The 57,671-nt window shown below is 71.7% G+C and carries 50 protein-coding genes and 1 pseudogene (2 of these 51 only partly in view); 32 read left to right on the top strand and 19 right to left on the bottom strand.

Annotation, left to right across the window (positions count from 1 at the left end; genetic code table 11):
• Positions 1–277: the final stretch of an ATP-binding cassette domain-containing protein gene (locus tag AB0K36_RS05245; RefSeq protein ID WP_364588541.1), read on the top strand. 659 nt of this gene lie to the left of the window's left edge; the window shows 277 of its 936 coding nt (coding positions 660–936); its start codon lies off the left edge, out of view; it ends in the stop codon at positions 275–277.
• A complete protein-coding gene (locus AB0K36_RS05250; protein ID WP_435877789.1) occupies positions 274–1,026 on the top strand; it encodes an ABC transporter permease in 753 nt (250 codons plus the stop codon). The genes AB0K36_RS05245 and AB0K36_RS05250 overlap by 4 nt, the downstream gene beginning before the upstream one ends.
• 194 nt (positions 1,027–1,220) lie before the next feature.
• On the opposite strand, the gene AB0K36_RS05255 is transcribed toward AB0K36_RS05250, so the two are convergent.
• The 5 genes from AB0K36_RS05255 to AB0K36_RS05275 form a co-directional block, all read right to left on the bottom strand.
• Entirely contained in the window at positions 1,221–1,634 is a 414-nt protein-coding gene (locus tag AB0K36_RS05255; protein WP_364588547.1) for a YybH family protein, read from the bottom strand.
• A gap of 120 nt (positions 1,635–1,754) precedes the next feature.
• The gene (locus AB0K36_RS05260; protein WP_364588550.1) at positions 1,755–2,174 is read right to left on the bottom strand and encodes a DUF4259 domain-containing protein; all 420 of its coding nucleotides are present in this window, start codon (positions 2,172–2,174) and stop codon (positions 1,755–1,757) included.
• A 225-nt stretch (positions 2,175–2,399) separates the two neighbouring features.
• Positions 2,400–2,759: a hypothetical protein gene (locus tag AB0K36_RS05265; protein ID WP_364588553.1), complete on the bottom strand. Its 360-nt coding sequence runs from the start codon at positions 2,757–2,759 to the stop codon at positions 2,400–2,402.
• Between the two features lie 45 nt (positions 2,760–2,804).
• Entirely contained in the window at positions 2,805–3,290 is a 486-nt protein-coding gene (locus AB0K36_RS05270) for a nuclear transport factor 2 family protein (protein ID WP_364588556.1), read from the bottom strand.
• Between the two features lie 84 nt (positions 3,291–3,374).
• Positions 3,375–5,408, bottom strand: a complete 2,034-nt coding sequence (locus AB0K36_RS05275) for a TerD family protein (protein WP_364588559.1) — start codon at positions 5,406–5,408, stop codon at positions 3,375–3,377.
• Positions 5,409–5,761: 353 nt separating this feature from the next.
• On the opposite strand from AB0K36_RS05275, the gene AB0K36_RS05280 reads away from it, so the two are divergent.
• The 3 genes from AB0K36_RS05280 to AB0K36_RS05290 all read left to right on the top strand — a co-directional run bounded on the left by AB0K36_RS05280 (position 5,762) and on the right by AB0K36_RS05290 (position 11,898).
• Positions 5,762–9,526, top strand: a complete 3,765-nt coding sequence (locus tag AB0K36_RS05280; protein WP_364588562.1) for an ABC transporter ATP-binding protein — start codon at positions 5,762–5,764, stop codon at positions 9,524–9,526.
• A 423-nt stretch (positions 9,527–9,949) separates the two neighbouring features.
• Complete coding sequence (locus AB0K36_RS05285) at positions 9,950–10,363, top strand: hypothetical protein (protein WP_364588565.1); 414 nt, start codon at positions 9,950–9,952, stop codon at positions 10,361–10,363.
• 101 nt (positions 10,364–10,464) lie between these two features.
• On the top strand, positions 10,465–11,898 hold the full coding sequence (locus AB0K36_RS05290) for a S28 family serine protease (RefSeq protein WP_364588568.1): 1,434 nt from the start codon (positions 10,465–10,467) through the stop codon (positions 11,896–11,898).
• Between the two features lie 76 nt (positions 11,899–11,974).
• Here the strand turns inward: AB0K36_RS05290 and AB0K36_RS05295 are convergent, their stop codons facing one another.
• Together AB0K36_RS05295 and AB0K36_RS05300 are read right to left on the bottom strand one after the other, a co-directional pair.
• The gene (locus tag AB0K36_RS05295; protein ID WP_364588570.1) at positions 11,975–13,801 is read right to left on the bottom strand and encodes a glycoside hydrolase family 3 protein; all 1,827 of its coding nucleotides are present in this window, start codon (positions 13,799–13,801) and stop codon (positions 11,975–11,977) included.
• A gap of 261 nt (positions 13,802–14,062) precedes the next feature.
• The gene (locus AB0K36_RS05300) at positions 14,063–14,971 is read right to left on the bottom strand and encodes a LysR family transcriptional regulator (RefSeq protein ID WP_364588864.1); all 909 of its coding nucleotides are present in this window, start codon (positions 14,969–14,971) and stop codon (positions 14,063–14,065) included.
• Between the two features lie 119 nt (positions 14,972–15,090).
• Between AB0K36_RS05300 and AB0K36_RS05305 the strand changes: the two genes are divergently transcribed.
• Positions 15,091–15,999, top strand: a complete 909-nt coding sequence (locus tag AB0K36_RS05305) for an EamA family transporter (protein ID WP_364588572.1) — start codon at positions 15,091–15,093, stop codon at positions 15,997–15,999.
• A 146-nt stretch (positions 16,000–16,145) separates the two neighbouring features.
• Here AB0K36_RS05305 and AB0K36_RS05310 read toward each other — a convergent pair whose 3' ends face one another.
• The 6 genes and pseudogenes from AB0K36_RS05310 to AB0K36_RS05335 all read right to left on the bottom strand — a co-directional run bounded on the left by AB0K36_RS05310 (position 16,146) and on the right by AB0K36_RS05335 (position 20,988).
• Positions 16,146–16,754, bottom strand: coding sequence for a DUF6058 family natural product biosynthesis protein (locus tag AB0K36_RS05310; protein ID WP_364588575.1), 609 nt, complete (start codon positions 16,752–16,754; stop codon positions 16,146–16,148).
• 140 nt (positions 16,755–16,894) lie between these two features.
• The gene (locus tag AB0K36_RS05315) at positions 16,895–17,671 is read right to left on the bottom strand and encodes a sugar phosphate isomerase/epimerase family protein (RefSeq protein ID WP_364588578.1); all 777 of its coding nucleotides are present in this window, start codon (positions 17,669–17,671) and stop codon (positions 16,895–16,897) included.
• Entirely contained in the window at positions 17,668–18,603 is a 936-nt protein-coding gene (locus AB0K36_RS05320; protein ID WP_364588581.1) for a bifunctional helix-turn-helix transcriptional regulator/GNAT family N-acetyltransferase, read from the bottom strand. The genes AB0K36_RS05315 and AB0K36_RS05320 overlap by 4 nt, the downstream gene beginning before the upstream one ends.
• A 35-nt stretch (positions 18,604–18,638) precedes the next feature.
• A pseudogene (locus AB0K36_RS05325) lies at positions 18,639–18,914 on the bottom strand (ion channel protein); the annotation flags it as partial.
• 340 nt (positions 18,915–19,254) lie between these two features.
• Complete coding sequence (locus tag AB0K36_RS05330; RefSeq protein WP_364588583.1) at positions 19,255–19,704, bottom strand: DUF7144 family membrane protein; 450 nt, start codon at positions 19,702–19,704, stop codon at positions 19,255–19,257.
• Between the two features lie 213 nt (positions 19,705–19,917).
• Complete coding sequence (locus AB0K36_RS05335; protein ID WP_364588585.1) at positions 19,918–20,988, bottom strand: LacI family DNA-binding transcriptional regulator; 1,071 nt, start codon at positions 20,986–20,988, stop codon at positions 19,918–19,920.
• 139 nt (positions 20,989–21,127) lie between these two features.
• Here AB0K36_RS05335 and AB0K36_RS05340 point away from each other — a divergent pair, with 139 nt between their 5' ends.
• The 8 genes from AB0K36_RS05340 (at position 21,128) to AB0K36_RS05375 (ending at position 30,562) form a co-directional block, all read left to right on the top strand.
• Complete coding sequence (locus tag AB0K36_RS05340; RefSeq protein ID WP_364588587.1) at positions 21,128–22,279, top strand: Gfo/Idh/MocA family protein; 1,152 nt, start codon at positions 21,128–21,130, stop codon at positions 22,277–22,279.
• Entirely contained in the window at positions 22,276–23,430 is a 1,155-nt protein-coding gene (locus AB0K36_RS05345) for a dihydrodipicolinate synthase family protein (protein ID WP_364588590.1), read from the top strand. Before AB0K36_RS05340 ends, AB0K36_RS05345 begins: the two co-directional genes overlap by 4 nt.
• Positions 23,427–24,257: a sugar phosphate isomerase/epimerase family protein gene (locus tag AB0K36_RS05350; RefSeq protein ID WP_364588593.1), complete on the top strand. Its 831-nt coding sequence runs from the start codon at positions 23,427–23,429 to the stop codon at positions 24,255–24,257. The genes AB0K36_RS05345 and AB0K36_RS05350 overlap by 4 nt, the downstream gene beginning before the upstream one ends.
• Positions 24,258–24,543: 286 nt before the next feature.
• Positions 24,544–25,146 carry a hypothetical protein gene (locus tag AB0K36_RS05355; protein WP_364588596.1) on the top strand — a complete coding sequence of 201 codons (603 nt, stop codon included), beginning with the start codon at positions 24,544–24,546 and terminating at the stop codon, positions 25,144–25,146.
• A gap of 109 nt (positions 25,147–25,255) precedes the next feature.
• Positions 25,256–25,789, top strand: a complete 534-nt coding sequence (locus AB0K36_RS05360; protein ID WP_364588599.1) for a SigE family RNA polymerase sigma factor — start codon at positions 25,256–25,258, stop codon at positions 25,787–25,789.
• Positions 25,786–26,472, top strand: coding sequence for a hypothetical protein (locus tag AB0K36_RS05365; RefSeq protein ID WP_364588602.1), 687 nt, complete (start codon positions 25,786–25,788; stop codon positions 26,470–26,472). Before AB0K36_RS05360 ends, AB0K36_RS05365 begins: the two co-directional genes overlap by 4 nt.
• A gap of 336 nt (positions 26,473–26,808) precedes the next feature.
• A complete protein-coding gene (recD2, locus tag AB0K36_RS05370; protein WP_364588605.1) occupies positions 26,809–29,025 on the top strand; it encodes an SF1B family DNA helicase RecD2 in 2,217 nt (738 codons plus the stop codon).
• Between the two features lie 247 nt (positions 29,026–29,272).
• On the top strand, positions 29,273–30,562 hold the full coding sequence (locus AB0K36_RS05375) for a citrate synthase (RefSeq protein ID WP_005317412.1): 1,290 nt from the start codon (positions 29,273–29,275) through the stop codon (positions 30,560–30,562).
• A gap of 386 nt (positions 30,563–30,948) precedes the next feature.
• On the opposite strand, the gene AB0K36_RS05380 is transcribed toward AB0K36_RS05375, so the two are convergent.
• From AB0K36_RS05380 to AB0K36_RS05395, 4 genes are all read right to left on the bottom strand, one after another.
• Positions 30,949–33,153 carry a heavy metal translocating P-type ATPase gene (locus AB0K36_RS05380; protein WP_435877791.1) on the bottom strand — a complete coding sequence of 735 codons (2,205 nt, stop codon included), beginning with the start codon at positions 33,151–33,153 and terminating at the stop codon, positions 30,949–30,951.
• 145 nt (positions 33,154–33,298) lie between these two features.
• Positions 33,299–33,622, bottom strand: coding sequence for a heavy-metal-associated domain-containing protein (locus AB0K36_RS05385; RefSeq protein ID WP_364588611.1), 324 nt, complete (start codon positions 33,620–33,622; stop codon positions 33,299–33,301).
• A gap of 247 nt (positions 33,623–33,869) precedes the next feature.
• Entirely contained in the window at positions 33,870–34,067 is a 198-nt protein-coding gene (locus AB0K36_RS05390; RefSeq protein ID WP_037774626.1) for a helix-turn-helix transcriptional regulator, read from the bottom strand.
• Positions 34,068–34,278: 211 nt separating this feature from the next.
• Entirely contained in the window at positions 34,279–35,190 is a 912-nt protein-coding gene (locus AB0K36_RS05395) for a sugar phosphate isomerase/epimerase family protein (RefSeq protein ID WP_364588615.1), read from the bottom strand.
• A 131-nt stretch (positions 35,191–35,321) separates the two neighbouring features.
• On the opposite strand from AB0K36_RS05395, the gene iolC reads away from it, so the two are divergent.
• From iolC to mmsA, 5 genes are read left to right on the top strand one after another with little or no spacing between them, the layout of a single operon-like run.
• Positions 35,322–36,401: a 5-dehydro-2-deoxygluconokinase gene (iolC, locus tag AB0K36_RS05400; RefSeq protein WP_364588618.1), complete on the top strand. Its 1,080-nt coding sequence runs from the start codon at positions 35,322–35,324 to the stop codon at positions 36,399–36,401.
• Positions 36,398–37,282, top strand: coding sequence for a Cgl0159 family (beta/alpha)8-fold protein (locus tag AB0K36_RS05405; protein WP_364588621.1), 885 nt, complete (start codon positions 36,398–36,400; stop codon positions 37,280–37,282). Before iolC ends, AB0K36_RS05405 begins: the two co-directional genes overlap by 4 nt.
• Before the next feature lie 16 nt (positions 37,283–37,298).
• Positions 37,299–38,123: a 5-deoxy-glucuronate isomerase gene (iolB, locus tag AB0K36_RS05410; protein ID WP_364588624.1), complete on the top strand. Its 825-nt coding sequence runs from the start codon at positions 37,299–37,301 to the stop codon at positions 38,121–38,123.
• A complete protein-coding gene (iolD, locus tag AB0K36_RS05415) occupies positions 38,120–39,994 on the top strand; it encodes a 3D-(3,5/4)-trihydroxycyclohexane-1,2-dione acylhydrolase (decyclizing) (protein WP_364588627.1) in 1,875 nt (624 codons plus the stop codon). The genes iolB and iolD overlap by 4 nt, the downstream gene beginning before the upstream one ends.
• Positions 39,995–40,008: 14 nt before the next feature.
• Positions 40,009–41,511 carry a CoA-acylating methylmalonate-semialdehyde dehydrogenase gene (gene mmsA / locus AB0K36_RS05420; RefSeq protein ID WP_189467743.1) on the top strand — a complete coding sequence of 501 codons (1,503 nt, stop codon included), beginning with the start codon at positions 40,009–40,011 and terminating at the stop codon, positions 41,509–41,511.
• A gap of 44 nt (positions 41,512–41,555) precedes the next feature.
• Here mmsA and AB0K36_RS05425 read toward each other — a convergent pair whose 3' ends face one another.
• Positions 41,556–41,921, bottom strand: coding sequence for a hypothetical protein (locus AB0K36_RS05425; RefSeq protein WP_364588630.1), 366 nt, complete (start codon positions 41,919–41,921; stop codon positions 41,556–41,558).
• Between the two features lie 82 nt (positions 41,922–42,003).
• On the opposite strand from AB0K36_RS05425, the gene AB0K36_RS05430 reads away from it, so the two are divergent.
• On the top strand, positions 42,004–42,609 hold the full coding sequence (locus AB0K36_RS05430) for a DUF4291 domain-containing protein (protein ID WP_364588633.1): 606 nt from the start codon (positions 42,004–42,006) through the stop codon (positions 42,607–42,609).
• Here AB0K36_RS05430 and AB0K36_RS05435 read toward each other — a convergent pair.
• Complete coding sequence (locus tag AB0K36_RS05435; protein WP_435877782.1) at positions 42,606–43,796, bottom strand: S8 family peptidase; 1,191 nt, start codon at positions 43,794–43,796, stop codon at positions 42,606–42,608. The two genes, AB0K36_RS05430 and AB0K36_RS05435, sit on opposite strands and share 4 nt — an antisense overlap.
• A 697-nt stretch (positions 43,797–44,493) precedes the next feature.
• Here AB0K36_RS05435 and AB0K36_RS05440 point away from each other — a divergent pair.
• The 12 genes from AB0K36_RS05440 to AB0K36_RS05495 form a co-directional block, all read left to right on the top strand.
• Positions 44,494–45,219, top strand: coding sequence for a TauD/TfdA family dioxygenase (locus AB0K36_RS05440; RefSeq protein ID WP_364588639.1), 726 nt, complete (start codon positions 44,494–44,496; stop codon positions 45,217–45,219).
• 198 nt (positions 45,220–45,417) lie between these two features.
• Complete coding sequence (locus AB0K36_RS05445) at positions 45,418–46,455, top strand: AurF N-oxygenase family protein (RefSeq protein ID WP_364588642.1); 1,038 nt, start codon at positions 45,418–45,420, stop codon at positions 46,453–46,455.
• 18 nt (positions 46,456–46,473) lie between these two features.
• Entirely contained in the window at positions 46,474–47,760 is a 1,287-nt protein-coding gene (locus AB0K36_RS05450) for a KamA family radical SAM protein (protein ID WP_364588646.1), read from the top strand.
• Positions 47,757–49,193 carry a dipeptide epimerase gene (locus AB0K36_RS05455; protein WP_364588649.1) on the top strand — a complete coding sequence of 479 codons (1,437 nt, stop codon included), beginning with the start codon at positions 47,757–47,759 and terminating at the stop codon, positions 49,191–49,193. Before AB0K36_RS05450 ends, AB0K36_RS05455 begins: the two co-directional genes overlap by 4 nt.
• Positions 49,177–50,265, top strand: coding sequence for an Ldh family oxidoreductase (locus tag AB0K36_RS05460; RefSeq protein ID WP_364588652.1), 1,089 nt, complete (start codon positions 49,177–49,179; stop codon positions 50,263–50,265). Before AB0K36_RS05455 ends, AB0K36_RS05460 begins: the two co-directional genes overlap by 17 nt.
• Positions 50,262–51,491 carry an ATP-grasp domain-containing protein gene (locus AB0K36_RS05465; protein ID WP_364588655.1) on the top strand — a complete coding sequence of 410 codons (1,230 nt, stop codon included), beginning with the start codon at positions 50,262–50,264 and terminating at the stop codon, positions 51,489–51,491. Before AB0K36_RS05460 ends, AB0K36_RS05465 begins: the two co-directional genes overlap by 4 nt.
• On the top strand, positions 51,488–52,699 hold the full coding sequence (locus tag AB0K36_RS05470) for a GNAT family N-acetyltransferase (RefSeq protein WP_364588658.1): 1,212 nt from the start codon (positions 51,488–51,490) through the stop codon (positions 52,697–52,699). Before AB0K36_RS05465 ends, AB0K36_RS05470 begins: the two co-directional genes overlap by 4 nt.
• A gap of 6 nt (positions 52,700–52,705) precedes the next feature.
• A complete protein-coding gene (locus AB0K36_RS05475) occupies positions 52,706–53,626 on the top strand; it encodes a branched-chain amino acid transaminase (protein WP_364588661.1) in 921 nt (306 codons plus the stop codon).
• Entirely contained in the window at positions 53,623–54,405 is a 783-nt protein-coding gene (locus tag AB0K36_RS05480) for a hypothetical protein (RefSeq protein WP_364588664.1), read from the top strand. The genes AB0K36_RS05475 and AB0K36_RS05480 overlap by 4 nt, the downstream gene beginning before the upstream one ends.
• On the top strand, positions 54,402–55,730 hold the full coding sequence (locus AB0K36_RS05485; RefSeq protein WP_364588667.1) for an MFS transporter: 1,329 nt from the start codon (positions 54,402–54,404) through the stop codon (positions 55,728–55,730). The genes AB0K36_RS05480 and AB0K36_RS05485 overlap by 4 nt, the downstream gene beginning before the upstream one ends.
• Entirely contained in the window at positions 55,727–56,998 is a 1,272-nt protein-coding gene (locus AB0K36_RS05490) for an ATP-grasp domain-containing protein (RefSeq protein ID WP_364588670.1), read from the top strand. The genes AB0K36_RS05485 and AB0K36_RS05490 overlap by 4 nt, the downstream gene beginning before the upstream one ends.
• A gap of 1 nt (position 56,999) precedes the next feature.
• Positions 57,000–57,671: the 5' portion of an alpha-hydroxy acid oxidase gene (locus AB0K36_RS05495; RefSeq protein ID WP_364588673.1), read on the top strand. The gene runs 510 nt beyond the window's last position; the window shows 672 of its 1,182 coding nt (coding positions 1–672); the start codon lies at positions 57,000–57,002; its stop codon lies beyond the right edge, outside the window.

Consider the following 57,671-nt stretch of genomic DNA (forward strand, 5'->3'; position numbering starts at 1 on the left):
GACCACCCCTCGCGTCCGCCTGCGCACCACTGACGACGTCCGGCTGAGTGCCGTCCTCGCGGAGAAGGGATTCCATCCCGTGGCGGATGACGACGGCCGCTGGACCGTCGAGGGCGCGCGGGTCGAGGACATAGGGCCGCTCACCGCCGAGGCCGGCATCCCGATCCTCGAACTGGCCGGTGAGGAGCCCTCGCTGGAGCACGCCTACCTCGCGCTCACGGCCGGCGAGGCCGAATACACGACCCCCCGTCCCACCGCTGCCGTCCAGGAGGCCTGAGCATGTCGTCCTTCGCCCCCGTCCTGCACTCCGAGTGGCTGAAGATCCGCTCCGTGCGCTCCCAGTGCCTCGCGCTCGCCGCCGTGCTCGTGTCGACCACCGCGTTCTCGGTCCTGATGTGCGCGACCCTCAAGGCGGAAGACACGTCCGAAGCGGGATTCGACCCGGTGCGCGCCTCGTTCTTCGGCCTCAACTTCGGGCAGATAGCGGCCATCTGCTTCGGCTCGCTCGCCGTGGCCGGCGAATACCGAAACGGAGCCGTCCTCGTCTCGCTCACCGCCGTCCCGCGCAGGGGCCTGTTCTACACGGCCAAGCTGACGGTCGTCGGACTGCTGGCTCTCGCCGTCGGCCTCCTGACGAGCGCGACGTGCTTCGTCCTCGGGCAGGCGGCGCTCGGCGACCGGGGTGTGGGAATCGGTGAACCAGGTGCGCTGCGGTCCGTGGTGGGATGCGGCGTCTACCTCGCGCTCATCACCCTGTTCGCCGCCGGGCTGGCGGCGGTGCTGCGCAGCGCCCCCGCGGTCATGGGAATCCTCATCCCGTTCCTGCTGATGCTGTCGTTCGTCCTCGGGGACGTCTCCGAGGGCGGCGGCTGGGTCGACTTCCTCCCGGACCGCGCGGGCCAGCAGATCCTGCTCCAGAATCCGGACGGGCCGCTGAACCCCTGGACGGGGACGGGTGTCCTGGTGCTCTGGGTGGCGGCGGCGCTGTGGGTGGGCGGCCGGCGGCTCACGCGACGGGACGCCTGAGGCCGGTCGCGCCGACCGCATCCCGCCCCACCCGGCGGCCGGCCCGCCCGGCCCGCCCGGCCCGTCAGGGTTTGGCCGGTCCGCCCCGGGACTGACGTCCGTCCGGGCACTGACGAGCCGTCCCTCACTTCGTGCCGGTGGGTGGGTGCCTACGTGACCACTCTCCACTTCAAGCCGCAGCGGTGGAACGCCCCTCACGTGCCACCGGCGGTGGTCGTGTCCGCGAACGAATGGTGCTCGTGCGCCACGACCCAGCGCCCCTTCTCCTTACGCAGCCCGACCGTCAGCCGCAGGCGGCTCTCGGGGTGCTCCGCCAGCTCCTTGGGCGTTCCGCAGCGCAGCAGCGCGTACGCGAAGGCGGCGTCCCCGCCGGCGGTGACGTCCAGCGACACGATCTCGAACGAGGCACCCTGCGCCTGCCACTCGAAGAAAGGCGGCCATGTCTCGCGATAGGCATCGATACCCCGGACACCGTCATGCGGCGGCGGCACGTCGAACATCACGATGTCGGCGGCGTGATCTGCCAGCACTTCCGGCAGGTCACCCCGGTGAACGGCTTCGGCCCACCGCTCGATCAGGCTCCGGATCTCTGCTTCGTCATCGGCCATGCCGGTTCACTCCTTGTGCCTGGTGTACGGACCTGCACCAGGACAGACTCCGGAACAAGGCCCGATTCATCGGTCAGCGAGGCGGGAGCACCCTGACGAGTCCGGAGTACGGTCCGCCCGTCAGCTCCGGGAAGAGCCGACCCCCGCCAGCACCTCCCGCAGCCCGGCCACGCTCGCCCGCCATGTGGGGCCGGCATCGGTCTCGTCCCAGAGCTCCATCAGTTCCGACGGCTTCCTGAGTGTCCGGTCGAGTGCCTCGACCGCGAGCATCCGCAGGTCGGCGGGGAGAGCGGGGACGGGCTCGTCCGGGCCGTAGGGCGTCGTCACCGCCTCCCCGCCGGGACACTGCGCGGCGACCAGCGCCGCGGCGGCCACCGCTTCGGCCGCCTCGTCGCTGTCCAGGTAATCGTCGGTGCCGACGACGCGCAGCAGCGCCTCGCGCAGGATGCCAGGACGCTCGCTCTCGGCCGCGTCGTCCAGCGTGCCGGAGAAGTCCGCCGCGGTGTCGTTGTCGAAGTGCCCGATGTCCCAGGTGCCCATGGTGTCCCCCGTTGTGCCGTCGGCCGGCTCTCCGGCCGGTGGTCCTGTCCGCCGTCCGACAGGCGTACGCCGGTGGATGACGTCTCGGCCCGTCCGCTCTTCGTGACGTACCGGCATCGTGGCAGGGGCCACTGACAATCGGTCCTGGCTCACGGTCTTCGCGTATCGCCTGCGCGTATCGCCTACGCGCCGGGCACCGGAACGCGTGACAGGCACCGCGTCGGCTCACCAGTCGCGCCACTCGCCCGCGATGTCGTCACCGTCCATGCCGTTGCGGCCGGCCAGGGCGGCGACGTCCACGCCGTGCTCGGCAAGGACGGCGTCGATGTACTCGCACAGGTCCTCACGCTCGACCGTGCAGTACGCGCCGTGCTCGCCGTCGACGGCGTTCAGCGCGAGGACGACCCTTCGTACCGCCGCGAGCACCTCCTCGTCGCCGGGGGCGCTCCCGAGACCCGCCACTTCCGTCTCGTAGACGCCGAGGGCGACGTCCGTCGCGGCGAGCAACTGCGGGGTGTACGGCGTGCCGGTGGCGGCGTACCGCGCTGCTGCTGCCCGCCAAGCGGCCGAGGGCCTGATCGTCATGCCCGGACCGTAGCGCCCGCCACCGACACCGGCCCGGAGGTGTCCTCAGCCCTGGGACCCCACATCGGGCGGCGTGCCCCGTGTCCACGCCACGAGCAGGGCGGTCGCCGAGATGCGCCAGCCGGCCGGGGTTCTGGCGAGCTCGGACTCGGTGTGACCGGCGGAGACGAAGACCTCCTCGGAGCCGTCCGCGAGGACATGCGTGCTGAGCTGGGCGCCGCGGGCCGTGGCGCGGTCGCCGTCGATCTCGATGACCGTGTTGCTCCCCAGGTGCACGGTCCTCTCGAAGAGGTTCATCGCCCGCCGGACGGTCGCCAGCAGGGCGTCCCGCCCGCGGACAGTACCGACGGGCATCTCGGCGGTGACGTCCTCCGTGTGGAAGGCGCGGGCCCACTCCTCGTCGAGCGGCCCCTCGTCCAGGGACCGCAGATACCGGTCCAGCAGATCCGTGATCTCCGCCCGGTCGGCGAGGGCGCGCAGCTCGCGCCGCATCAGTTCGATGTCGGTGTGCATGTCGATGTCGGTGTCCATGCGGGCGAGCCTGTTACGTCAAGCGCGCTTGAGGTCAAGGGCGCCCGAGTGCGGCGCGTTCGGCGCGGCGTCGACCGACGTGGGTCAGCCTGCCGCCACCTGCTCCTTGACCCGGGGCCGACTCGCGGAGCGGCGCTCGAAGGCGGACACCTGAGCGACGACCGAGGCGTAGAACCGGTCCACCGCGTCGTCCACGCTGCGGATGAACCCGGTTTCGGCGTTCCCGCGCGTAGCTCCCATGCTCTTGAACAGAGACAGACGGAATCCGATTATCCGGGCACCGTCCTTGGGGAGGAGGTCACCAGGCTCGGGGCGCAGTCGTTCCAAGGTGCCCCGCGGGCCCTTTCCGTCCTCGATGAGGGTTTCCACGTGGAGATCGGCCGGTGCGTCGGCCAGTGCGCGGACGAGGCGCTTCACCGAGGTGAGGGGGTAGTTGCCCTCCGGCGTCTGGACGTCGACGGATGTACGCAGTTTTCCTGTCCTGAGGTCGGCGACTATGGCCAGCACCCCGGGTGTGTCTTCGATGCGCATCTCCGCAGTCAGGCGCCCGTCGTCACAAAGCTGGTCCGCGAGGGCGACACGCCGGGTCTGAGGGTCGGTGCCCCGCTTGGCGCGCTGAACGGGCAACGCCTTGCGGCCCAGTTCGCCGCCGAGCCGCAAACAGACCTGGCGGACGAGCTGCTCCCAGCTCTCCACGACCTCCAGGGCCCTCGGATCCCCTTGGCACAGGGTTTCCGCATCGATGCCGTTGCGGACGGGAACCCAGGCGGGCCCCATGTTCTGGAACCCGTGGCAGCCCGAGTTCTCGTGCTGCAGGTAGTGGAGCAGTTCCTGCAGGAGCCACGCGTGGGTGGCGTTGCCCACGCCTTCGTGACGGATGAGCAGCTGGGCCTGGTGGGCCACCTCGGCCCAAGAGAGGTGCCACAAGGTCACCTTGTGCTTTCTGCGTCCGTCGGTCCGTACGTCGACCAGAGGGCGGCCTTCCAGTTCTACGTCGTTGGAGAGGGTGATCACGGCCTCGTAGCCACGCCGGGCCGCGATGTCCATGTAGTTCTGGACCTGCTCGGACCTGAGTGCGTTGCCGTTCGTCTTCGTCTCGACCAGAGCTGTCCAGAGTTTGCCCGCCCGCTCCACGCGAATCACGCCGTCCGGTCGCTTCGGGCTGTCCCCGTGCGGGAGGGCCACTTCCACGAAGGTCTGCATGCGCCCGGCCGGGGCGCCGAACGCCGCGGTGAGCCGACGCCCGAATTCCGGGACCTCCGCCATGACGGAGAGCAGCACGGAGGTGGCTCGCATCTCACGTTCTCTGTCGCTCTTGAGTGACGAGGCGGGGAACAAACGCGCCGGCCTCCACGAGTCGTTCTCGGCGAGCGTCGGTCTTACCGTCCTCGGAAGGGTGATCTTCTTCTTCACCGTCCGAGGTCCGCGTGCTCGGGGAGAAGCGGGCTCGACCGGGGACGATCGGACGGGGCCGGGCTGTTCGGGCACGACGAGCACCTCCGACGGTGTCGGCGGCACCGTCCCGGGGTCCGTCGCCGGTTCCGCCGTCCCCATCGGCCGGTCGGTGCTCTCCTCGTCGCTCTCCTCGTCGACAGTGATGCCGAAGTCTGTGGCCAGCCCTGCCAGACCGGTTTCGTACCCCTGGCCGATGGCCCGGAACTTCCAGTCCGTTCCCCGCCGGTACAACTCGCCGAAGATGAAGGCGCTCTCCACGCCGGCGTCCGTGATCGAGAAGCCGAGCAGTGCTTCCCCCGCGCGGTCGGCCACCGTCACACGGAGGTCGTTCAGTTCCCCGAAGGTAGAGCCGCCGTACTGACTCGCGGCGACGACGATGCGCTCCACACCCGCCGGCACCGCCGTCAGATCAAGGCTGATGCGATCCTCGTTGCCGTCGTCGGTCGGCTTCTTGCCCAGGAGCTGCACGCTGCCGTCGGCCGCTGCCGGGTTGTTGTAGAAGAAGAAGTCCGTGTCGCTCCGTACCTTCCCGTCGGCATCCAGGAGGAGCACGGACACATCGGCGTCACCGTCGCCGGTCGCGCTGTTCCAGCGCAGGCTGACGACCACGGCGTCGGTGTCCTCACTCAGGGCCGTCAGGCTGACGTTGGATCCCTTGGTCATCTCCTGCATGGAGCCCCCCAGGCCTGCAGCCGCGTCCGGGCACGCCGAAGCAGCCGCCACGTGCGCGTCGCTCTGTGACATCTTTCGCACTCTGAGTGCGCCTTCGGTGAACCGTAGCGCTCACAAGTCGCCTGTGTGGAGATGATGTGAACATCCGGTTGAGTTTCCTGAACGGCGATCGCGCGCCTCGCCTCCCGGTCCTAGGACCCCGGACCGGTCTTCGGCGCCGACCGGTCGCGGAGGGATGAAATCCGTCGGCCGCCGCGTTGGTGCCTTGCGGAAGATCAGGCCCGCGATCGGATCCGAGGATCAGGTCGGACGGGCCCGCGGCGGTATCGACGGGGAGGCATCACGTGGCGGCGGCACCAGCAGCGCAAGGGTGGGCACGGCGGTTGTCCGGGTACGCATGGCGGTACCGGCTCAACGTCGTACTCGCTCTCGGCTCGTCGCTGGGCGGCATGGCCGTCATGGCGCTCGTACCGCTGATCATCAAGGTCGTCATCGACGATGTGATCACGGCGCAGACACGCTCGCTGAACACCTGGACCGGGCTGCTGATCGCCGCCGCCCTCGCCGTGTACGTGATGACGTACGTCCGGCGCTACTACGGCGGGCGGCTCGCCCTCGATGTGCAGCACGACCTGCGCACCGACATGTACGGGACGATCACCCGGCTCGACGGGCGGCGGCAGGACGAGCTGTCCACCGGGCAGGTCGTGGGGCGGGCCACCAGTGACCTGCAGCTGATCCAGGGGCTGCTCTTCATGCTCCCGATGACCATCGGGAACTTCGTGCTGTTCGGCATCTCCCTCGTCGTCATGGCGTGGCTGTCACTGCCGCTGACCCTGATCGCGCTCGCCGTCGCCCCCGCACTGTGGGTCATCGCCAAGCGCAGCCGCACCCGGCTGCATCCGGCCACCTGGTACGCGCAGAGCCAGGCCGCGGCCGTCGCCGGGGTGGTCGACGGGGCGGTCAGCGGTGTGCGCGTCGTGAAGGGCTTCGGGCAGGAGGAGCAGGAGACGCAGAAGCTGCGCGAGGTGAGCAGGAAGCTCTTCGCGGGGCGGATGCGCACCATCCGGCTGAACTCGAAGTACACGCCCGCGCTGCAGTCCGTCCCGGCCCTCGGCCAGGTCGCGATGCTGGCGCTGGGCGGCTGGCTGGCCACGAAGGGCGACATCACGCTCGGTACGTTCGTCGCCTTCTCCGCCTATCTCGCGCAGCTCGTGGGGCCGGTGCGGATGCTGGCCATGGTGCTGACCGTCGCCCAGCAGGCCAGGGCCGGTGTGGAGCGGGTCTTCGACCTGATCGACACGCAGCCCGGGATCAAGGACGGCACGAAGGAGCTGCCGGCCGACGCCCCGGCCACCGTCGAGTTCGACGACGTGAGCTTCGAGTACGCGGAGGGCAAGCCGGTCCTCGACGGGTTCTCGCTGGAGATCGCCGCCGGCGAGACCGTGGCGGTCGTCGGCGCGTCCGGCAGCGGCAAGTCCACCGTCTCGCTGCTGCTTCCCCGCTTCTACGACGCCACCCGCGGCGCCGTACTGGTCGGCGGCCACGATGTGCGGGAGCTGACGTTCGACTCGCTGCGGGCGGCCATCGGCCTCGTACCGGAGGACAGCTTCCTCTTCTCGGACACCGTCCGCGCCAACATCGCGTACGGGTACCCGGAAGCCACCCAGGAGGAGATCGAGAAGGCGGCCCGTGCCGCCCAGGCGGACCGTTTCATCGCCGAGCTCCCCGAGGGCTACGACACCAAGGTCGGCGAGCACGGCCTCACGCTCTCCGGCGGCCAGCGCCAGCGCATCGCGCTCGCCCGCGCCATCCTCACCGACCCCCGGCTGCTGCTCCTCGACGACGCCACCTCGGCCGTCGACGCCCGTGTCGAGCACGAGATCCACGAAGCGCTCAAGCACGTCATGGCCGGGCGTACGACGCTGCTGATCGCCCACCGCCGTTCGACCCTGAACCTCGCCGACCGCATCGCCGTGCTCGACGGCGGCCGGCTCGCCGACATCGGCACGCACCGGGAGCTGGAGCAGCGCTGCGCGCTGTACCGGCGGCTGCTGACCGACCCGGACGAGCTGGGCGGCGTCTCACCCGGCCACATCGTCCGGCAGGCGGCCGCCCCCGAACCGGACGAGGACCGCACCGTACGGGACGAACTCGACGCCGAGTTCGACGTGGAGCGCGGCATCACGCCGCGGCTGTGGGCGCGGGACGAGAACGCGGAGGAGGCGAAGGAGGAGCCGGGCGCGACGCCGGAGCTGCTGGCCCAGGTCGAGGCGCTGCCCCCGGCCACCGACACCCCCGACATCGACGAGGCGCGGGCCACCCGCCCGGAGCCCGCCGGTGCGACCGCCGGCGAGGGCGGCAGGCTGCGTGCCGTACTGAGCGGGTTCGGACTGCCGCTGCTGGTCAGCCTCGGTCTGGTCGCCGTCGACGCCGGCATGGGCCTGCTGCTGCCGATCCTGATCCGGCACGGCATCGACGAGGGTGTGGAGCAGGTGGCCCTCGGCGCCGTGTGGGCGGCCTCGCTGCTCGCCCTGGCGACCGTGCTGGTGCAGTGGGCGGCGCAGATCGGCGAGACGCGGATGACGGGCCGCACCGGTGAACGGGTGCTGTACTCGCTCCGGCTGAAGATCTTCGCGCAGCTCCAGCGGCTCGGTCTCGACTACTACGAGCGTGAGCTGACCGGCCGCATCATGACGCGGATGACGACGGACGTGGACGCGCTGTCCACGTTCCTCCAGACGGGTCTGGTCACGGCGTTCGTCTCGGTCGTCACGTTCTTCGGGATCATGGTCGCCCTCGTCGTCATCGACGTGGAACTCGCCCTCGTCGTCTTCGCGACGCTGCCCGTCCTGATCGTCGGCACGTACTTCTTCCGCAAGCAGAGCGTCAAGGCGTACGAGCTCGCCCGTGAACGCATCAGCGTCGTCAACGCCGACCTCCAGGAGTCCGTCTCGGGTCTGCGGATCGTGCAGGCGTTCCGCCGGGAGCGCACCGGCCGGGAGAGCTTCGCGGCCCGCAGCGACAGCTACCGCCAGGCCCGGGTGCGCGGCCAGTGGCTGATCTCGATCTACTTCCCGTTCGTGCAGCTGCTGTCGTCGGTGGCCACCGCCGCCGTCCTGATCGTGGGCGCGGGCCGGATCGAGGCGGGCACCCTGACGACGGGCGCGCTGGTCGCCTACCTGCTGTACATCGATCTGTTCTTCGCGCCCGTGCAGCAGCTCTCGCAGGTCTTCGACGGCTACCAGCAGGCGGCCGTGTCACTGCGCCGCGTGCAGGAACTGCTGCGCGAGCCGGCCTCGACGCTCACGCCGGCCGAGCCGCACCCGGTGCGGGCACTGCGCGGCGACATCGGCTTCGAGGACGTGTCGTTCGCCTACGGGGACGAGGAGGAGGCGCTCACCGGCGTCGATCTGCGCATCCCGGCCGGGCAGACCGTCGCCTTCGTCGGCGAGACGGGCGCCGGCAAGTCGACGCTGGTCAAGCTCGTGGCCCGGTTCTACGACCCGACGAGCGGCCGGGTCACCGTCGACGGCAAGGATGTGCGCGAGCTGGACCTGACCGCGTACCGGCACCGCCTCGGCGTCGTCCCGCAGGAGGCGTACCTCTTCTCCGGCACCGTCCGTGACGCCATCGCCTACGGCCGTCCCGGCGCGAGCGACGCCGAGGTGGAGGCGGCCGCGCGGGCGGTCGGCGCGCACGACATGATCGCCACGCTCGACGGCGGCTACCTCCACGAGGTCTCGGAGCGGGGCCGCAACCTCTCCGCGGGGCAGCGCCAGCTGATCGCCCTGGCCCGCGCCGAACTCGTCGACCCGGACGTGCTGTTGCTCGACGAGGCGACGGCCGCGCTGGACCTCGCGACGGAGGCGCAGGTCAACCAGGCGACGGACCGGCTGACCGGCCGGCGTACGACCCTCGTGGTCGCCCACCGGCTCACCACCGCCGCCCGCGCGGACCGCGTGGTCGTGATGGACCACGGCCGCGTCGCCGAGGACGGCACCCACGACGAACTGCTCGCCCTGGACGGCCGCTACGCCGCCCTGTGGCGCACGTTCGTCGGCGAGGGCACGGAGGACATAGGGGAGGACGAGCCCGCGACGGTGTGACGCCACCGGATCCGGCCCGACTGCGCCGCTCTCCGATACCGGCGGGTCTGCGCGGCTTCCCGTCACCGGGCCGTCTGCGCGGCTCTTCGTCCCGGGCCCGTCCGCGCGGCTCCCCTCACCGGCCCGCCGCCCGGCTCTCTGCCCCCGGCTGTCCGCGCCGCCCTTCTCACCGCCCGGTCCCGGTCCGCGCGGCTCCCCGGCACCGCAGGAGCGGCAGGGCGGCAGGAGCGCCAGCGCCGCCGCCGCCCGCCGCGCCGCCGCCGCCCGCCGCGCCGGCGGCCACCGCCGGGCGCCGCCCGCCGCACTGGCGGCCACCGCCGGGCGCCGGGCGGTAGCAGCCCGTAGCGGCCGGTAACGGGCGCAACCGATCCCAGGCCCCGCGCGTCGTACGCAAGTACGGAGCGGTGGCAGTGGGGAGCAAACGTGTTCGATGGGACGGGGATCAAGGGCAGGGGACGGCCGGGCCGCGTCATAGGGCGGGTGCTGGCCGTGGTCACGGCGGTCGCGGCGTTCACCGTCGCCGCCCCGGGCGTCCAGCAGGCCGACGCGGCGGCGCCCTGCCCGGGCCGGCTGGCCAAGACCGTCACCTTCTCGACCGGCGAACTGCGCGTCTACGAACGCGGTGACTACGCCTGCGCCGTCACCCTCGCCAAGCGTCCCGGCGTCCGCCGGTCCATGTCGGTCTCCCTCCAGCCCCGGGGCGGACGTGCGGACACGGACAGCGGGAGGTTCACCCGGCAGGCCGGGCCCGTCACCGTGCACGCCCTCAACCGCTGTGTACGCGCCACCGGTTCGGTCTCCGGGACCTCGCGTTCCACCGGGTGGATTCTGTGCTGATGCGCCAGTAGGGCTCAACCTGGTCTGGCGGGGCCTGTGTTGACACCGCTAGGTTCACCGCGACCACTTGATCTCAAGGGGAGATCTCCAGGGGAGGGTGAATGCGCAAGGCGCTCAGATGGCTGCTGTCGCTCGTGGTGCTCATAGGCACCGTGAGCGCGGCCGGCGTGACGGCGGGTGCGGCCACCGCCGCAGAGCCGGCGACCGGCACGGACATCAAGGACCGGATTCTGTCGGTCCCGGGAATGAGTCTCATCGAGGAGAAGCCGTACCCGGGTTACCGTTTCTTCGTCCTCAACTACACACAGCCGGTGGACCACCGGCACCCGTGGCGCGGCACGTTCAAGCAGCGGATCACCTTGCTGCACAAGGACACCGATCGCCCCACCGTCTTCTTCACCTCCGGCTACAACGTCTCCACCACGCCGCGCCGCAGCGAGCCGACGGCCATCATCGACGGTAACCAGGTCTCCCTGGAGTACCGCTTCTTCACGCCGTCGCGTCCCGCGCCCGCCGACTGGTCCAAGCTGGACATCTGGCAGGCGGCGAGCGACCAGCACCGGGTGTTCAAGGCGCTGAAGAAGATCTACGACAGGAACTGGCTCTCCACGGGCGGCTCCAAGGGCGGCATGACCGCCACCTACTACGAGCGCCACTACCCGGACGACATGGACGGCGTCGTCGCGTACGTCGCGCCCAACGACGTCGTGAACAACGAGGACCGGGCGTACGACCGGTTCCTCGAGAACGTCGGTACGCAGGAGTGCCGCGACAAGCTGAACGCGGTCCAGCGCGAGGCCCTGGTGCGCCGGGAGCCGCTCGAGGCGATCTACGAGAAGCAGGCGGCGGACGGCGGCTACACGTTCGACACCGTCGGCAGCCTGGACAAGGCGTACGAGGCCGTCGTCCTCGACTTCGTGTGGGCGTTCTGGCAGTACAGCCACGTGTCCGACTGCGAGGCGATCCCGGACGCGGCGACCGCGTCCGACCAGGAGATCTTCGACACCGTCGACGCCATCTCCGGCTTCTCCTTCTACGCCGACCAGGGGCTCGCCACCTACACGCCGTACTACTACCAGGCGGGCACCGAGCTCGGTTCGCCCGACATCAGGCAGCCGCACCTGGACGGTCTGAGCCGCTACGGCTACCAGCCGCCGCGGAACTTCGTGCCGCGTGACATCTCCATGCGCTTCAAGCCGTGGGTGATGAAGGACGTCGACACCTGGGTGCGGCACAACGCCGACCGGATGATGTTCGTCTACGGCGAGAACGACCCGTGGGGCGCCGAGCCGTTCCGGGTCGGCAAGGGCACCCGCGACAGCCACGTCTACACCGCGCCGGGCGCCAACCACGGCGCGAACGTCGCCGGTCTGGTGGCGGACGAGCGGGCGGAGGCCACCGCCGCGATCCTGCGCTGGGCGGGCGTCGCCCCGGCCGCGGTCCAGGAGGACCCGGCGAAGGCCAGGCCGCTGGCGAAGGCCGACGCGAAGCTCGACAAGCGCGACCTCGAGCGCGAGCCGATGCTGCGCCCGTAACCGGGCAGCGGCGAAAAGGGCCGTGTCCGCAGCCTTCTCCGGCTGCGGGCACGGCCCCTTCACTTTCGGTCGGCGGCTACCGGTACGTCAGCCCGTGGCCGATCGGGAACAGGACCTGTGACGGGTCGTCGGCCCGCTGCACCGGCACGGGGAGACGGCCCTGCGGGTCCGCCCGGCCCGCGATCACCCGTACCGCGGCCCGCAGTTCGACATCGGTCCACGAGTAGGCCGCCAGGGCGGCGGCGACCCCCTCGAGCCTGGCGATGTCGTACGGGTTGCGGATGGCGAGCGCGACCACCGGCACGCCGGTCGCGACCAGCCGGGCCACGAGCGTGCGCTGGGAGCTGGTCGCGGAGACGTTGTACGTCCCGACGACGACCACGTCCTTGCCCTGGGCCGCGGCGACCGCCTCCGTGATCTTCGCGCTGCTGGGGGCGGTTCCGGTCGACAAGGCGGTGGCCGTGAAGCCCAGCTCGCCGAAGGCGGCGGCGAGTACGGTCGTCGGCGGCCCCGTCGTGCCGCTGGGCGATGCCGGATCGGCGCCGACGACCAGGACCTCGCGATGGCTGCGGCGGCTGAGCGGCAGCAGTCCGTCCGGGTTGGTGAGCAGCGTCGTGGTCCGCTCGGCGATCCGGTCGGCGGCGGCGAGATGCGCCGGGGCGCCCACCGTGCGCCCGACCTCCCGCTGCGTGACGAACGGGTCGCGGAACAGGCCGAGCTTCTCCTTGAGCAGGAAGATCCGCAGGATCGATTCGTCGAGCCGGGCCTCCGTGACCTCGCCGCTCCTGACCGCGTCCAGCACACCGTTCCAGGCGACGGCCAGATCCGGCGGGTTGAGCAGCTGGTCCACCCCAGCGAGCAGTGCGAGAACCGGCACCCGGTGGTCGCCGTACTTCTCCCGCACGCCTTCCATGTTGAGAGCGTCCGTGACCACCACGCCGTCGTAACCCAGCTCCTCGCGGAGGATGCCGGTGAGGATCGGCCGGGACAGCGTCGCCGGGTCGTTGCTGGGGTCCAGCGCCGGGAACTGGATGTGCGCCGTCATGATCGAGTCGATGCCGGCGGCGATGGCGGCCCTGAACGGCGGTGCGTCGATCTCCTCCCACTCCTGGCGGGTGTGGGTGATCACCGGGATGCCGGTGTGGCTGTCGACGGTGGTGTCGCCGTGTCCGGGGAAGTGCTTGGACGTCGCCGCGATGCCCGCGCTCTGGTAGCCCTTGACCTGGGCGGCGACCATCCGGGCGACCGCGGCCGGATCCGCGCCGAAGGACCGCACGCCGATCACCGGGTTGGCCGGGTCCACGTTCACATCGGCGACGGGGGCGTAGTTCTGGACGATGCCCATCGCGGCGAGCTCGCTGCCCGCGATCTGCGCCGCCTTGCGGGCGGCGGACGCGGATCCGCCGGCGCCGAGGGCCATCGCCCCCGGCATCAGCGTCGCCGGCCTGCCGACGCGGGCGACGATGCCGTGCTCCTGGTCGGTGGAGATGAGCAGCGGTACGGGGTTCCGCTGATCGAGCGCGGCCCGCTGGATGCCGTTGGACAGACCGGCGATCTGTTGCGGGTCACGGGTGTTGTGCGCCCACGCGAAGTAGATGATGCCGCCGACGTGGTACTCGGCGATGAGCTCGGCGGCGTTGCGCACGCCCATCTCTTCGAGATTGAGGTCGATGTCGGCCTGGTCGGGGTCGGTGGCGGAGTGCCCGTAGACCCGCATCACGAAGAGCTGGCCGACCTTCTCCTCGATGCTCATCCTCGAGATGAGCCGCGTGAGCCGGTCCTTGGTGCCGCGGGTGACGGCTGCGGGCGCCGCGACGGCGGGTAGCGCGGTGGTGGCGACGGCGCCCGCGGCGACGGCGGTCGCGGTGAGAAGAGTGCGTCTGGAGAGGTTCCGGTCGTGCACTGGTGCTCCTTCCGGCCTTGCTCTACATGCTCGACATGGGTGTGGCACAAGGGGAGTTGAAGGAAACTGCCAAGGTGACACGGATATCCGGAAACTAACTGCCAGGTCAAGGCCCCGCGCACAACCGTCACCGGACCGGCGGCCCACGGTCCGCGCCGGAACGGCTGCCTGGAGAGGGCCCGCCGCGGAACGGTCTGCCTTGAGCGGGCCCGGCCGCCTCGCCGTCCGCGCGCCGGATCGGCCTGCCCGAGCCAGGGGCGGTCAGCGCGCGGAGACCTCCGGCCACAGCTTCTGCAGCGTCCGCACCGTCTCGGTGATCGCGGGCCGTCGCGCCGCCCCCGTGCGCCACAGGGCGTGCAGCCGCCGCGTCGGCACCGGCGCCAGTTGCACGGCCACCACCTGGGGCGGCAGGGCGCCACGGCCCAGCCGGGGCACCAGCGCGATGCCGAGCCCCGCCGCCACCAGGGCGACCTGGGTGTGGTTCTCCTCCGCCTGATGGGCGATCAGCGGCTCGCAGCCGGCCGCCCGCAGGGTCCGCAGCAGCCAGTCGTGGCAGACGGTGCCGGGCGGCTGGGTGATCCAGCGCTCGTCCTTGAGGTCCTCGCGCCGCACGGAGTCGGCAGTGGCCAGGGCGTGGCCGGCGGGGACCAGCACGTCGCACATGTCGTCGCCGATGACGGCCTGCTCGACGCCCGGCGGGGTCGGCAGCGGGGCGATGTCCCAGTCGTGCGCCACGGCCAGGTCGATCGCGCCGCGGGCGACGAGATCGACCGACAGGTGCGGGTCCACCTCGTGGAGCCGGGCGTCCAGGCCGGGATGGCGACGGGCGAGGTCGGCGAGGACGTACGGCATCAGTCCGCGGGAGGCGCTGGCGAAGCAGGCGATCGTGAGCCGTCCGGCCGGCTCGCCGCGCCGCTCCTCGAGACGCACCTCCGCCTCCTCGACCAGGGACAGCAACTGCTGGGCCGTCGCGGCGAGTTGCCTGGCCTCGTCGGTCAGCCGGACGCCCCGGCCCTCGCGCTCGAGGAGCGTCGTGCGCGTCTCACGCTCCAGTTTGGCGATCTGCTGGGAGACCGCGGACGGCGTGTAGCCGAGCGCGGCCGCCGCGGCGCCCACCGTGCCGTGGACGGAGACGGCGTGCAGTGCGCGCAGCCGGCCGAGATCGAGCATGGTCTCTCCCCACTCACGCTTCATCGACTTCATCGACGGCAATCATCAGCAGCGCTTCATCCAACCATGAAGAAATCCGCGCTGGTGCTACATGGTCCCGTGGCGGGATGCTCCATGCCATGCGCCCCGCCCACATCGCCCTCGCCGCACTGGTCGCCGCCGTCTGGGGAGTCAATTTCGTCGTCATCGAGATCGGCCTGGACCACTTCCCGCCGCTGCTCTTCTCCGCCCTGCGGTTCCTCGCCGCGGCGCTGCCCGCCGTCTTCTTCGTCGGCCGGCCGAAGGTCGCCTGGAAGTGGATCGTCGCGGTAGGCCTGGTCCTGGGCGTCGCCAAGTTCGGCCTGCTGTTCACGGGCATGGACCTGGGGGCGCCCGCAGGACTCTCGTCCCTGGTCCTCCAGGTCCAAGCGGTGTTCACGGCCGTGTTCGCCTTCGCCGCGCTCGGCGAACGGCCGGGACGGGTACGGGTCGCCGGAATGGCCGTGGCACTGGCGGGTATCGCGGTCGCCGCCGTCGACGAGGGCGCCTCCGGCCCGCTGTCCGGGTTCCTCCTGGTCGTCGGCGCGGCCGCGTGCTGGGGCGTCTCCAACGTCCTGACCCGTAAGGCCGCGCCGCCCGACGCGCTGAACTTCATGGTGTGGGTCAGCACCGTTCCCGTCCTGCCCCTGCTCGGCCTCTCCCTCCTCCTGGAGGGCGCCGACCGTGACCTGGCCGCGCTGCGCTCACTGGACTGGACGGGCGCCGGAGTCGTCCTCTACGTCGCCTGGGTCACCACGATCTTCGGCTTCGGTGCCTGGGGCCTGCTGCTCCGCCGCCACCCGGCGTCCTCGGTGGCCCCGTTCTCCCTCCTCGTCCCCGTCTTCGGGATGTCCTCCGCGTACCTCTTCCTCGGTGAGCCGGTCGGCCCCCTGCGCTGGTGTGCGGCGGCCCTGCTGGTCGGCGGCGTCGCGCTGACGTCCCTGCCGGGCCGCCGAGGGGCGCGGCCGGCGCCGAAGGCCCAGGAACCGCTGACAGCCGCGCGTACCTGACGTTCCAGGGTGATCCTTCCGACCGGCCGACGGTGGATCACCCACAGCAGCTGATCAGGCGCATCACCCGCAGGAGTTCGGCACCTGGTAGACGGAGGTCGTCGACATCCACAAGACGCTCACCACCGACCCGCAAAGCCCCCGGCTCACCGTTCCCTGGTAGTGGCCGGGTCACGCGGGAAGCGGGCGCGCATCGCGTCGATGCAGAGGTCGCGGGAGGTCGGACCGCCGAAGCGGAGCCGGTCGTACGGGGTGAACGCCGGCTCCAGGGCGTCCAGTTCGTCGATCGCGGCGTGCAGCCTCGCCGACCACGGAGGCGTGCCGGCGTCCGGGTCGTACGGTGCCGCGGTGATCTCGGCGGTCAGCCGCTCCTTGTGCTGTATCGACGCCGGGGTGACGGAGTGCAGGCACACGTACCGGCCGCTCAGATACGCCTCCCATTCCTGGCGCCCGGCCGCCGGGTCGGCCCAGTGCGCGACGAACCAGGCCTCGAGCTTCTCCGGACCGCCGGCCGCCTCCGCCGGTGCGAAGAGGTCCTTCGGGACCATCTGGGCGCCGTCGGAGCGCAGATAGCCGGGCAGCGGCAGCAGCCTGGCCAGCATCATCAGCCGTACGGCGCCGGGGTCGCGGCCGGAGGTCAGGCACAGGTCGTCCAGTACGGCGAACTGCGCGCTCACGTAGGCGTCGTCCGCGGGTGACATCGGATGGTCGCCGTTGACCTCGCGGAAACGGGCCGCGATCTCGCGCTCGTACATGGGAGTCGCTCCTTTGTGAGTCGGTCCCGTGCACGCTAGGGCCGGGACGGTTCGGCGTCCGCCGAACCGTCCCGGCCGCTCGGAAGCAGGCTGTCCAGGAACGGGCCGCTCGCAGGGACGGGCTGCTCGGAGCAGGCCGCTCAGAGCAGCGAGAGCAGATGCTCCCTGCCCGCGGTGAGCAGGCCCGGCAGCTCCGCGGCGGTCGGGTACCACCGCTTCTCGTACTCCCAGCAGACCCACCCGTCCGGGTCGGCGAGCGCGAGGCACTCGGCGAGCGGCAGCACTCCCTGCCCCAGCGGCAGCGGCGTCAGGTCCTCGCGTGAGGCCACGTCCTTGACCTGTACGTATCCGAGGAAGGGGCTCAGCGCCGCGTGGGTCGCCTCCGGCGCCTCGCCGCCCAGCCAGGTGTGCATCACGTCCCACAGGGCCCCGGCGTGCTTGTGGCCGACCAGGCCCAGCACCCGCGTGACGTCGGCGCCCCTGCGGTGCGAGTCGTGTGTCTCCAGCAGGATCCGCACACCGAGGTCGGCGGCGGTCTCCACGGCGGCGCCGAGCCGGCGGGCGGCGATCGCGTCGGACTGCGCCGGGTCCTGGTCGCCGCCGCCGGGGAACACCCGGACGAACGGCGCCCCGAGGTCCTTGGCCAGCCGGCTGAGATCCTCCATCTCCTTGATCACGGGCTTGTCGTCACCCGGCGCGGCGATCCGCGCGTACCCGGCGACGGTGAGGATCTCGACGCCCGCGCGCTCGAACTCCCTGACCGCCTCCGCCCGTTCCGTCGTGCCGATGCCGGGGTGCACCGGCTCCTCCGGATGGGCGCGCAGTTCCACGCCCTGGTATCCGCTGTCGGCGGCGAGCCGGGCCACCTCCGTCAGCGGCCTGCCCGGCACGCCGAGGGTCGAGAAGGCGAACTTCATCGAACCGTTCCTCCCTGAAGTGTCAGCCGCCAGTCCTGGCCGACCAGATCCGCTCCGTACGAGCGGTGCGGCTTCTCGGCGACGAGCGTGAACCCGGCGCGCTGGTAGATCCGGCGGGCCGCGGTCAGTACGTCGTTGGTCCACAACACCATGTCCCGGTACCCGGCATCGCGCGCGAAATCCACGGCGGCGCGCACCAGCCGGTCGCCGAGGCCGTGCCCGCGCGCCTCGGGCTCGACGAGCAGCAGCCGCAGCCGGGCCGTGTCAGGCGCGACGTCCCGTACGCACATCACCGAGCCGACCGGGCGTCCGTCCGTCTCGGCGATCCACACACGCTCCAGGCGGGGGTCGTGCTCCTGGGCGAAATCGGCGACGATGCGGGCCACCAGGCCCTCGAAGCCGGCGTCCCACCCGTACTCGGCGGCGTAGAGCGCGCCGTGCCGCTGGACGATCCACCCCAGGTCACCGGGGCCGGGATCCCGCAGGACCGGCTCCGCGGCGGAGCCGGACCTCGCCTGGGACAGCAGCTCCCGTACGGTGCCCAGCGCCTCCGCGAGCCGGTCCCGGTCCCGCTCCGGCACGTCGGCGACGAGCGCGCCGACGGCTTGCCGGGACCGTTCGTCGAGCAGCGCGGCGGCCTTCCTGCCGCGGTCGGTGAGCGTGATCCGCTGGCGTCGTGGGTCCCGCTCGGAGGGGGCGCGGGCGACGAGCCCGTCACGCTCGAATTTCGCGAGCAGCCGGCTCAGGTACCCGGCGTCGATCGACAGCTCGCCCCGCAGGTCGGCGGCGTCGGTCCGGGGGCTGTGCGCCAGCTCGTACAGGACACGGGACTCGGTGAGCGTGTACGGCGTGTACAGATGCTTGCCGTAGTCGAGCGCGCCGATGAGGTTGGTGTAGAAGCGGTTGAACGCGCGGATCTCTTGTATCGGCATGATCGGCTCCGGGGTCAGCGTTGACTCAGTCAACGCTATGCCCGCCCGGCCTGCCCGGGCAAGGCCCCTGCCGGCTCCGCCGTGCCCCGGATCTGCATCTCGGGGCGCCCGGTGACGATCAGCCACGCGGGGAGGATCGCGACACACAGCACGGGCAGAAGACGGGGGTCGGCGACGAGGACGGCGGCCATGAACAGGCTCAGCCAGCCCTGCCTGGTGACGGCGACGAGCACACCGAGGACCGCGGCCCCGGTCGCCAGGGCCATCGGTACCGCGTCGACGAGGGCGTGGGCGAGCATCCCGAGCGCCGGTGGTGAGCATGGCGACGGTCCAGCCCGCGGACGTGCCGGAGAAGCCCCACCATCCCGGCAGGGTGTCCCACAGCCAGTTCTGGAGCGCTTCGGCGAGCTCGCTCACCCCGATCAGCACGAGGCTGGACGCGACCCCGATGAGCAGTGCCGGCAGGACGAGGGGAAGGAGGACGCGGGCTCGCGGGCCTGCGACCGGGACGCCCCGGCCCCGGGAGCCCCGGGGCCGGGGCGTCCCGGCGATGCGTCGCGCGTCATTCTTCCTCCGCTGCGGCGGTGGACGGGAGGGCACCGGCCCGGGCTGCGTTCCAGCAGCTCCCGGCGTCAGCGGGGCTGCGGTGGTTCAGTGCGCGGACGTGCGGTCGCGATCCGGCCCGCGTCCATGATCGGAGGTCAGCGCCCAGATGACGAACACGGCGATCGCGATGGACACCACCGCCCAGATCGGCTGGTACGGCAGCCACATGAACTGAAGGACGACGACCAGCACGGCCAGTCCCACACCGAGGCCCCGTGCCCAGGCGGCGCCCTGAAGGATGCCCCCGCCGGTGACCGCCACCAGGATGCCGACGATCAGATGGATCCAGCCCCACGTGGTGAGGTCGAACTTGAAGACGTAGTCGCCGACGCGCGTGTACACGTCGTCCTCCGCGATCGCGGCGATCCCGGACAGGATGTTGAGGAAGCCTTCCATCAGCATCAGGACACCGGCGAACATCGTGCCGCCCGTGACCCAGGCGGACCCGCCGCCACCGCGTGAGGTGGTCCGGGTGCTTCGCGTGCTACTGGACATGCTCGTTCTCCGTCCTCGGGGCAGGAACCTCAGCGTGTGGGCGGTGCCTGCGGGGCGGCGAGCGGTTGTGGGCCGTTCAGGTGACGTGGAAGCGGGGCGGACGCCGGCCCGGCGGGACCGCGGACGGCCCCGCACCGGGTCGGGCGGGCGCGCCCCGACGCGGCGGGTGGCCCCGGCCCTTGGGGGCCGGGACCGCGTCGTCGCGCCGCGTCGTCACGCCCTCGGCGGCGCCGTCGAGTCCCGGGCCATCAGCTCCGCCGCGATCGAGGCGATGCCACCGGGCGGCGGCGCCTCGTTGCCCATCGCCAGCCGGCCGGCGCGGGCCCCCGCCTCGAAGAGCGGGAGCCGGACGGTCGTGAGCGCCGGCACCGCGTCCACGGAGAAGGGCAGGTCGTCGAAGCCCGCGACCGAGATGTCGTGGGGGATCCGCAGGCCCTGGTCCCGCAGCGCCGCGCACGCGCCCAGCGCGACGGTGTCGTTCGCGGCGACGATCGCCGTCAACTCCGGGTCCCTGCGCAGCAGTTCCAGGGTGGCGTCGTACCCCGACCTGCGGTCGTACGGGCCGTGCACCGTGAGCCGTTCCTGCTCGGCCGTGTCTCCGCCCAGCCCGGCGGCGGCCATCGCCGCGCGGTGGCCCTCCAGCCGGTGGCGGGTCGTGGTGCGCTCCACGGGTCCGGCGACGTATCCGATGCGGCGGTGGCCGAGCGTGAGCAGGTGCTCGGTGAGCCGCCGTCCGCCGCCGCGGTTGTCGAAGGCGAGCGAGGCGACGACGGCGTCGCTCCCGGGCAACGGCGGACGGCCGCACAGCACGACCGTGGTCCCGGCGTCCGCGAGCCGGCTGAGCTTCGCGGTCATGGCGGCGATGTGGTCGGGGTCCTCCAGGGCACCACCGGTGAGGATCACGGCCGCGGCGCGCTGGCGCTGGAGCAGGGTGAGATAGGTGAGTTCACGTTCGGGCGAACCGCCGGTGTTGCAGACGACGGCGAGCTTCTCGCCGCCCGCACGGCCCGTTCCCTCCTGCCCGCCGATCTCCGTCTGCGCCGCTCCGGCCATGATCCCGAAGAACGGGTCGGCGATGTCGTTGACGAGGATGCCGACGAGGTCGGACGTGGCGGCGGCGAGTGAGCTCGCCGGGCCGTTGAGGACGTAGTCGAGCTCGTCCACCGCTCTCAGCACCCGCTCCCGCGTCGACGCGGCGACCGGGTAGTTGCCGTTCAGTACGCGGGAGACGGTCGCCGGGGACACCCGGGCGCGGGCCGCCACATCCGCCAGGGTGACTGTCATCGCTTTCCTCCGCGGGAGATGGAGCGGCCCCCTTGTCCGGGCCGCTGTCGGCAGGCTAGCTTCATATCGCGTAGAAAGCGCTTGCTACGCTCATATCGAGGGAACTCGGAAGAACCGAGATGAAAGATGGAGGCACTTCGTGACACGCAGGACAGTGCGGATCGCCATGAACGGCGTCACAGGGCGGATGGGGTACCGCCAGCACCTGGTGCGCTCCATCCTGGCGATCCGCGAACAGGGCGGTCTCGACCTCGGCGACGGCGAGGTGCTCTGGCCGGAGCCCGTACTCGTCGGCCGGCGCGAGCACGCACTGCGCGAGATCGCGGAGCGGCACGGGATCACCGAGGTCTCGACCGACCTCGACGCCGTTCTCGCCGACGACAGCATCGACATCTACTTCGACGCCCAGGTCACCTCCGCACGCGTCGGTGCGCTGAAGAAGGCGATCGCGGCCGGAAAGCACCTCTACACAGAGAAGCCGACCGCCACCGACCTGGCCGGCGCGCTGGAACTCGCGCGCCTCGCCCAGGACAAGGGCATCAAGCACGGCGTCGTCCAGGACAAGATCTTCCTGCCGGGCCTGCTGAAGCTGAAGCGCCTCATCGACGGCGGATTCTTCGGGCAGATCCTGTCCGTGCGGGGCGAGTTCGGCTACTGGGTCTTCGAGGGCGACTGGCAGGAGGCGCAGCGCCCGAGCTGGAACTACCGGAGCGAGGACGGCGGCGGCATCGTCGTGGACATGTTCCCGCACTGGGAGTACGTGCTGCACGAGCTGTTCGGCCGCGTCACCTCCGTCAGCGCGCAGGTCGCCACCCACGTTCCGCAGCGCTGGGACGAGCAGGGCAAGCCCTACGCGGCGACCGCCGACGACGCCGCGTACGGCACCTTCCAGCTCGAGGGCGGCGCGATCGCCCAGATCAACTCCTCCTGGACGGTACGGGTCAACCGCGACGAGCTCGTCGAGTTCCAGGTCGACGGCACCCACGGCTCCGCGGTCGCGGGCCTGCGCAACTGCCGGGCCCAGCACCGCTCCGCCACGCCGAAGCCGGTGTGGAACCCGGACCTGCCGGTCACCGAGTCGTTCCGCGACCAGTGGCAGGAGATCCCGGACAACACCGAGTTCGACAACGGCTTCAAGGCGCAGTGGGAGCTCTTCCTTCGCCACGTGGTCCTCGACGAGCCCTACCACTGGGACCTGATGGCCGGCGCGCGCGGCGTGCAGCTCGCCGAGCTCGGCCTGCGGTCGTCGGCGGAGGGCCGGCGGCTCGAGGTGCCGGAGCTGTCGCTGTGACGATCCGACTCCCGCGGCCCGACGGCTCCCTGACCGCGTACGAGCCGCGCACCGAGCCCCTGGGCTTCACGACCTCGGGGGTACTCACCTCCCGTACGGTCTTCTCCGCCGCCCATGTCGTGGCCGACCCGTTTGCCGACGTCAGCCCCGACTCTCCCGCCGCCGTCGACTGGGATGCCACGCTCGCCTTCCGCCGCCACCTGTGGTCGCACGGGCTCGGCGTCGCAGAGGCCATGGACACCGCGCAGCGCGGGATGGGCCTCGACTGGGCGGGTGCGGCCGAGCTGATCCGGCGCTCGGCGGCCGAGGCGAAGGCCGTCGGCGGCACGATCGCCTGCGGCGTGGGCACCGACCAGCTGTCCGGCTCGGCGACACTCGCGTCGGTACGGTCCGCCTATGAGGAACAACTCGCCCTCGTCGAGTCCACCGGCGCGCAGGCGATCCTGATGGCCTCCCGGGCGCTGGCCGCGGCGGCGACGTCCGCCGAGGACTACCTGGACGTCTACGGCCACCTGCTGCGCCAGGCGTCCGAGCCGGTGATCCTGCACTGGCTCGGCCCGATGTTCGACCCCGCGCTGGAGGGCTACTGGGGCTCGACCGACCTGGACGTGGCCACGTCGGTCTTCCTCGACGTGATCGCCGCCCACCCCGACAAGGTCGACGGCATCAAGGTCTCACTGCTGGACGCGCGCAGAGAGGTCGAGCTGCGCCGCCGCCTGCCGCAGGGCGTGCGCTGCTACACGGGCGACGATTTCAACTACCCGGAGCTGATCGCGGGTGACGATCGCGGCTTCAGCCACGCCCTGCTGGGTATCTTCGACCCGCTGGGCCCGCTGGCGGCGGAGGCCGTACGGGTTCTGGACACGGGCGACACGGCCGGCTTCCGCAAGCTGCTCGACCCGACGGTCGAGCTCTCCCGCCACCTTTTCCAGGCGCCGACGCGCTTCTACAAGACGGGTGTCGTGTTCCTGGCCTGGCTGGCGGGCCACCAGTCCCACTTCACGATGATCGGCGGCCTCCAGTCCGCGCGCTCCCTGCCGCATCTGGCCCGCGCGTACGAACTGGCCGACGGGCTCGGTCTGTTCCCGGACCCGGCGTCGGCCGAGGCCCGGATGAAGTCCCTGCTGAACGTCTACGGAGTCCCGCAGTGAACCCTCTCTCGCGCTTCAGCATCAACCAGATGACGGTCAGGCAGCTGTCCTTGCCGGCACTCGCCGACGCCTGCGCCGGCCTGGGCATCCCGGCGGTGGGCCTGTGGCGCGAACCGGTCGCGGAATACGGTCTGGACGCCGCGGCGAAGCTCGTACGGGACGCTGGTCTGACGGTCACGTCCCTGTGCCGGGGCGGCTTCCTCACGGCTCTCGACCCGGCCGAGCGCACCCGCGCGCTGGACGACAACCGCGCCGCGATCGACGAGGCGGCGACGCTTGGCACGGACACGCTGGTGATGGTCTCCGGCGGCCTCCCGCCGGGCAGTCGCGACCTCGTCGCGGCCAGGGAGCACATCGCGGACGCCCTCGCCTTGCTCGCGCCCTACGCGGCCGAACGCGGCGTCCGTCTCGCCATCGAGCCCCTGCACCCGATGTTCGCCTCGGACCGGTGCGTGGTCTCCACCCTCGACCAGGCCCTCGACCTCGCGGAACGCTTCCCGGCCGACCAGGTGGGCGTCGTCGTGGACACGTACCACGTCTGGTGGGACGACCGGGCTCCGGCGGCGGTGGCCCGCGCGGGAGCCGCAGGCCGCATCCATTCCTTCCAACTGGCCGACTGGACGACCCCGCTGCCCGCCGGCGTCCTCAACGGCCGCGGCCAGCTCGGCGACGGCGCGATCGACATGCGCGAGTGGCTCGAGCGGGTGGAGGCGACGGGCTGGACGGGCTTCATCGAGGTGGAGCTGTTCAACGACGGGTTGTGGGCGCGGGACGGGGTGGAGGTACTGGAGGAGACGGCGGGGAGGTTCGCGTCGGAGACGTTCTGAGCGCCGGCCGCGGAGCCTCGCGGCCGGCACGCCTTGTCCCCGTCCGGCGGGCAAGCCCGGTTGCGTCATCGGCGATGGCACCGGCCACGGGAAGCCGGTGGCCGAGGGGACGCCGTGAGGGGTAGGGGTCCGGCGCGGCCGTGGGGACGTGTTCCGTGGCGACGCCGGGCGGGCCTTCGCGGACCGTGCGGAAAGAAGTCCTCCGCCGCTGACATAGACGCACGCGTCGTCCTCCGTCTGAGACGTGAAAGCAACACCGACCACGTACACGACCAGCGGAGGACCGATGAGAACGAAGAGGCTCGTCATGGCAGGGGTCATGGCGATGGCTCTCGCGGGCGGCGCCGGGACGGCGCTCGCCCTGGGGGGCGGCTCGGCGCAGCCGCACGTCAGGGTCGCGGCCGACGGCACGGGCAGCGCGACGCCTGCCGCGGCCGCGGCCGAGACAGGGCCGCGCGTGGTGCAGCCGTACCAGCCCGTGGAGATAGGCCAGGGCGCGAAGATGGGGCTGCTTCCGCAGGGCCGGCAGAACTATGTCGTGGCCTGGGAGGACTTCGAGCGCTCCGTCGAGCGGGCCAAGGCGTACGTCGGGGACAGCATCCGCCCGAACAGCCTCAGCGGCGGCCTGCAGACCGACGGGGACGACGCCCTGTTCACCGGCGCGTTCCGTACCGACACGGTGCCCGCGCGCATCACCGTCCGCGTCGGCTCCGGCCCCGAGCAGGCCGCGGGCATGCTGATGCTTCCCGGTGAGCCGGGCTGGGGCACGTACTACCTCGACGCGGCGGGCGCCGGCGCGCCCAAGGAGACCACCAAGGTGACCGCGTACGGGGCGGACGGCGCGGTGCTCGCCGGCCTGTCGTTCGAGCCCTTCCCGGCCGGCCGCTGACGACAGTCCCGCCCGTAGGGCGGCCATGTCACGCTGTTGCGCCGGCGACGAGGGAGCGGCACAACAGCGTGGCGTGCGCCGCGCCCGGACGGCGAACACGAGGACTCGCTTGAAGACGAGCGCGGAGGCGGAGTTCCGGGCGTTCGTGGTCAGCCGCTGGCCACGCATGCTCCGTACCGCCCATCTGCTGACCGGACATCACCACGACGCGGAGGACCTGGTGCAGGCCGCCCTGGCCAAGGCGTATGTGAAGTGGGAACGCGTACAAGGGGCCGACGACCCCGACTCCTACGTGTGGCGCATCATGATCAACGCAAATGTGGACCGGCTGCGGCGCACCCGGCTCCGTGAGTGGCTCACCACCCGCTTCCCGGAGACCGCCGCGCCGGACCGGACCGACGCCGTGGCACAGCGGGGGGCCGTGATGGACGCGCTCGGCCAACTGCCTCCTAAGCAGCGGGCGGTGGTCGTGCTGCGCTATCTGGAGGACCGCAGCGAGAGCGAGGTGGCCCGGCTGCTCGGCACCGGGATCGGTACGGTGCGCAGTCATACGGCACGCGCCCTGAAGAAACTGCGCGAGCATCCGGGCATCGTCCCGGCGCACATGACGCCGGCGCACATGACGGGGGAGCGGCAGCCGTGAACGAGGACGACCTGCGTCTCGGCGACGCGTTGCGCCGCGAGGCGGACGCCGTACCCGTCGGCCCCGCGCCGGTGGACGAGGTGCTGCGCCGGGGAAGGGCCACGCGGCGGCGCCGCACCACCGCGTGCGCGGGCGGCGCGGTCACCATGCTCGCCGTCGTGCTCGCGCTCGTGCCCCTGTCCGGCCGGTCACCGCACCCGGCCCCGCCCCCGCCGGCGACCGCCCCGCCGGTCACCGCCGCGCCCTCGGGCGTCCGGACGGTCCGGCCGTACGAACCGGTGGCCATCGGCCACGGCATCGGGATGGCACTGCTGCCGGACGGCCGGCAGAACTACGTCGTGGGCCCCGGCGATCTCACCGCCACGATCGACGCCGCCCGTTCCTACACCGGGGACAACATCCGCGACGACGGCCTCAGCTCCGGGAAGGACATCGACGCCGAACACGTCCTGTACCGGGGCGCGTTCCACACCGGAGCGGTCCCCTCACGGATCGAGGTCCGGCTCGACTCGGGTGAGCGGTTCGCGGCGTCCATGCTCCGGCTCCAGGGCGACCCGGGCTGGGGTACCTATTACGCCTTCGGCGACCCGGCCCGGGGCACGGAGGGCTGGACGGTCACCGCGTACGCGGCGGACGGTGGCGTGCTGGTGGAGCAGCACTTCGGGAACCCGGCCGCCCCCTGAGGGACTTCGCACCCTGCGCGCACGGGGCGAGCCGTCGTGGCCGGAACCCGTCCCGGGAACATGGCGGAAATTACTCCGCGCGACCATGCAACCATCTTTGCGTCACCGGAGTCGTATGTGTCGTCAGGGCTTCGGGGGTAGCGCGTCCGGGGGGAACAGCGCTGAGCCTTGGCGGGGGGAGCGTAAGGGGCCCGGTCATCGACCGGGCCCCCTCTTCGTGGCGGGCGAGCGTGGACAGGACCGGGTGGAAGCGGTGGGACGGTGACCCGGGCAGTCCGGTACGGCGGTTGTCCACAGGCCGCACGCGCTGTCGGAGCGCGGCGATAACGTCGGGGCATGTCCAATCCGGTCGCGTTCCAACCCGCTGTGCTCGAAGGCGTGCTCGAGCGGATCACGTACGCCAACGAGGAGAACGGCTACACGGTCGCCCGCGTCGACACCGGCCGCGGCGGCGACCTGCTCACCGTCGTCGGCTCGCTGCTCGGCGCGCAGGTCGGTGAGTCGCTGCGGATGGAGGGGCGTTGGGGCTCCCACCCGCAGTACGGCAAGCAGTTCACCGTGGAGAACTACACCACCGTCCTGCCGGCCACGATCCAGGGCATACGGCGCTATCTCGGCTCCGGTCTGATCAAGGGGATCGGCCCGAAGATCGCCGAGCGGATCGTGGACCACTTCGGTACGGACACTCTCGATGTGATCGAGAAGGAGCCGAAGCGGCTCATCGAGGTGCCGGGCCTCGGGCCGAAGCGGACGAAGATGATCGGCGTGGCCTGGGAGGAGCAGAAGGCCATCAAGGAGGTCATGGTCTTCCTCCAGGGGGTGGGCGTCTCGACGTCCATCGCGGTGCGGATCTACAAGAAGTACGAGGACGCCTCCATCTCGGTCGTGCGGAACCAGCCGTACCGCCTGGCCGCCGATGTGTGGGGCATCGGCTTCCTGACCGCCGACAAGATCGCGCAGGCGGTGGGCATACCCCACGACAGCCCCGAGCGGGTCAAGGCCGGACTGCAGTACGCGCTGTCGCAGTCCACCGACCAGGGGCACTGCTTCCTGCCTGAGGAGCAGCTGATCTCGGACGCCGTGAAGCTGCTCGCCGTCGACACCGGGCTGGTCATCGAGTGCCTCGCGGAGCTCGCGGCCGACGAGGAGGGGGTCGTACGGGAGCAGGTGCCCGGACCGGACGGCGGGGAGCCGGTGACGGCCGTGTACCTGGTGCCGTTCCACCGCGCCGAGCTGTCCCTCGCCGGGCAGCTGCGGCGGTTGCTGACCACCGGGGACGACCGGATGCCGGCCTTCCAGGACGTGGCCTGGGACAAGGCGCTGGCATGGCTCGCCGACCGTACGGGCGCGAAGCTGGCGCCCGAGCAGGAGGCCGCGGTCAAGCTCGCGCTCACCAGCAAGGTGGCGGTGCTGACGGGCGGCCCCGGCTGCGGCAAGTCGTTCACCGTCCGCTCCATCGTCGAACTGGCCCGCGCCAAGAAGGCCAAAGTGGTGCTCGCCGCTCCCACCGGCCGCGCGGCGAAGCGGCTCGCCGAGCTGACGGGCGCCGAGGCCTCGACCGTGCACCGGCTGCTGGAGCTCAAGCCCGGCGGTGACGCGGCGTACGACAAGGACCGGCCGCTGGACGCGGACCTGGTCGTCGTCGACGAGGCGTCGATGCTCGACCTGCTCCTCGCCAACAAGCTGGTCAAGGCCGTGGCGCCGGGCGCGCACCTGCTGCTGGTGGGGGATGTGGACCAGCTGCCGAGCGTCGGCGCGGGGGAGGTGCTGCGCGACCTGCTGGCGGACGGCGGTCCGGTGCCGAGCGTGCGCCTGACGCGGATCTTCCGGCAGGCGCAGCAGTCCGGTGTCATCACCAACGCGCACCGGATCAACACCGGGCTGCCGCCCATCACGTCGGGCCTTCCGGACTTCTTCCTGTTCGTGGAGGAGGAGACCGAGGACGCGGGCAGGGTGACCGTCGACGTGGCGGCCCGCCGGATCCCGGCGAAGTTCGGCCTCGATCCGCGCCGCGATGTGCAGGTCCTCGCGCCCATGCACCGCGGCCCGGCCGGCGCGGGGACGCTCAACGGGCTGCTCCAGCAGGCGATCACCCCGGCCCGGCCGGACCTCCCGGAGAAGCGGTTCGGCGGCCGGGTCTTCCGTGTCGGCGACAAGGTCACCCAGATCCGTAACAATTATGAGAAAGGGCGCAACGGCGTCTTCAACGGCACGGTCGGTGTCGTCACGGCGCTGCACATGGACGACCAGCGGCTGACCGTGCTGACGGACGAGGACGAGGAGGTCCCGTACGACTTCGACGAGCTGGACGAGCTGGCGCACGCGTATGCGGTGACCATCCACCGCTCCCAGGGCAGTGAATATCCGGCGGTGGTGATCCCGGTCACCACGGGGGCGTGGATGATGCTCCAGCGCAATCTGCTGTACACGGCCGTCACCCGGGCGAAGAGGCTGGTGGTCCTGGTCGGGTCGCGCAAGGCGATAGGCCAGGCGGTCCGGACCGTTTCCGCAGGCAGGCGCTGCACGGGCCTCGCGCACCGCCTCGCCGTGTGAGCCGGCGGGCCGGCCGGGCACCGCGGGCACGGTGGTTCGAGCGGCCACGGGCGTGGGAAACACCACCCCACCCCCACCCCGGCTTCCAGAAGCGGGGCGAAGGGGGCAAGATGAGCAGGTTGGCGGCACTGAGTGCCGCCGATAGGCCCAATGGTCGACCCCGAGTGCACTCTCCTGAGCCAAATGGGGGATGGTAGAGACAGTCAGGGCACCTCGAAGAAGAGGCACTACGTCGGTGAGGGATGACGTGAGCGACAACTCTGTAGTACTGCGGTACGCGGACGGTGAATACACCTACCCGGTGGTCGAGAGCACCGTCGGTGACAAGGGCTTCGACATCGGGAAGCTCCGAGCCCAGACCGGTCTGGTCACCCTGGACAGCGGATACGGCAACACCGCCGCCTATAAATCCGCGATCACCTACCTCGACGGCGAGCAGGGCATTCTGCGCTACCGCGGTTACCCGATCGAGCAGCTGGCCGAGCGCTCCACCTTCCTCGAGGTGGCGTCCCTGCTGATCAACGGTGAGCTGCCGACCGTCGACGAGCTGGCCACCTTCAAGGGTGAGATCACGCAGCACACGCTGCTGCACGAGGACGTCAAGCGCTTCTTCCAGGGCTTCCCGCGCGACGCCCACCCGATGGCCATGCTGTCCTCCGTGGTCAGCGCGCTGTCCACCTTCTACCAGGACAGCCACAACCCGTTCGACGAGAAGCAGCGTCACCTCTCGACGATCCGGCTGCTCGCGAAGCTTCCGACGATCGCGGCGTACGCGTACAAGAAGTCGATCGGTCACCCCTTCGTCTACCCGCGCAACGACCTCGGTTACGTGGAGAACTTCCTGCGCATGACCTTCTCGGTCCCGGCGCAGGAGTACGAGCTCGACCCGGTCGTCGTCTCGGCGCTCGACAAGCTGCTGATCCTGCACGCGGACCACGAGCAGAACTGCTCCACGTCCACCGTGCGTCTGGTCGGCTCCTCGCAGGCGAACATGTTCGCCTCGATCTCCGCCGGCATCAGCGCCCTGTGGGGCCCGCTGCACGGTGGCGCCAACCAGTCGGTGCTGGAGATGCTCGAGGGCATCCAGGCCAACGGCGGCGATGTCGACTCCTTCATCCGCAAGGTGAAGAACAAGGAGGACGGCGTCCGTCTGATGGGCTTCGGCCACCGGGTCTACAAGAGCTTCGACCCGCGCGCGAAGATCATCAAGGCCGCGGCGCACGATGTCCTCTCGGCGCTCGGCAAGTCCGACGAGCTGCTCGACATCGCGCTGAAGCTCGAGGAGCACGCGCTCTCCGACGACTACTTCGTCTCGCGCAACCTCTACCCGAACGTGGACTTCTACACGGGTCTGATCTACCGCGCCATGGGCTTCCCGACCGAGATGTTCACCGTGCTGTTCGCGCTCGGCCGGCTTCCCGGCTGGATCGCCCAGTGGCACGAGATGATCAAGGAGCCCGGTTCCCGCATCGGCCGCCCGCGTCAGATCTACACCGGCGAGGTCCTGCGCGACTTCGTCCCGGTCGAGGCCCGCTGAGGCACCGTTCTGCCCGGGCGGGGGCCCAAGGCCCACCGCCCGAACAGCGGAAAGCGCCCCGCTGCCGATCCCCCCACGGGTCGGCGGGCGGGGCGCTTCCCATATCCCCGACAGCGGATTCCCCCCACGGGATCCGGCCGGGCGTCTGCCCGCGCGCAAATCTCCGCACGCGGTATGCCGGGGTACGTACGGGAGGGCCGCTCAAAGCTCCCCGGTGCACGTGCCCCGGCCAACGCTTGCCTCTGGGACGTCCCCCAAGACATCCCATGAACGTCCCCCAAGACGTTCTCGGCATCGACCACTTAGACTCGCGAGGAGCCTGAATGGTTACCCCTAAATATCTGTGATCTAGGTCTCGTTGTGAAGGTCTTGTGACCTGTTTGTAGTCACGAGAAGGAGCGCAGCCGCAGGCTGTTGAACACCACAAAAACGGACGAAAAGGCCATGGCAAAGCCTGCGATCATGGGGTTGAGCAGGCCGGATGCCGCCAGTGGCAGCGCCGCGACGTTGTAGCCAAAGGCCCAGTAAAGATTGCCTTTGATCGTGGCCAGAGTCCGCCGTGCGAGACGGATCGCGTCAGCCGCGACACGCAGGTCACCCCTCACAAGAGTGAGGTCGCCCGCCTCGATGGCCACGTCCGTCCCGGTGCCCATCGCCAGCCCCAGATCCGCCGTGGCCAGCGCCGCCGCGTCGTTCACGCCGTCGCCGACCATCGCGACCGTGCGGCCCTGCGCCTGCAGCCGTTCGACCAGGCGCACCTTCTCCTCGGGCATGACCTCCGCGTACACCTCCTCCACGCCCACCTCGGCCGCCACCTTTTCGGCCACGGCCCTGGCGTCGCCCGTCAGCAGTACGGGGGTGAGGCCGAGGGCCCGCAGCTCCCGTACGGCCTCGGCGCTGGTGTCCTTGACAGCGTCGGCGACGGTGAGCACGCCGAGGGCCTTGCCGTCCCGCGCCGCGAACACGGCCGTGCGGCCGCTGTCGCCGGCCGCCGTGCGAAGGAGCTCCCCGGGCACCTCGACCCCGGCCTCCTCCAGCAGCCGTGCCCGGCCGGCCAGCACCTCATGGCCCTCGACGACACCGCGCACACCCAGACCCGGCACGTTCACGAAATCCTCGACCGCGGGCAGCCGGTCCCGCAGGCGTTCCGCCGCGCGCTCGGTGACAGCGCGGGCGACGGGATGCTCGGAGGCCTGCTCCAGCGCGCCCGCCAGTCGCAGCAGGTCCGTGGCGTCGGCGGTTTCCGCCGGGTGCACGCCCTGGAGGGTCATCCGGCCCGTCGTGACGGTCCCGGTCTTGTCCAGGACGACGGTGTCGACCTTGCGGGTGGACTCCAGCACCTCGGGCCCCTTGATGAGGATCCCCAGCTGCGCGCCCCGTCCGGTGCCGACCATCAGGGCCGTCGGGGTGGCGAGGCCCAGGGCGCACGGACAGGCGATGATCAGCACGGCCACGGCGGCGGTGAACGCGGCCGCCGTGTCACCGGTCGCCCCGAGCCACGCGCCGAGTGTGGCGGCGGCGATCAGCAGGACGACGGGGACGAAGACCGCCGAGATGCGGTCGGCGAGCCGCTGCACCTGCGCCTTGCCGTTCTGGGCGTCCTCGACGAGCTTCGCCATCCGGGCGAGCCGTGTGTCGGCGCCGACGGAGGTGGCCTCGACGACGAGGCGGCCGGCGGTGTTGAGGGTCGCGCCGGTGACCGGCTCACCCGGCCACACGTCGACGGGTACCGACTCGCCGCTGAGCATCGAGACGTCGACGGCGGAGGCGCCCTCCACGACGAGGCCGTCCGTGGCGATCTTCTCCCCGGGCCTCACGACGAAGCGGTCACCGACGGCGAGCCGGTCGACCGGTACGCGTACCTCCGCGCCGTCCCGCAGAACGGCGACGTCCTTGGCGCCCATGTCCATCAGCGCCCGCAGCGCGGCGCCCGCCTGCCGCTTGGACCGGGCCTCGAGGTAGCGGCCGAGCAGGATGAAGACGGTGACACCGGCGGCGACCTCGAGATAGATCACCGAGGCGCCGTCCGTCCGGCCGGCCGTGAGGTCGAAGCCGTGGCGCATGCCGGGCATGCCCGCGGTGCCGAAGAACAGCGCCCACAGCGACCAGCCGAAGGCGGCCAGCGTGCCGGTGGACACCAGGGTGTCCATGGTGGCGGCGCCGTGGCGCAGATTGGTCCATGCGGCCCGGTGGAAGGGCAGTGCGCCCCAGACCACCACGGGCGCGGCGAGGGTCAGCGAGAGCCACTGCCAGTTGTCGAACTGGAGCGGGCCGATCATCGCCATCAGCACGACCGGCGCGGCGAGCAGCGCGGAGACCACGAGCCGTCGCCGCAGGACGTCCTGCTCGGTGGCGGGGCCGGTGCCGGGCTCAGGGCCGGCGGGATGCGCCGGGTCCGGCGCGGGAGCGGGCGGCGGCGGCTCCTCGGCGGTGTAGCCGGTCTTCACCACGGTCGCGATCAGGTCCGCGACCTCGGTGCCCGCCGGATATGAGACGCGCGCCTTCTCCGTGGCGTAGTTGACCGTGGCGGTGACGCCGTCCATGCGGTTCAGCTTCTTCTCGACGCGAGCCGCGCAGGACGCGCAGGTCATGCCTCCGATGGTGAGCTCTACCTCGGATGTCTCCACGCTCAGCACTCCACGCACTCGGCCGGGCCGTACCCCACCAGTATCCGGCCCGGCCGGAAACCGATGGGGTGCGGCCCGGCCCTGACGGCGCCGGGGAGGCGGTGGGCGCTCAGGCCCTGCCCACCAGCTCGTAGCCCGCCTCGTCGACGGCGGCGCGTACGGCGGCCTCGTCCAGCGGGGCCTTGGAGACCACGGTGACCTGGCCGGTGGCGGCGACGGCCGTCACCGAGCTGACGCCGGGGAGCTCGGAGATCTCGCTGCTGACGGCGCCTTCGCAGTGGCCGCAGGTCATGCCGGTCACCTGGTAGACGGTGGTGATGCCGTCGGCCTGAGCGTCCGCGGCGGAGTCGTGGCAGGACCCGGTGGACGAGCAGCAGGAGCCGGTCGCCGTGGTGTCCTCGATCTCGATGCCGGCCTTCGTCTCGGCGGTCATGGCGTTCTCCGTTTCGGTGGTTCGACGCACGCGCGGGTGCGTGCGTACGGACATGGTGCGCCAGCGGGTGCGGTGGATGTCGCATCCTCCGGCGCCATGACGCCCACTATACCCCTAGGGGGTATGGATCCGGTAGCGCCGCGCGGGGGAGGGGGGCGCGGGCTCCGAGGAAGCGCTGTCCTGTCGCACGGAAGCGGCCCCACACCGTCGACGGTGCGGGGCCGTGGCTCTCGTGCCGGGGTGCCTCTCACTCCCTGCGGCCCCTGTTCCCGGGCCGGTTGGCCACCCAGCGGCGGACCGTGTCCGCGTACCAGTACGGCTTCCCGGCCTCCACGTGGTCGGGCGGCGGCAGCAGGCCGTGCTTGCGGTACGAGCGGACCGTGTCCGGCTGCACCTTGATGTGCGCGGCGATGTCCTTGTAGGACCAGAGCCTTCTGTCCGTCATGTGGGGCACCTCCCTGCGTGCGCAGCAGAGGCGGTCGGTATGCCGTCGGGGGAGCTGCCGCGCGGACGCTGGCGATCACTGAGCCTGTGTCCGTTGAACGACGTGGAGTGGCGGAGGGGGTACGGCTGTTGACGGTCTGTGACGTAAGGCGCGCGTAATGGAGACAAGTGTGATGCGCGGGTGACAACGGTGACAGATGTGATGCCGGGCGTCAGACGCCGCAGGAGCGGAGGAAGCCGCGCGTGCGTTCGGCGATCGGGAACGGTTTGTCCGGCGGACACGGATACATGTCCTGCTCGACGATGGCGAACAGGTCGACGCCCAGCGACTGCGCGGCGGCCAGTACCGGTTCGAGGGCGGGCACCCCGGTCGGCGGCTCGCACATCACCCCACGGCCCACCGCGGGCCCGAAGGGCACTTCCTCGGCGACGACTTGGGCCAGGACCGCCGGATCCACCTGCTTGAGATGGAGATAGCCGATCCGCTCCCCGTAGGTCTCGATGAGCTTGACGCTGTCGCCGCCGCAGTAGGCGTAGTGGCCGGTGTCCAGGCAGAGAGAGACCCGGTCGGGGTCGGTGGCGTCGAGGAAACGCGTGACGTTCTCCTCGGTGTCGATGTGGGTGTCCGCGTGCGGATGGACGACGATCCGCAGGCCGTAGCGCTCACGCACCTCGTGGCCCAGTCGCTCGGTCTGGGACGTCAGGTCGCGCCACTGCTCCGGGGTGAGCGTGCGGTCCTCGAGGACCCGGCCCGTCTTGTCGTCGCGCCAGAAGGACGGGATCACGACCAGATGCGAAGCCCCCATCGCCTGCGTGAGCGCCGCGATGTCGGACACGTGGGCCCATGTCTCGTCCCACACGGCCGGACCGCGGTGGAGACCCGTGAAGACGGTCCCCGCCGAGACCTTGAGGCCGCGCCGCCGGGCCTCCTCGCCCAGGCGGGCCGGGTCGGTCGGCAGATAGCCGTAAGGGCCGAGTTCGATCCACTCGTAACCGGCGGCGGACACCTCGTCCAGGAAGCGCTGCCAGGGGACCTGACGGGGATCGTCGGGGAACCACACCCCCCAGGAGTCGGGGGCCGAGCCGACCCGGATGCGGTTCAGGGCGGGGACGGATGAGGTCATGCCGGTCAGCTTTCCGGCCGCCGGAGAAAGGTGTCAAGGCTTGGTCCGAATGTCAGGACAAAATGTTGACAGGGTTCGCGGGAGAGGGCTAGACCTGAGTCACGCCGGCGGTTCGAACCGAAGGGACGCGCATGCCTCAGCCGTATGACGTGATCACGATGGGCCGCATCGGGGTCGACCTCTACCCGCTGCGCGCCGGGGTCCCGTTGGCGCAGGTCGACACGTTCGGCAAGTTCCTCGGCGGTTCGGCGGCGAACGTCGCCGTCGCCGCGGCCAGGCTGGGCCGGCGGACCGCGCTGATCACCCGGACCGGACAGGACGCCTTCGGCGGGTATCTGCACCAGGCGCTACGGGAGTTCGGCGTGGACGACCGCTGGGTCACACCCGTGGACGCGTACCCGACGCCGGTCACCTTCTGCGAGATCTTCCCGCCGGACCACTTCCCCCTCTACTTCTACCGACAGCCGAAGGCGCCCGATCTGGAGATCCGGGCAAGCGAGTTGGACCTCGGGCAGATCCGTGACGCACGGGTCTTCTGGGTGACCGGTACGGGGCTGTGCGCGGAGCCCAGCCGGTCGGCCACGCTCGCCGCGCTGGCGCACCGGGCCCGCTCGGGGACGACCGTGTTCGACCTCGACTGGCGGCCCATGTTCTGGCCGGACCCGGACGAGGCGCGGCCCTACTATGCGCAGGCTCTGGCCCACGCCACCGTCGCCGTCGGCAATCTCGAGGAGTGCGAGGTCGCCACCGGCGAGCACGAGCCGGACGCCGCCGCACGGGCGCTGCTCGCCGCCGGCGTCGAACTCGCGGTCGTCAAACAAGGCCCCAAAGGCGTGCTCGCCCTGCACCGTGACGGCACCCGGGCCGAGGTCCCGCCCGTCCCGGTCGACGTCCTCAACGGCCTCGGCGCCGGTGACGCGTTCGGCGGCGCGCTGTGCCACGGGCTGCTCGCCGGTCATGAGTTGGAGCGGACGATGCGGTTCGCCAACGCGGCAGGGGCGATCGTCGCGTCGCGGCTCGCCTGCTCGACGGCGATGCCGTACGCGCGGGAGGTGGAGACCGTCCTCGCGGGCGGCCCGCCCCCGCCGGACCCCAGCCCGCCCACGGCGCCGCCGGGCAGCGCCCCGTCCTCACCCGATCCGGGCCGGCCGTCACCCCGCCCGGCCCCGCCGGACGCCGCCCCGGGCGAGGCGCGCGGGGAGCCGTCGTGAGCCGCGTGGACATCGCAGAGCTGGTCGGCATCCGCACCCGCCACCCCGAAGCGGTCGCCGAAGCGGCCGTCCGCAGACGGCGCCGGCCGGCGCTCCTCGGCGACAGCGGACGGCTGATGATCATCGCCGCCGACCATCCCGCCCGCGGATCGCTCGCCGTCGGCGACCGCCCCCTCGCCATGGCCAACCGCCTCGACCTGCTGGAGCGGCTCTGCCTCGCGCTGGCCCGGCCCGGTGTCGACGGTGTCCTCGCCACCGCCGACATCCTCGACGACCTGCTGCTCCTCGGCGCCCTCGACGACAAGGTCGTCATGGGATCCATGAACCGCGGCGGCCTGGCCGGCGCCGCCTTCGAACTCGACGACAGGTTCACCGGGCACCGTGCGCGCGACCTCGAACGGCTCGGCTTCGACGCGGGCAAACTCCTGCTCCGCATCGACTACGACGACCCGGCATCCCTCGACACGCTGGACGCCGCAGCCCGCGCCGTCGACGAGATGGCCGAGCGTCGGCTTCCCGTCTTCATAGAGCCGTTCATCTGTCACCGCACCGACGGCCGGCTCCGCAACGATCTCAGCGCCGAGGCCGTCACCCTGTCCATCGCCATCGCCTCCGGACTGGCCGGCACCTCCGCGTACAGCTGGCTGAAGGTGCCCGTCACCGACGATCCCGACGACATGCGGACGGTGCTGGAGACCTCCACCCTGCCGGCGGTGCTGCTCGGCGGTGAGATAGGCGACGACCAGGACGGCGCCTACGAGAAATGGCGCGGCGCGCTGCAACTGCCGACGGTGCAAGGGCTGGTGGTGGGCCGCTCACTGCTCTATCCGGTCGACGGCGACGTGGCGGGCGCGGTCGACACGGCCGTCGGACTGCTCTAGGGGGTACGCACAAGGCATGGACGACAACACCAGGCAGCGGGGTCTCCACGTCCCGGCCGGCAGCGCCGCGAGCGCGCCGTACGCGCTGAGCATCGGACCCGACCAGGCGGGCTGGGAGTACTCAGCCCTCCGGGTGCTCGAACTTCCGCCGGGCGGATCGCATCTGCTGACCGCCGGCGACAGCGAGTGGATCGTGCTGCCGCTCACCGGCGGTTGCACCGTGACCACACAAGGCGGGATCTTTGAACTGCAGGGGCGGGAAAGCGTGTTCGGCGGAGTGAGTGACTTCGCCTACGTGCCGCGCGACGCCCATGCCCAGATCGCCTCCGGCGCGGGAGGCCGCTTCGCCCTGGCAGGAGCGAGGTGCGAGCGCCGACTCCCCGCTCGCTACGGCCCCGCGCCGGAGGTACCCGTCGAGGCCCGCGGCAGCGGCAGCCAGGCCCGCGAGGTCCACAACTTCGCCTCGGCGGACGCCTTCGCCTGCGACCGCCTGATCGCCGTCGAGGTGCTCACCCCCGGTGGCAACTGGTCCTCCTACCCGCCGCACAAGCACGACGAGCACCGGCCGGGCGAGGAGAGCGAGCTCGAGGAGATCTACTACTTCGAGATCGACCGCGGCGGCCTCGGCTACCAGCGCGTCTCCCCGTCCCGTCCCGGCGGCGCCGACCTCCTCGCGGAGGTCCGCACCGGCGACGCGGTCCTCGTGCCCGACGGCTGGCACGGCCCGTCCATCGCGGAGCCGGGCCACACCATGTACTACCTCAATGTGATGGCGGGACCCGGCGACGACCGCCAGTGGCTGATCCGCTTCCACCCCGACCGTACGGAGGGCTACCGGTGACCATCCGACGGCTGACCACCGCCCAGGCCCTCGTCGCGTTCCTCGCCCGCCAGTACACCGAGCGCGACGGCCGCCGCCACCGGCTCATCGGCGCCACCTGGGGCATCTTCGGCCACGGGAACGTGGCGGGCGTTGGCCAGGCGCTGCTCGAGGCCCACCAGGACATGCCCTATCTCCAGGGCCGCAACGAACAGGCCATGGTGCACGCGGCCGTCGGCCACGCCCGTCAGTCCCGCAGGCTCTCCGCGCAGGCCGTCACCACGTCCATCGGCCCCGGCGCCACCAATCTGGTCACCGGCGCGGCGCTGGCCACGATCAACCACCTCCCCGTCCTGCTGCTCCCCGGCGACACCTTCGCCACCCGGCCCGCCGACCCGGTCCTCCAGCAGCTCGAAGTGCCCTACGCCGGCGATGTGTCGGTCAACGACTGCCTGCGTCCCGTCTCCCGCTGGTTCGACCGGATCGTCCGCCCGGAGGCGCTGGTGCCCGCCGCGCTCCAGGCCGTGCGGGTCCTGACCGACCCGGCGCAGACCGGCGCGGTCACGCTCGCGCTTCCGCAGGACGTGCAGGCGGAGGCGTACGACTGGCCCGAGGAGTTCTTCGCCGAGCGGACGTGGCAGATCCGCCGGCCGCGCCCCGACGCGGAGGCACTGGCACAGGCGGCGGCCGCCGTGCGCTCCGCCCGACGGCCGCTGCTCGTCGCGGGCGGCGGCGTGCACCATTCGGAGGCGGAGGAGGCGCTACGGGCGTTCGCCGACGCCACCGGCATTCCGGTCGCCTCCACGCAGGCCGGTAAGGGATCGCTGCCGTACGACCACCCGTGCGACATCGGCGGCATCGGTCACACCGGCACCGCCACGGCCGACGACCTGGCCCGCACCGCGGACCTGGTGATCGGCGTGGGCACGCGCTGGTCCGACTTCACCACCGCCTCCTCGACACTGTTCCGGCATGAGACGGTCCGCTTCGTCAACCTCAACATCACCGCGTTCGACGCCCACAAGATGGCCGGCCTCTCGGTCGTCGCCGACGCCCGCGCCGGACTCGAGGAACTCACCGCGGCGCTCGGGGACCACCGAGTCGACGCCGGCCACCGGGCGCGGTACACATCGGCGAAGGCGGCCTGGGAGGAGCGGGTCACCGCGGCCTTCACCGCCCACGACCCCGACGCCGCCCCCACCCAGGCACAGGTCCTCGGCGCGCTCGACGCCCTGGTGACCGGCGACGACATCCTCATCAACGCGGCCGGCTCCCTCCCCGGCGACCTGCACAAACTGTGGCGCAGCCGGTCCGCCGACCAGTACCACGTCGAGTACGGCTACTCCTGCATGGGCTACGAGATCCCCGCCGCCATCGGCGTCGCCATGGCGGCCCCCGGCCGGCCCGTGTGGGCGCTCGTCGGCGACGGCACGTACCTCATGAACCCGACCGAGATCGTCACCGCCGTCCAGGAGGGCGTCCCGATCCGGATGGTCATCCTGCAGAACCACGGATACGCCTCCATCGGCGGCCTCTCCGAGTCGGTGGGGGCGGAGCGCTACGGCACCGCCTACCGTCACCGGGCCGCCGACGGGTCCTTCACCGGCCCGCCGCTGCCCGTCGATCTCGCCGCCAACGCCGAGTCCCTCGGGATGCGGGTGATCCGCGCCCGCAGCGTGCGTGACCTGCGTGAAGCCTTGGCCGAGGCCCGCGCTGCCGACGTGCCCACATGTGTCTACGTGGAGACCGGAACGGCAGACACTGTGTCGGGCCCGCCCGGCGCACAGGCGTGGTGGGATGTTCCTGTGGCCGAGACCGCGACCCGCCCGTCGGCGGTGAAGGCCCGTGAGGAGTACGACCGGCAGGCCGCCGCCCGACGCCGCCATCTCTGAAGGAGCTTTTCGTCATGACGAAGACCGTCAACCACTGGATCGGTGGCAAGACCGTCGAAGGTGCGTCGGGGAACTGGGGCCCGGTCACGGACCCGGCGACGGGAGCCGTCACCACCCGGGTCGCCCTCGCCTCCGCCGACGAGGTCGGCGCGGCCGTGGCCGCCGCCCGGGAGGCGTACACGACGTGGGGCACCTCGTCGCTGGCCCAGCGCACCGCGGTCCTCTTCCGCTACCGCGCCCTGCTCGACGCACACCGCGACGACATCGCGGCCCTGATCACCGCCGAGCACGGCAAGGTCCACTCCGACGCGCTCGGCGAGGTGGCCCGCGGTCTCGAGATCGTGGAGCTGGCCTGCGGCATCACCACCCAGCTCAAGGGCGAGCTGTCCACCCAGGTCTCCAACCGGGTCGACGTGTCCTCGATCCGCCAGCCCCTCGGCGTCGTCGCCGGCATCACCCCCTTCAACTTCCCGGCGATGGTGCCGATGTGGATGTTCCCGCTGGCCATCGCCTGCGGAAACACCTTCGTCCTCAAGCCGAGCGAGAAGGACCCCTCGGCCGCCAACCTGCTCGCCGAGCTGGCGGCGCAGGCCGGTCTGCCCGACGGCGTACTGAACGTCGTGCACGGCGACAAGGTCGCCGTCGACGCGCTGCTCGCGCACCCGGACGTGGCCGCGGTCTCGTTCGTCGGCTCCACCCCGATCGCCCGCTACATCCACACCACCGCCTCCGCCAACGGCAAGCGTGTCCAGGCGCTGGGCGGTGCCAAGAACCACATGCTGGTCCTGCCGGACGCCGACCTCGACGCCGCCGCGGACGCCGCGGTGTCCGCGGCGTACGGCTCGGCGGGCGAGCGCTGCATGGCGATCTCCGCGGTCGTCGCCGTCGGCGCGATCGGTGACGAGCTGGTGGACAAGATCCGCGAGCGCGCCGAGAAGATCAAGATCGGTCCGGGCGACGACCCGACCTCCGAGATGGGCCCGCTGATCACGGCCGCCCACCGCGACAAGGTCGCCTCCTACGTCACGGGCGCGGCCGCCCAGGGCGCGGAGGTCGTCCTCGACGGCACGGGCTGCACGGTCGACGGCTTCGAGGACGGCCACTGGATCGGACTGTCCCTGCTCGACAAGGTCTCCACGGACTCCGACGCCTACCGCGACGAGATCTTCGGCCCGGTGCTGTCCGTGCTGCGGGCGGAGACGTACGAGGACGGCGTGGCGCTGATCAACGCCTCACCGTTCGGCAACGGCACCGCGATCTTCACCCGCGACGGCGGCGCGGCCCGCCGCTTCCAGCTCGAGGTCGAGGCCGGCATGGTCGGCGTCAACGTGCCGATCCCCGTGCCGGTGGGCTACCACTCCTTCGGTGGCTGGAAGGACTCGCTCTTCGGCGACCACCACATCTACGGCAACGACGGCGTGCACTTCTACACCCGCGGCAAGGTCGTCACCACCCGCTGGCCGGACCCGGCGGACGCCCCGGCGGGCGTGGACCTGGGCTTCCCGCGCAACCACTGAGACACCTGCGACGCGGCCCGTGCGGATCCCGCACGGGCCGCGTTTCAGTACCGGTCGTCCAACGCCAGGACGACGGCGCGCAGTTCACGCGCGGCGCGACGGGGAAGGGCGAGCACGGCGCCCTCGAGCATGTCGCGGGCGCGGAGGGGGTCACCGCAGCAGAGCCACTCGGTGCAGCCGCCCTCGTCGTCCCGCCACAGTCGCCGGTCGGGCCGGCCGACGAAGCCCCGCCACAGCGCGAGGGACTCGCCGACGGCGCCGGTCCACAGGTAGTTGCGGGTCTCCTCGACGCGCACGATCTCGTACAGTGTGCGCCGCGAGACGCCGGAAATGGACGGCACCTGGTTCTTGACGCACCGCTCCCGCACCCGCTGCTCGGCACGGACGTGCCCGGGCCGCCTACGCGGCATGACCTCCGAAGGTGTTCATGGGCGCGAGCCTAGGGCGTAATCCGCTGGCCCGGCAACGAGGTTCGCGCGCAGGCTGTGCGTCATGACCGACGAACCCCGCTACCGCGTACGCGCCCGGTACACCGACGACACCGTCACCGTCTACCAGGCGTACCACCCCGCCATCGGCGTGCCCGCCGCCCGCGACGGTCGGTTCCCGGCGGCGTGGAAGCGGGAGCGGATGACGTGGATCAAGCCGTCGTTCCTGTGGATGATGTACCGCTGCGGCTGGGCGACCAAGGCCGACCAGGAGACCGTGCTCGCCGTCGAGATCCGGCGGGACGGTTTCGAGTGGGCGCTGCGCAACGCCTGCCTGTCGCACTATCAGACCGGCGTGCACGAGAGCCAGGCGGCGTGGAAGCGGGAGCTGCGGAGCGCGCCCGCGCGGGTGCAGTGGGACCCGGAGCGGGACCTCGGCCTGAACCCGCTGTCCCACCGGTCGTTGCAGCTGGGACTCGGAGGTGAGGCGGCCGGCCGTTACGCGGACGAGTGGACGGTGGGCATCACCGACGTGACCTCGCTGGCGCACGAGGTGCACCGGCTCGTGCGCGAGAGGGACCGGGAAGGGGCGGCACGGCTGCTGCCCGAGGAGCGGCCGTATCCGGCGGACACGGGGCTCCTCGGGCATCTGGTGCCCTCCGCGGGCTAGAACAGCGAGTGGAGCAGCTTGTTCGGGGAACCGGTCAGGGGGCTCTGGACCTTGCCCGTCGTCGCGTTGTTCACCAGGGCGTCCCGGACCTGCGCCGGGGTGGCCGTCGGGTGTGCCGAGAGGTAGAGAGCGGCCACGCCCGCGGTGTGCGGGGTCGCCATCGACGTGCCCGAGATGGTGCTGGTGGCGGTGTCGCTGTCCTTCCAGGCCGAGGTGACGTCCACGCCGGGCGCGAACAGGTCGAGGCACGTTCCGTAGTTGGAGAACGATGCCCTGCGGTCGGAGCTGTCCGTCGCGCCGACCGTGATCGCCTCGGGGACGCGGGCGGGCGAGTAGTTGCACGCGTTCGCCGGGATGCCCAGGATCGGCAGGCCGTTGCCCGCCGCGACGGAGTAGCTGACGCCGGAGGCGATCGACTTCTTCACCGCGTCGTCCAGCGACGCGCTCGCGCTGCCGCCGAGGCTCATGTTGGCCACGGCCGGCTTCTTGGCGTTGGCGGTCACCCAGTCGATGCCGGCGATGACGCCGGCGGTGGTGCCGGAACCCTGGCAGTCGAGGACGCGTACGGCGATGAGGTTGACGCTCTTGGCGACCCCGTAGTTCTTGCCGCCGACCGTGCCGGCGACGTGGGTGCCGTGTCCCTGACAGTCCTGGCCGTTCTGGCCGCCGCCCACCGTGTCCGTGCCGACGCTCGCGCGCCCGCCGAACTCGCTGTGGGAGGTGCGGATGCCGGTGTCGATGATGTAGGCGTTCACGTTCGACGCCGGGGTGTTGTAGGTGTACGTCTTCGACAGCGGCAGGTTCCGCTGGTCGATGCGGTCGATGCCCCACGTGGCGTTCGACTGGGTGTCGTTCAGCCGGACCGTGGAGTTCTGCTCGACGTAGGCGACCCGTGGATCGGCCGCGAGCGCCTTGGCCTTCGAGGCGGACATCGCGGCGGAGAAGCCCGAGAGGACGTTGCGGTAGGTGTGCTTCGGTGCGACGCCGAGGTCGGCGGCGCGGGTCGTGCCGTCCTTGAGGACGACGATCCAGCTGTTGTCGACGGCAGTTGCAGTGGGAGCGAGACGAAGATCGCCGATGGACGCGCTGTGCGCGGTGGGGGATACGGCGAACTGGAGACCGGTCGCGGCGGCGGCGGCTGATATCAGCGCCCCGGCGCGACGGGCAGCGGCTCTCATCTCGTGCACCTGACCTTTCTTTGAACAGTAGTTACGGACAAGTAAGTACGGGCGTGCATGGTGACAGGTGGGGCGGTCGCGTCGACCAGGGGCCGGAAGTGTGACCTACGCCACAACGGTGCGGGTGAGGGGTGTGAGCTGCTGGCGATGGACCATCAACTCGCCCTGAATCAAGGGATGTTGGGATCGTCCAGCGGGCCTCTCGGGTGCTGTGTGTGTCCGGTGGTCGCAGGGTGAAGATCCAGCCGGGTGGCCCGATCATGGTGGTTTGCCCGTTCCCGGCGCGCGGCGAGCCGGTGCTTCGCCACCTCGCCCGGAGGTGTTCGCAGGACTTTGCATCCGCTCATGTGAGGCCCGGCGTGGCCGCCGGTCGCCACGCCGGCCGTCACGAGGGTCCGACTGTCGCGGCCGACCGCTCCGGAGGTGCTCCTCGGGGTGGCGCCGGAGTCGGCGGGCGCCCCCTCGGGGTGGGTGCCGCATTCGGGGCCCGGCCGATCTGCTTCGTGTGCCCCCATCTGCAGTAACTGCCCCTTATCTGCGAGCAGTCCGCTATCGGTGCGGCGTGGCCGTCCATAGTGATCCATCTCACATTCTGAGACGTTGCGGCGCCTGTCGTGCTCCCTGAAGATCGTCCGGGGACGGACCGCCGCCATCACACTCCGATGCTGGGCTGTTCGTATCTGTCGATGTCTAGGGGGAGTTCGACATGTCCACAGCGTTGGATGTTCACGTGCGGGAACTTGCGGAGCAAGGGCACACGCTGCTCGGGGGGCTCGAGACGGACGAGCAGGCGGCCCAGGCCCTGCGCGCCTTCGGTGAGCTGGTCCCGCAGTACGACGGCTCGCTGCGCTACCAGGTCAAGGCGGCGCCGGGCTTCGAGGAGCGGCGCTACTCCAAGAGCGTCAATACGATCCTGGTCCACACGGAGGCGCCCGGCTGGAATCCGCCGCCCACCTATCTCGCGCTGCACTGCCGGGTCCAGGCGACCTGCGGCAGCGGCCACACCGAACTCGCCGACATGCGCCGGTTCGTGGCCATGCTCGGTGAGGCCGACCGGGCCGCCCTCTACGAGCGCGACATCGAGTGGGTCGGCCACAACACCGGCGGCGTCGGCACCGAAGGCGTACGGCGCCCGGTCGTCGAGCGCGCCAACGGCCGCGAGACCCTCCGCTTCAGCTACAACCTGCTCACCACCGGACAGTACGACCCGCCCGTCGACGCTTCCGTCGACCCCGCGGAACTGCCGCTGGGCAGCTTCGGCATCCACCTCGCCGAGCAGGCGGAGGCGTTCTTCCGCGAGAACAAGATCTCCGTGCTCATCCCCGAGAACTCGGTCCTCGTCTGGGACAACCAGCGCATGGTGCACGCCCGCTCCGCCTACCGCGACGCCCGGCGCCACCTCACCCGCTACTGGGTCGCCGCTCCCAACTGACCGCGGCCACCGCTACCCGTGAAGGAACGGGGCGGGTACCACTCTGCCCGCCCCGCAACGCTCCCGGTGCGCGCGCGACCGGCCATGACGCCGTCACTCGTGCCGGAACACCCACGCCGTGAAGACCCGTGCCGCGAGACACCCGTGCGCGCGGGCCGCGCCGCGCCCGGGACCACCGATCTCTCGTGAGGCTGGACAATGACCAACGCTCAGAACGCCGTTCTCGAGTCCGAGGAGTTCCCCACCGGACTGCCGGAGGAGCTCAAGGGCCTGCCCGAAGGCGTGCCCCGGCACAACCCCGACGACCAGGTCGAAAGTGCCGTCATCCGCCGCCTGGTCGGCAACTGGCACCGCCGGGCCACCGTGAAGCGCGACGAGCCGGACCTGGACGAGCTGTTCGAACTCGACCGGCCCGACTACCCGGAGGGCATCCTGCCCTTCCACGACCACCCCACCTACCTGGCGCTCGACCCCGACAAGCGGTCCGAACTGCTCAGCTGGGCCTGGATCGCCTACAACCGCCACACGATCATGGCCGAGCAGAAGGTGGCCAACCCGGCATTCGCCCTGGTCATGGAGGGCGAGTACCCCATGCTCCAGGACGAGGCGCTCACCATCTCGCTGGCCCAGGCGATGGTCGACGAGCAGTACCACACGCTGATGCACCTCAATGCCAGCGCCGTCACCCGGCGCCGCCGCGGCAGGGCCATGCCCGACAACGAACTGCCCATGTCGCACACCGCACGCGAGCATCTGCGGCTGCGCGACACCGCGACCGAGCGGTGGCAGAAGTCCCTGACCACGCTCGCCTTCGCGACCGTGTCGGAGATCTCCATCAACGCCTACCTCGACCTGCTCGCCGACGACCCGGACATCCAGCCGGTCAACAGCAGCACCGCCAAGCTGCACAACCGCGACGAGTACTGCCACGCCTCCATCTCCGCCGTCCTCGCCGAACAGGTGCACGACAAGCTGGACGAGCCCGGACAGCTGTACTTCCGCGACATGCTCTTCGAGGGCCTGGAGGCGTTCGTCGCCACCGACTACACCACCTGGCACCGGATCATGGACCTGGCCGGGGTCGAAGGCGGCCACGAGATGCTGGCCGACTGCCAGGCCGAGACGAGCCGCAAGCGCCTCGTCCGCGACTACACGGGACTGCACACGCTGATCGAGCGGATGGGCGTCCAGGAACTGGTCGAGTTCGACTGGTCCAAGTCCCATGTCGGCCGCTGACGGAATCGAGAACTCCCGGTGAAACACTACGCGAACGAGCGGCTCGCTCAGCTTGCGCAGGACCGCGGCATGCCCGGCGAGTACATACGGGACCTGCGTGTGGTCGGCAGCGTCCTGCCCTTCAAGGTCAACGAGTACGTGGCCGACGAGCTCATCGACTGGTCGGCCGCGCCGGACGACCCGATCTTCCGGCTCACCTTCCCGCACCGCGACATGCTCCCGGCGGACGTCTTCGACCGGATGGCCGCACTGCTCGACGCCGGCGCCCCGCGCGACGAGCTGCGCCGCGCCGCGGCCGCCGCCCAGCTCGAGCTCAACCCGCACCCGGGCGACCAGCTGGAGGCCAACGTCCCCACGCTGGACGGCCGCAGGCTCGACGGACTCCAGCACAAGTACGCGGAGACCGTGCTGGTCTTCCCCTCCCAGGGCCAGACCTGCCACTCGTACTGCGGCTACTGCTTCCGCTGGGCCCAGTTCGTGAGCCGGGCCGAACTGCGGCAGGCGCTGCGCGACCCCGCGGACCTCACCGGATACCTCGGGGGTCATCCCGAGGTCACCGACGTGCTGTTCACCGGCGGCGATCCGATGATCATGCGGACCGAGGTGCTGCGCCGATGGGCCGAACCGCTGCTGGAGGAGACGCCCTCCGTGCGCACCCTGCGGTTCGGCACCAAGGCGCTGGCCTACTGGCCGGCCCGGTTCACCACCGGCCCGGACGCCGACGACCTGATGCGGCTCTTCGAGAGCGCCGTCGCCGCGGGCCGGCATGTGGCCGTCATGGCCCACTTCTCGCACCCACGGGAGCTGGAGACCGAGCAGGTACGCACGGCGATCGCCCGGATCCACGCCACCGGCGCCGTGATCCGCGCCCAGGCGCCGCTCGTGGCTCACGTCAACGACGACGCGTCCGCCTGGTCCCGCATGTGGCAGACCCAGGTGGAACTGGGCATCACGCCCTACTACATGTTCGTCGAGCGGGACACCGGAGCGCGCAACTACTTCGGGCTGCCGCTCGTACGTGCCCTGGAGATCTACAACGAGGCCGTCCGGGGCGTCTCCGGGCTGGCCCGCACCGCTCGCGGCCCCGTCATGTCCGCAGGGCCGGGCAAGGTGATGATCCACGGGACCGCGGAGGTCGGCGGGGAGAAGGCCTTCGTTCTCAGCTTCCTCCAGGCCCGCCGCCCCGAGTGGGTCGGCCGCCCCTTCTTCGCCGCCTACGACGAGCACGCCCAGTGGTACGACGAGCTCAAGCCGCTCTCTGCCTCCGGGGCCTCGTTCCCGCCGTTCCCGGAGCTTGCGGCATGAGGCTCCACGTCCACGAGATCCGCCTGACCGACCACGACGTCTGGCGCAGCGCGCGTGAGGCGATCCCCGTGCAGCCGGGCCTGCTGGTCGAGCTGTCGGCGGCCGGTCGCTCCGGCTTCGGCGAGGCCTCGGCCTTCATGACCGACCGCTACAACTCCGGCCTCGACGCCATGCACGCCGACCTGCGCCGGGTCGCCGGCACCCTGCGCGACCTCCCGGCCGACGACCCCGGGCACAGCTGGTCGGTACTGGCCCCGCTGCTCGCGGGCTCTCCCTTCACGCTGGCCGCGCTGGACGTCGCCGCGCACGACCTGGCGGCCCGGCTGGCCGGCGTGCCGCTGTGGCGGCACCTCGGCGCCCGGACGCCCGGAGCGCTGCACTCCAGCTACAGCATCGGCCTCGACGAGCCCGCCGTGATGGTGCGCAAGCTGCTGGAACGGCCTGGCTGGCCCGCGTACAAGGTCAAGCTGGCCGGACCGGGCGACCTGCACATCCTCGAGGCACTGCGGGAGCACACCGACGCGCCCTTCTACGTGGACGGGAACTGCGGCTGGAAGCTCCCGGACACGCTCGCCGCCCTCGACGCGATGGCCGCCCTGGGGGTCGAACTCCTCGAGCAGCCGTTCCCGAGGGAGCGGTGGGACGACGCCCGGGCACTCAAGGAGGCCTCCCCGATCCCGGTGTTCGCCGACGAGAGCATCACCGGGCCGGACGACCTCGACGCCTGCGCGACCGCGTTCCACGGCGTCAACCTCAAACTGATGAAGGCCGGCGGCATCACCCCGGCGCTGCGGATGCTGCGCCGGGCACGGGCCGCGGGACTGGGCACGATGCTCGGCTGCATGCCGGAATCCAGCGCCGGCGTCTCCGCGACGGCCCACCTCGGCCCCCATGTCGACCATCTCGACGCCGACTCCATCGCCCTGCTCGCGGTGGACACCGGCACCGGCGTGCTGCTCGACGACCGCGGGCGCATCACCCTGCCGGACACCCCGGGCACCGGATTCGTCCCCGACTTCACCGGTCCCGCGTTCACCGTGCGGCCCACCACGGCCCACCGGTGCGTCTGGGACAACGAGGAGCTCGCGGTCCACCGGGACGGGAAGCCGACGGCATCCGTCCGGGTGCGCCGCCGCCCGCTGCCCGGCGACGAGCCCGGCGACCACGTCCGGCAACTCGCGGAACCGTCCCTGGCGGACGGAACCGGCGGTCCGGCCGGCGACGTGCCCGTGGAGGAACTCGTCGGGCTGCTGCGCACCGCCCTGACCCGCGCCGTCGCCGCCGGCGCGGACACCGTGTGGACACGGGTCGCCGGCCCGTGGACCGCAGCCGCGCTCGCCGCCGGATTCACGGCATCGGCCGCCGCTGCCGGCGGTCACGGCACCGACACCCTCCTCATATGGAAGGCGGACACCCATGACCAGCGTGCATGACCGCGTGAGCGGGACCTCCGGCGCGGGCCAGGACGGACGCCTCACGGCCACCACCGCGACAGCCGTCGCCGTGGCCGCCCTCCGCGAGGCGGGTGTGCCGGACGGCGACGCCCGCGATGTCGCCGCCGCGCTGACGGACACGTCGCTGCGCGGCATCGACACCCACGGTCTGCGTCTGCTCCCGCAGTATCTGACGGAGCTCGAACAGCGCATCGCCGTGGCGCGGCCGGACATCACCGTCGTACGGGACACCGGTGCGGCCGTGATGCTCGACGCAGACGGCGCCCTCGGTGTCGTCGCCGGCCTGGCCGCGGCACGGATCGCCGCGGAGCGGGCCCGCCGCCACGGCGTGGCGGCGGTGGGCGTACGCAACTCCAACCACTTCGGCGCCGCCTCCGTCTACAGTCGCCACCTCGCGGCCGAGGGCCTGGTCGGCATCGTCACCACGTCGGCCGCTTCCCGGGTCGCCCCCTTCTCCGGCACCCGGCCGCTGTACGGGACCAACCCGCTGAGCTTCGCGGCCGCCTGCGACGGCGACGAGTTCGCCCTCGACATGGCCACCAGCCAGGTCTGCTTCGGCGAGATCAAGGAACGCCGTAAGCACGGGGAACCTCTCGACCCGGGCTGGGCCACCGACGCGGCCGGGCGTCCGGCCACCGATCCCGGCGAGGCGCACGCGCTGTCACCGCTCGGCGGCTACAAGGGCCAGGGCCTGGCCATGGTCGCCACTCTCCTCGGCGCCGTGCTCACCGGCTCGCCCGCGGACTGGCACCTGGAACACATAGGTGAGGCCGAACCCGGGCGCAGCCGCGGGATCGGCCACTTCCTCATCTGCCTCGACCCGGCCGCGTTCGCCGGCGGCGAGAGCTTCGCCGCCGGATTCGCCGACCTCGTGGACACCACCCGGCAGGCCGAGCCGGGAGCGGAGGCGACGCTGCCGGTCCAGGTGCCCGGAGATCCGCAGCAGCGCACCGCGCGGGAGCGGGCCGTCCACGGCATACCGCTGGACCCGCACACGGCGCGCGCGTTCGCGGAGCTCGCCGCCCGCCACGGCATAGGGGCCGGCGCGTGATCCTGATCCTGATCAGCCCCCGCAACGCCGGACTTCCCTTCGCCGAATGGCTCGGCGAGGAGGCGGGCCGGCTGCTCGCGGTCACCGCGCACGGGACCGATCCCGGGCCGGGTTTCCGCGACGTCCGAACCGTCCCCGACTACTTCGACGACGCCTCGGTGCACGAGGCGGCGCGCCTGCTGTGCGCGGAGCACGACGTCACCCGGGTGCTCGCCCTCGCCGAGGTCGACGTGGAGCGGGCCGCGCGGCTGCGTGAGGAGCTCGGCCTGCCGGGCCAGCGGCCGCCGAGCGCCCACGCCTACCGGGACAAGGTCCGCATGAAGGAGCTCGCCGCGGCCGGCGGGATCCGGGTGCCGGCGTTCGCGCCCGTCACCTCCCTGGCCGACGTCGAGGCGTTCATGGCCGTCCACCCCGGGCCCGCCGTGGTCAAGCCGCGCGGCGGCTCCGGCTCCACCGGTGTGAGCGTCGTCGGCAGCCCGGGGGACGTCGCCGCCGACGTGGCCGCAGGTATCGCCTCCGGCGGCATGGAGGTGGAGGAGTACGTGGCGGGCCGGTTCTGCCACGTCGACGCCCTGCACATGGGCGGTGAGCCGGTGGTGTCCGTCCCGTCCGTCTACACCGACGGCGGCTGCCTGTCGCACTGGACCGACTCCGGCAACGGAAGCTGGACCCTGCCGTCCGACGACCCGCTGTACGACCGGCTCGTCGCGGAGACGTGGCGGCTCGTCGGCGCCCTGCCCGCGGCGCCCTCCCTGTTCGTGCACGCCGAGTTCTTCGTGACCGACGCGGACGAGATCGTGCTCTGCGAGGTCGCGGGCAGGGTCGGCGGCACGCCGATCCCCGCCATGCTGGAGGCGGTGCTCGGCCTCGACCCCCGCCGGCTGTGGGCGCGGATCGAATGCGGTCTGCCGGTCGACCTGGACACCGTCCGCGACCACGCCCGCAGTGCACCCCTCGTCGCCAACTTCGGACTGCCGCCCAGGAACGGCCGCATCACCCGGGTGCCGCTCGAACCACCGGCGGGCACACGGGACTTCACCGTGCTCGCCGAGGCCGGTGAGGACTGGGGCGGCGCACGCTACCGGGCCCGCAAGTCCGGCGACTTCGTCGCCACCTGGCTGGTGACCGCCCCCACGGCGGGCGAACTGCTGGCCCTGGTCGCCAAGACCGAGGCCGAGGCAGAGGCCGCGTTCGGCTGGGACCTCGTGCCCGGGGAGGCGTCATGAGCGGGCTGACCGCCGAAGTCCTCGACCCGGCCGGCCGGCCCACCGCGGCCGGCATGCCCGCGCTCGACCGGCCCCCGGTCGTGTGGGAGGACGACCGCTGGTGGCGGTTCACCGAACGCACCGACCTGCACGAGAACCACTACCTCGCCGTCCACGACGCGGGCGTACTCGTCGCCCTGGCGCCCCTGCTCCTCACCCGCGACGGCGGCGGACTGCTGTTCTACGACGCGCCCAAGATGGTCGGCGCCCTGGGCGCCTTCGGCGACACCGAGCGGCTCACGGACGCCGAACGGACCCGCTGGGACGAGCTCGCCGAGGCGCTGCCCGCCGCCCGCCGCGACCAGTACCCGTCCGTCGCCCTGTCCGTCTTCGGCTCCCACCACGGCATCGTGCACGCCGAAGGGCGCACCGCGGCCGAGCGCCGTGAGGTACTCGCCGAGCTGCCCAGGCTGCTCGACGACGCGGCCCGCGCCCTGGGCTGCCGGAGCAGCGCCCTGCTCTACCTGGGCGACGAAGAGGCCGGACCCATCGGCCCGGCCGCGCGGGCGCTCGGACACACCCCGGCCGTGCTCGGCGCCGAGTCCGTGCTGCGGCTCGACGCGGCGGACTGGGACGAGTACCTGGCCGGGCTGGCGAGCCGCAAACGCAGACGGACCCACCGCGAGCTGACCGAGTACGAGGACGCCGGCTTCCGCACCGTCATCCGTACCGGCGCCGACGCGCTGACCGGTCCGGTCGTCGACCTCCAGGTCGCCCTGCGGGCCAAGTACGGGCTGCCCGGCGGCCGCGAACGGGTCCAGCGGGACTTCGACGCCATCCGCGACACCGTCGGCGACAGCGCCCTGGTCCTCAGCGCCGAACGCGACGGCGAGACCCTCGGCTTCGTCCTCTACCTCCGTTCCGGCGACGCCCTGTTCGGCCGGACCGCGGGCTTCGACGAACGGGCCAAGGGCGTCTACTTCGCGCTGACTTACCACGAGACCGTCCGGTGGTCGCTGGCCAACGGAGTGCGCAGCATCTGGTACGGCCTCGCCGCATACGACGCCAAGAAACTGCGCGGCTGCGACCTCGAACCGCGCCACGGCTGGTTCCGCTTCACCGGCGAGGGCCATGGCGTGCTCGAGGAGACACTCCGGCTGCAGAGCGCCGGCGAACACCGCCGGCTGCGCGGCCTCGGCACCGACAGCACCACGTCACAAGGAGACTGAGCCGACATGCCACTGACCCCGACCCGCTTCATCTGGATGGACGGCGAACTGGTCCCCTGGGACGACGCCAAGGTGCACGTGCTCACCCCGAGCCTGCACTACGGATGGGGTGTCTACGAGGGCATCCGCGCCTACGCGACCGACACCGGCGCCGCCGTCTTCAGGCTGCGGGAGCACATCGCCCGGCTGCGCGCCTCCGCCCGCGTCTATCTGATGGAACTGCCCTGGTCCGACGAGGAACTGATCGAGGCCGTCCGTGAACTCGTGCGCGTCAACGGGCAGGAGTCCTGCTACATCAGGCCCATCGCGTACCTCGGTTACGGCGAGATGGGCGTGGCCCCGCAGCTCGACGCGGTCCGGATGTCCATCGCCGTCTGGCCGTGGGGCTCCTACCTCGGGGACAAGGCGGAGAACGAGGGCTGCCGGCTGATCGTCAGCAACTGGCAGCGGAACTCGCACCAGACGGTTCCCCCGCTCGCCAAGGCGACAGGCGCCTACGTCAACAGTGCGCTCGCGAAGGTGGGCGCACAGCGGGCCGGCTACGACGACGCGCTGATGCTGACCGCCACCGGCCACATCGCGGAGGCGTCGGCGGCGAACCTGTTCCTGGTGCGCGACGGTGAGCTCGTCACTCCGCCGGTCAGCGACGGCATCCTGCCCGGTATCACTCGGGACACCGCGATCACCTTCGCTCGCGACCTCGGCATGCGGGTCACCGAGCGGAGCGTCCCGCGCAGCGAGGTGTACATCGCCGACGAGGCGTTCCTCACCGGCACCGCGGCGGAGATCGTCCCGGTGGCCTCCGTGGACGAACGCCCGCTCGGCGCGGGCGGCGTCGGGCCGGTGACCAAGCAACTGCGTGAGATGTTCCAGCAGGTCGTCCGGGGCCGCGACGCGACGTACGCGAGCTGGCTGGAGCGGGTGTGAGCGCCGCCGACGGCCGCATGGCCGGGCGTCAGGGCGACGCGGCCCGGGCGGCGGTGGCGCTGCTGGAGAGCGCCGCCGCCGGGCTGCCGCGGATAACCGGTGACCGCCCCGAGGACGTGTCGTCGGCCGAGGAGGTGTGCGACCGGCTGATCGATCTGGCAGCTGCCCGCGCATGGCTCCGCACGGCCGGCGCGACCGCCCCGGAGGGCGTGGACGACACCGGTGAGGTCATGCACGGCTGCGTCTGCTGGGTGGTGCGGGAGGACGTCGTACGGACCCGCTCCGGCAGTGCTTCGACAGGGGGCGTGCGGGACGGGCTGCCCGTCGGGGCCGCGCACGCCCTCGTCACCCGGCTGGTCACCGCGCTCGCCGACCCCGCCCGCTACGACGAGGTGTGCGCCCGTACCCGCTCGTCGCTCGGACCGTGCCCGCAAGGCCGGGCGGCCGCCGCCTGGGACGTCGCGGACGGGGCGCTGCGCGGTCTCGGCACCACCAGGGACGAGTGGGCCGGGGCCGACCCCGCCCACACGGCCGCCGGCGGCTGGGTACTGGTGGACCGCGTCGGCCGGCTCCAACTGGCCTGCGCCCTCCTCACGGAAGCCCGGACGTGTCCGCCGGAGGACGCGCCCGACCTGGTCAACGCGGCCCGCCGCTACACCTGGAACTGGCTGCGGCAGCCGCCGCCGGAGGCGGCCACGGAGATCCACGTCCGGCGCACCGCCGAGCTGGTGGCCTGGATCCGTCGAAGCGGGCCCGCCCTGCAGGGGAGCGGGGCGTGACCGGCACCCGGCGCGGTGGGGGAGCCGTCCGCCTCCTGCTCTCGATCCTGCCGAGAACCCCTGGCGGCCGGAAGCTCGCGGCGGGCGCCGCCGTCGACTCCGTCGGCTCCGGCATGTTCCTCGCCGCCTCGACGCTGTACTTCGTCACCGTGGTGGGCCTGCCCGCCGTCCAGGTCGGCGTGGTGCTGTCCGTGGCGAGCGTCGTCGGACTGCTCAGCCCCGTACCGCTGGGCCGCCTCGCGGACCGGATCGGTCCGATCAAGGTATACGTGATGCTGCTGGCGGCCAGAGGCGTCGGCTACGCGGGCTTCGCGCTGGTCGGCGACTTCTGGCCGTACGCGGTACTGACCTGCGTGCTGACCGCGCTGGACCGGGGCTGCTCACCGCTCCAGCAGGTGGTGGTGGGCATCATCGAGGGCGGGGAGAACCAGGCCCGCACGATGGCCTCGATCCGCTCGGTGCGCAACATCGGTCTGACGGCCGGCTTCCTGCTGGCCGGCGCCGTACTCGCCGTCCAGCACCGGGCCGCGTTCGTGGCCCTGTTCCTCGGCAACGCGCTCACCTTCTTCGTGATCGCGGTCGTCGTGGAGCGGCTGCGGCGGCGGGCCGCCGTCGAGGACCGGCGGGCCGCGGCCGGGGACAAGGAGCCGTCCGGACCGGTCGCCGTGCCTGAACAGGCGTCGGTCCGCAGCCCGTTCAGGGACCTGCGGTTCATGCTGTTCACCGTCTCCAACGGAGTGCTGTCCCTGCACGACTCCGTCCTCTTCGTCCTGCTGCCGCTGTGGCTGACCACCGCCACCACCGCGCCTGCCTCCGCCGTCTCCGTGCTGCTCGCGGTGAACACCGTGCTGACCGTGCTGCTGCAGGTGTACGTGGCGAAGTTCGCGGACACCACGGCCCGTGCCCTGAAGCTCGTCTGGGCCGCGCTGGTACCGCTGCTGCTGTCCTGCGGCGTGTTCGCCGGCGCGGAGCACGTCTCGCTGTGGCCCGCCGCGGCGTTCGCCGTGCTCGCCGTCGTCCTGCTCACCGTCGGCGAGAACCTGCATTCCGTCGCGGTCTGGAACCTGTCGTACGACATGTCCCCGGCCCCGGCCCGCGCCCGCTATCTGGCCGCGTTCAGCCTCGGTACGACGGGGCAGCACATCGTCGGCCCGGTGCTCATGACCGCCGTGATGCTGCCGCTCGGCAGCGCCGGCTGGGCGCTGCTCGCCGTCGTCTTCGCGCTGGCGGCGATCGGCGTACGGGCCACCGGCGGACCCCGCACCGAGCAGGCCCGGGGCGCGTCCGCCCCTTCCACTTCCGCACCCACCGAGGTGAAAACATGACCCAACACGTGCTCATCGTCGGCGGCGGCAGGGAGATCCCCGGCCTGATCCGCGAAGCCGGCGGGCCGGACGTCGCCACCACCATCCTGTGCCGGATGGACATGATCCCCAAGATCCGCCGCCCCGGGCAGCACGACCGGGTGATCGCCGTGCGCAGCGACGCGCCCGACGAGGAGTGGATCGCGCCGGCGGCCGCCGTCCACGCCCGCACGCCCTTCACCCGCGTCGGCACCTTCGGCGAACGGGACCAGGACCGCGCGGCGGCCGTCGCGAAGGCCCTCGGCCTGCCCTGCCACACCCCCGAGACCATCGCCTGGGTGCACGACAAGCACGCCATGCGCCGCAGGCTCACGGAGACCGGCGTCGACGACACGCCCGTCGCCCGCGTGGCGGACCCTGGCCGGCTGCGCGCCTTCATCGCGGAGCACGGCACGCCCTGTGTGGTGAAGCCGGCCCAGGGCGCGGGAAGCTTCGGTGTGTCGGTGGTGCGGAGCCCGGAAGAGGCGGACGCCGCGTTCGCCCGTGCCGCACGCGACTTCGAGGTGATCCCGGACGCCGGCGTGCTCGTGGAACGCTTCCACGAGGGGCCGCAGTTCAGCGTCGAGGCGTTCTCCGAGGACGGCGAGCACGAGATCCTCGCGGTCACCCGCAAGTTCTCCGACCCTGTCGGCTTCGTCGAACTCGGCCATGTGGTGCCCGCCGCACTGACGCCGGAGCAGAGCGGCCTTGTCCACGGCTACGTACGGCGGCTGCTCGACGCCCTCGGTGTGGACCACGGCGTCACCCACACGGAGATCGTGCTGACCGACGCCGGGCCCCGTGTCATCGAGACGCACGTCCGGCCGGCCGGCGACGAGATCCCGTACCTCGTCCACGATGTCACCGGGGTGGACGTGATCGACTGCATCGTGCGGCAGACGCTCGGCGAACCGGTGCTGGCGGACATCCGCAAGACACTCGCTGACCCGGACGTGGACCGGCGGCCGGAGGCCATCTGGTTCGCGGTACCGCAGGCGCGCGGCGAACTGACCGAGGTCAACGGTCTCGAGAAGGCCGCTGCCCTGCCCGGCGTGGTGGCCGCGGAGGCGCTGCTCGCACCCGGGGACGAGGTGGGGGACCTGGACAGCTCCGAGTCCCGTGCCGCCTTCGTCCGGGCCAGGGGAGCCGACGCCGCCGAAGCGGTGGCACGCGCCCGCGCCGCCGTGGCGGAGCTCGACTTCGTCGTCAGGGTGTCCGGAGCCGCTGCCGGCCCCGACTCCTGGGTGTGACATGACGGCGAACACGGCCGGCCCGGCCGACTCCGTGGCCTCCGGCTCCTCCGGTTCGGGCTCCTCCGGTTCGGGTTCCGTGGGCTCCCACCCCTCCGGCTCGGGTTCCGTGGCCGCCGGCCCTTCCGGCTCCGTGGCCGTCGGCGGTGCCGCGTCCACCGCTCCGGTGACGGCGGCCCCGGGGCTGGAGCAGCGGGCGAAGGCCGTACTGCCCGGCGCGGCCTACGAGTTCTACGCGGCCGGCGCCGACGAGCACATCAGCGCGTCGGAGGCGACCGACGCCTGGCGCGCCCGGCGGCTGCTGCCCCGGGTCCTGCGGGACGTGTCCAGCGTCGATACCGGTCTGGAGTTGTTCGGCAGCAGCCTGGCCCTGCCGGTGCTGGCCGCTCCGACCGCCTTCCACCGGATGGCGCACGACGAGGGCGAGGTGGCCACGGCGGCGGGCGTGGCCGCCGCCGGTTCGCTGATGGTGCTCTCCTCTCGGGCCACCCGGCACCCGGAGGACGTCGCCGTCGCGGCCGGTCCCTGGTGGTACCAGGTCTACTGGCTGCGGGACCGGGACGTGACCCGCCGTCAGGTCGAACGGGCCACCGCGGCCGGCGCCCGCGCCCTCGTGCTGACCGTCGACGCCCCTTATGTGCCGCCGCGGACGACGGCCCCGCTGCCGCTCCCG

It is taken from the genome of Streptomyces kurssanovii, from assembly GCF_040677245.1.
GTDB classification, from domain to species: domain Bacteria; phylum Actinomycetota; class Actinomycetes; order Streptomycetales; family Streptomycetaceae; genus Streptomyces; species Streptomyces kurssanovii.

What these genes read in the sequence shown, in the direction of transcription:
- AB0K36_RS05255 (WP_364588547.1), bottom strand. Translation starts at nt 1,634, where the DNA reads ATGGCCGATGACGAAGCAGAGATCCGGAGCCTGATCGAGCGGTGGGCC.
- AB0K36_RS05260 (WP_364588550.1), bottom strand. Translation starts at nt 2,174, where the DNA reads ATGGGCACCTGGGACATCGGGCACTTCGACAACGACACCGCGGCGGAC.
- AB0K36_RS05265 (WP_364588553.1), bottom strand. Translation starts at nt 2,759, where the DNA reads ATGACGATCAGGCCCTCGGCCGCTTGGCGGGCAGCAGCAGCGCGGTAC.
- AB0K36_RS05270 (WP_364588556.1), bottom strand. Translation starts at nt 3,290, where the DNA reads ATGGACACCGACATCGACATGCACACCGACATCGAACTGATGCGGCGC.
- AB0K36_RS05275 (WP_364588559.1), bottom strand. Translation starts at nt 5,408, where the DNA reads ATGACCAAGGGATCCAACGTCAGCCTGACGGCCCTGAGTGAGGACACC.
- AB0K36_RS05290 (WP_364588568.1), top strand. Translation starts at nt 10,465, where the DNA reads ATGCGCAAGGCGCTCAGATGGCTGCTGTCGCTCGTGGTGCTCATAGGC.
- AB0K36_RS05300 (WP_364588864.1), bottom strand. Translation starts at nt 14,971, where the DNA reads ATGCTCGATCTCGGCCGGCTGCGCGCACTGCACGCCGTCTCCGTCCAC.
- AB0K36_RS05305 (WP_364588572.1), top strand. Translation starts at nt 15,091, where the DNA reads ATGCGCCCCGCCCACATCGCCCTCGCCGCACTGGTCGCCGCCGTCTGG.
- AB0K36_RS05310 (WP_364588575.1), bottom strand. Translation starts at nt 16,754, where the DNA reads ATGTACGAGCGCGAGATCGCGGCCCGTTTCCGCGAGGTCAACGGCGAC.
- AB0K36_RS05315 (WP_364588578.1), bottom strand. Translation starts at nt 17,671, where the DNA reads ATGAAGTTCGCCTTCTCGACCCTCGGCGTGCCGGGCAGGCCGCTGACG.
- AB0K36_RS05320 (WP_364588581.1), bottom strand. Translation starts at nt 18,603, where the DNA reads ATGCCGATACAAGAGATCCGCGCGTTCAACCGCTTCTACACCAACCTC.
- AB0K36_RS05330 (WP_364588583.1), bottom strand. Translation starts at nt 19,704, where the DNA reads ATGTCCAGTAGCACGCGAAGCACCCGGACCACCTCACGCGGTGGCGGC.
- AB0K36_RS05335 (WP_364588585.1), bottom strand. Translation starts at nt 20,988, where the DNA reads ATGACAGTCACCCTGGCGGATGTGGCGGCCCGCGCCCGGGTGTCCCCG.
- AB0K36_RS05355 (WP_364588596.1), top strand. Translation starts at nt 24,544, where the DNA reads ATGAGAACGAAGAGGCTCGTCATGGCAGGGGTCATGGCGATGGCTCTC.
- recD2 (WP_364588605.1), top strand. Translation starts at nt 26,809, where the DNA reads ATGTCCAATCCGGTCGCGTTCCAACCCGCTGTGCTCGAAGGCGTGCTC.
- AB0K36_RS05380 (WP_435877791.1), bottom strand. Translation starts at nt 33,153, where the DNA reads ATGACCTGCGCGTCCTGCGCGGCTCGCGTCGAGAAGAAGCTGAACCGC.
- AB0K36_RS05385 (WP_364588611.1), bottom strand. Translation starts at nt 33,622, where the DNA reads ATGACCGCCGAGACGAAGGCCGGCATCGAGATCGAGGACACCACGGCG.
- AB0K36_RS05390 (WP_037774626.1), bottom strand. Translation starts at nt 34,067, where the DNA reads ATGACGGACAGAAGGCTCTGGTCCTACAAGGACATCGCCGCGCACATC.
- AB0K36_RS05395 (WP_364588615.1), bottom strand. Translation starts at nt 35,190, where the DNA reads ATGACCTCATCCGTCCCCGCCCTGAACCGCATCCGGGTCGGCTCGGCC.
- iolC (WP_364588618.1), top strand. Translation starts at nt 35,322, where the DNA reads ATGCCTCAGCCGTATGACGTGATCACGATGGGCCGCATCGGGGTCGAC.
- iolB (WP_364588624.1), top strand. Translation starts at nt 37,299, where the DNA reads ATGGACGACAACACCAGGCAGCGGGGTCTCCACGTCCCGGCCGGCAGC.
- mmsA (WP_189467743.1), top strand. Translation starts at nt 40,009, where the DNA reads ATGACGAAGACCGTCAACCACTGGATCGGTGGCAAGACCGTCGAAGGT.
- AB0K36_RS05425 (WP_364588630.1), bottom strand. Translation starts at nt 41,921, where the DNA reads ATGCCGCGTAGGCGGCCCGGGCACGTCCGTGCCGAGCAGCGGGTGCGG.
- AB0K36_RS05430 (WP_364588633.1), top strand. Translation starts at nt 42,004, where the DNA reads ATGACCGACGAACCCCGCTACCGCGTACGCGCCCGGTACACCGACGAC.
- AB0K36_RS05440 (WP_364588639.1), top strand. Translation starts at nt 44,494, where the DNA reads ATGTCCACAGCGTTGGATGTTCACGTGCGGGAACTTGCGGAGCAAGGG.
- AB0K36_RS05445 (WP_364588642.1), top strand. Translation starts at nt 45,418, where the DNA reads ATGACCAACGCTCAGAACGCCGTTCTCGAGTCCGAGGAGTTCCCCACC.
- AB0K36_RS05455 (WP_364588649.1), top strand. Translation starts at nt 47,757, where the DNA reads ATGAGGCTCCACGTCCACGAGATCCGCCTGACCGACCACGACGTCTGG.
- AB0K36_RS05460 (WP_364588652.1), top strand. Translation starts at nt 49,177, where the DNA reads ATGACCAGCGTGCATGACCGCGTGAGCGGGACCTCCGGCGCGGGCCAG.
- AB0K36_RS05470 (WP_364588658.1), top strand. Translation starts at nt 51,488, where the DNA reads ATGAGCGGGCTGACCGCCGAAGTCCTCGACCCGGCCGGCCGGCCCACC.
- AB0K36_RS05475 (WP_364588661.1), top strand. Translation starts at nt 52,706, where the DNA reads ATGCCACTGACCCCGACCCGCTTCATCTGGATGGACGGCGAACTGGTC.
- AB0K36_RS05490 (WP_364588670.1), top strand. Translation starts at nt 55,727, where the DNA reads ATGACCCAACACGTGCTCATCGTCGGCGGCGGCAGGGAGATCCCCGGC.